The sequence below is a fragment of the Nostoc foliaceum FACHB-393 genome (assembly GCF_014698505.1).
Classification (GTDB): domain Bacteria; phylum Cyanobacteriota; class Cyanobacteriia; order Cyanobacteriales; family Nostocaceae; genus Nostoc; species Nostoc foliaceum_A.
Genome location: NZ_JACJTD010000053.1, coordinates 1 through 48,066 on the forward strand (window position 1 = coordinate 1; position 48,066 = coordinate 48,066).

General features: G+C 42.1%; 49 protein-coding genes. 29 read left to right on the plus strand and 20 right to left on the minus strand.

All coding sequences use genetic code 11. The features are described from left to right. Positions 1 to 123 precede the first annotated feature (123 nt). On the minus strand, positions 124 to 441 hold the full coding sequence (locus H6G92_RS29295; protein WP_190899036.1) for a YkvA family protein: 318 nt from the start codon (positions 439 to 441) through the stop codon (positions 124 to 126). Between the two features lie 293 nt (positions 442 to 734). On the opposite strand from H6G92_RS29295, the gene H6G92_RS29300 reads away from it, so the two are divergent. The 4 genes from H6G92_RS29300 to H6G92_RS29315 all read left to right on the plus strand — a co-directional run bounded on the left by H6G92_RS29300 (position 735) and on the right by H6G92_RS29315 (position 5,141). Continuing rightward, on the plus strand, positions 735 to 2,912 hold the full coding sequence (locus tag H6G92_RS29300) for an ATP-binding protein (protein WP_390625396.1): 2,178 nt from the start codon (positions 735 to 737) through the stop codon (positions 2,910 to 2,912). Positions 2,913 to 3,069: 157 nt separating this feature from the next. Next, positions 3,070 to 3,798 carry a MotA/TolQ/ExbB proton channel family protein gene (locus H6G92_RS29305; protein ID WP_190899039.1) on the plus strand — a complete coding sequence of 243 codons (729 nt, stop codon included), beginning with the start codon at positions 3,070 to 3,072 and terminating at the stop codon, positions 3,796 to 3,798. A gap of 41 nt (positions 3,799 to 3,839) precedes the next feature. Next, on the plus strand, positions 3,840 to 4,538 hold the full coding sequence (locus H6G92_RS29310; protein ID WP_190899041.1) for an ExbD/TolR family protein: 699 nt from the start codon (positions 3,840 to 3,842) through the stop codon (positions 4,536 to 4,538). A gap of 240 nt (positions 4,539 to 4,778) precedes the next feature. Then, positions 4,779 to 5,141 carry a phage holin family protein gene (locus H6G92_RS29315; protein WP_190899043.1) on the plus strand — a complete coding sequence of 121 codons (363 nt, stop codon included), beginning with the start codon at positions 4,779 to 4,781 and terminating at the stop codon, positions 5,139 to 5,141. Positions 5,142 to 5,216: 75 nt separating this feature from the next. On the opposite strand, the gene psb29 is transcribed toward H6G92_RS29315, so the two are convergent. Continuing rightward, a complete protein-coding gene (gene psb29 / locus H6G92_RS29320) occupies positions 5,217 to 5,924 on the minus strand; it encodes a photosystem II biogenesis protein Psp29 (RefSeq protein WP_190899045.1) in 708 nt (235 codons plus the stop codon). A 204-nt stretch (positions 5,925 to 6,128) separates the two neighbouring features. Here psb29 and H6G92_RS29325 point away from each other — a divergent pair, with 204 nt between their 5' ends. Next, positions 6,129 to 6,722, plus strand: coding sequence for a chromophore lyase CpcT/CpeT (locus H6G92_RS29325; RefSeq protein WP_190899046.1), 594 nt, complete (start codon positions 6,129 to 6,131; stop codon positions 6,720 to 6,722). A gap of 63 nt (positions 6,723 to 6,785) precedes the next feature. Here H6G92_RS29325 and H6G92_RS29330 read toward each other — a convergent pair whose 3' ends face one another. Next, positions 6,786 to 7,154, minus strand: a complete 369-nt coding sequence (locus H6G92_RS29330; RefSeq protein ID WP_190899047.1) for an STAS domain-containing protein — start codon at positions 7,152 to 7,154, stop codon at positions 6,786 to 6,788. A 178-nt stretch (positions 7,155 to 7,332) separates the two neighbouring features. Here H6G92_RS29330 and H6G92_RS40520 point away from each other — a divergent pair, with 178 nt between their 5' ends. Then, positions 7,333 to 7,464, plus strand: coding sequence for a hypothetical protein (locus H6G92_RS40520; RefSeq protein ID WP_277926789.1), 132 nt, complete (start codon positions 7,333 to 7,335; stop codon positions 7,462 to 7,464). A 3-nt stretch (positions 7,465 to 7,467) separates the two neighbouring features. Here the strand turns inward: H6G92_RS40520 and hemF are convergent, their stop codons facing one another. Further along, the gene (hemF, locus tag H6G92_RS29335) at positions 7,468 to 8,511 is read right to left on the minus strand and encodes an oxygen-dependent coproporphyrinogen oxidase (RefSeq protein ID WP_190899048.1); all 1,044 of its coding nucleotides are present in this window, start codon (positions 8,509 to 8,511) and stop codon (positions 7,468 to 7,470) included. Positions 8,512 to 9,025: 514 nt separating this feature from the next. Between hemF and H6G92_RS29340 the strand changes: the two genes are divergently transcribed. The 8 genes from H6G92_RS29340 to H6G92_RS29375 all read left to right on the plus strand — a co-directional run bounded on the left by H6G92_RS29340 (position 9,026) and on the right by H6G92_RS29375 (position 18,597). Next, positions 9,026 to 9,550 (plus strand): SRPBCC family protein, encoded by a 525-nt coding sequence (locus tag H6G92_RS29340; protein ID WP_190899049.1) that lies wholly within the window; start codon positions 9,026 to 9,028, stop codon positions 9,548 to 9,550. A 251-nt stretch (positions 9,551 to 9,801) separates the two neighbouring features. Continuing rightward, positions 9,802 to 10,872 carry an Mrp/NBP35 family ATP-binding protein gene (locus tag H6G92_RS29345; RefSeq protein WP_190899050.1) on the plus strand — a complete coding sequence of 357 codons (1,071 nt, stop codon included), beginning with the start codon at positions 9,802 to 9,804 and terminating at the stop codon, positions 10,870 to 10,872. Between the two features lie 167 nt (positions 10,873 to 11,039). Beyond that, complete coding sequence (gene rodA, locus H6G92_RS29350) at positions 11,040 to 12,353, plus strand: rod shape-determining protein RodA (protein WP_190899051.1); 1,314 nt, start codon at positions 11,040 to 11,042, stop codon at positions 12,351 to 12,353. Between the two features lie 88 nt (positions 12,354 to 12,441). Next, positions 12,442 to 12,639, plus strand: coding sequence for an NAD(P)H dehydrogenase subunit NdhS (locus tag H6G92_RS29355; protein ID WP_190899062.1), 198 nt, complete (start codon positions 12,442 to 12,444; stop codon positions 12,637 to 12,639). Positions 12,640 to 12,779: 140 nt separating this feature from the next. After that, the gene (locus tag H6G92_RS29360; protein ID WP_190899133.1) at positions 12,780 to 13,436 is read left to right on the plus strand and encodes an HAS-barrel domain-containing protein; all 657 of its coding nucleotides are present in this window, start codon (positions 12,780 to 12,782) and stop codon (positions 13,434 to 13,436) included. Between the two features lie 145 nt (positions 13,437 to 13,581). Beyond that, a complete protein-coding gene (locus H6G92_RS29365) occupies positions 13,582 to 15,720 on the plus strand; it encodes a cation:proton antiporter domain-containing protein (RefSeq protein ID WP_190899073.1) in 2,139 nt (712 codons plus the stop codon). A 385-nt stretch (positions 15,721 to 16,105) separates the two neighbouring features. Next, entirely contained in the window at positions 16,106 to 17,056 is a 951-nt protein-coding gene (locus H6G92_RS29370; protein ID WP_190899076.1) for a UDP-glucuronic acid decarboxylase family protein, read from the plus strand. Between the two features lie 149 nt (positions 17,057 to 17,205). After that, on the plus strand, positions 17,206 to 18,597 hold the full coding sequence (locus H6G92_RS29375; RefSeq protein WP_190899078.1) for a UDP-glucose dehydrogenase family protein: 1,392 nt from the start codon (positions 17,206 to 17,208) through the stop codon (positions 18,595 to 18,597). 147 nt (positions 18,598 to 18,744) lie between these two features. On the opposite strand, the gene H6G92_RS29380 is transcribed toward H6G92_RS29375, so the two are convergent. After that, positions 18,745 to 19,539, minus strand: coding sequence for an LmeA family phospholipid-binding protein (locus H6G92_RS29380; RefSeq protein ID WP_190899135.1), 795 nt, complete (start codon positions 19,537 to 19,539; stop codon positions 18,745 to 18,747). Positions 19,540 to 19,741: 202 nt separating this feature from the next. Here H6G92_RS29380 and H6G92_RS29385 point away from each other — a divergent pair, with 202 nt between their 5' ends. Further along, the gene (locus H6G92_RS29385; RefSeq protein WP_190899080.1) at positions 19,742 to 20,194 is read left to right on the plus strand and encodes a hypothetical protein; all 453 of its coding nucleotides are present in this window, start codon (positions 19,742 to 19,744) and stop codon (positions 20,192 to 20,194) included. Here the strand turns inward: H6G92_RS29385 and H6G92_RS29390 are convergent, their stop codons facing one another. The 4 genes from H6G92_RS29390 to glyA all read right to left on the minus strand — a co-directional run bounded on the left by H6G92_RS29390 (position 20,195) and on the right by glyA (position 23,445). After that, positions 20,195 to 20,416 carry a type II toxin-antitoxin system HicB family antitoxin gene (locus H6G92_RS29390; RefSeq protein WP_190899082.1) on the minus strand — a complete coding sequence of 74 codons (222 nt, stop codon included), beginning with the start codon at positions 20,414 to 20,416 and terminating at the stop codon, positions 20,195 to 20,197. After that, positions 20,413 to 20,613 carry a type II toxin-antitoxin system HicA family toxin gene (locus H6G92_RS29395; protein ID WP_313890006.1) on the minus strand — a complete coding sequence of 67 codons (201 nt, stop codon included), beginning with the start codon at positions 20,611 to 20,613 and terminating at the stop codon, positions 20,413 to 20,415. Before H6G92_RS29395 ends, H6G92_RS29390 begins: the two co-directional genes overlap by 4 nt. Positions 20,614 to 20,788: 175 nt before the next feature. Next, positions 20,789 to 22,039: a competence/damage-inducible protein A gene (locus tag H6G92_RS29400; protein ID WP_190899084.1), complete on the minus strand. Its 1,251-nt coding sequence runs from the start codon at positions 22,037 to 22,039 to the stop codon at positions 20,789 to 20,791. A 122-nt stretch (positions 22,040 to 22,161) separates the two neighbouring features. Then, positions 22,162 to 23,445 (minus strand): serine hydroxymethyltransferase, encoded by a 1,284-nt coding sequence (gene glyA, locus H6G92_RS29405; protein WP_190899086.1) that lies wholly within the window; start codon positions 23,443 to 23,445, stop codon positions 22,162 to 22,164. A 350-nt stretch (positions 23,446 to 23,795) separates the two neighbouring features. On the opposite strand from glyA, the gene H6G92_RS29410 reads away from it, so the two are divergent. Next, positions 23,796 to 24,542 carry a hypothetical protein gene (locus tag H6G92_RS29410; protein WP_190899088.1) on the plus strand — a complete coding sequence of 249 codons (747 nt, stop codon included), beginning with the start codon at positions 23,796 to 23,798 and terminating at the stop codon, positions 24,540 to 24,542. Positions 24,543 to 24,551: 9 nt separating this feature from the next. Next, positions 24,552 to 25,172, plus strand: coding sequence for a DUF4231 domain-containing protein (locus tag H6G92_RS29415; protein ID WP_190899090.1), 621 nt, complete (start codon positions 24,552 to 24,554; stop codon positions 25,170 to 25,172). Between the two features lie 789 nt (positions 25,173 to 25,961). On the opposite strand, the gene H6G92_RS29420 is transcribed toward H6G92_RS29415, so the two are convergent. After that, positions 25,962 to 28,763, minus strand: coding sequence for a M16 family metallopeptidase (locus H6G92_RS29420; RefSeq protein WP_190899092.1), 2,802 nt, complete (start codon positions 28,761 to 28,763; stop codon positions 25,962 to 25,964). A 131-nt stretch (positions 28,764 to 28,894) separates the two neighbouring features. Here H6G92_RS29420 and H6G92_RS29425 point away from each other — a divergent pair, with 131 nt between their 5' ends. Together H6G92_RS29425 and H6G92_RS29430 are read left to right on the plus strand one after the other, a co-directional pair. Continuing rightward, positions 28,895 to 29,056 carry a hypothetical protein gene (locus H6G92_RS29425; RefSeq protein WP_190899094.1) on the plus strand — a complete coding sequence of 54 codons (162 nt, stop codon included), beginning with the start codon at positions 28,895 to 28,897 and terminating at the stop codon, positions 29,054 to 29,056. 279 nt (positions 29,057 to 29,335) lie between these two features. Beyond that, complete coding sequence (locus tag H6G92_RS29430; RefSeq protein ID WP_190899096.1) at positions 29,336 to 29,755, plus strand: type II toxin-antitoxin system VapC family toxin; 420 nt, start codon at positions 29,336 to 29,338, stop codon at positions 29,753 to 29,755. A 424-nt stretch (positions 29,756 to 30,179) separates the two neighbouring features. On the opposite strand, the gene hpf is transcribed toward H6G92_RS29430, so the two are convergent. Further along, positions 30,180 to 30,827, minus strand: a complete 648-nt coding sequence (gene hpf / locus H6G92_RS29435; RefSeq protein WP_190899097.1) for a ribosome hibernation-promoting factor, HPF/YfiA family — start codon at positions 30,825 to 30,827, stop codon at positions 30,180 to 30,182. Between the two features lie 617 nt (positions 30,828 to 31,444). Between hpf and lipB the strand changes: the two genes are divergently transcribed. Together lipB and H6G92_RS29445 are read left to right on the plus strand one after the other, a co-directional pair. Beyond that, on the plus strand, positions 31,445 to 32,137 hold the full coding sequence (lipB, locus tag H6G92_RS29440) for a lipoyl(octanoyl) transferase LipB (protein WP_190899099.1): 693 nt from the start codon (positions 31,445 to 31,447) through the stop codon (positions 32,135 to 32,137). A gap of 183 nt (positions 32,138 to 32,320) precedes the next feature. Next, entirely contained in the window at positions 32,321 to 32,521 is a 201-nt protein-coding gene (locus H6G92_RS29445; RefSeq protein ID WP_190899100.1) for a hypothetical protein, read from the plus strand. A gap of 25 nt (positions 32,522 to 32,546) precedes the next feature. Here the strand turns inward: H6G92_RS29445 and H6G92_RS29450 are convergent, their stop codons facing one another. Further along, positions 32,547 to 33,443 carry a LysR family transcriptional regulator gene (locus H6G92_RS29450; RefSeq protein WP_190899102.1) on the minus strand — a complete coding sequence of 299 codons (897 nt, stop codon included), beginning with the start codon at positions 33,441 to 33,443 and terminating at the stop codon, positions 32,547 to 32,549. A 177-nt stretch (positions 33,444 to 33,620) separates the two neighbouring features. On the opposite strand from H6G92_RS29450, the gene H6G92_RS29455 reads away from it, so the two are divergent. From H6G92_RS29455 to H6G92_RS29490, 8 genes are all read left to right on the plus strand, one after another. Beyond that, positions 33,621 to 33,905 carry a hypothetical protein gene (locus tag H6G92_RS29455; RefSeq protein WP_190899104.1) on the plus strand — a complete coding sequence of 95 codons (285 nt, stop codon included), beginning with the start codon at positions 33,621 to 33,623 and terminating at the stop codon, positions 33,903 to 33,905. Positions 33,906 to 33,909: 4 nt separating this feature from the next. Then, a complete protein-coding gene (locus tag H6G92_RS29460; RefSeq protein ID WP_190899106.1) occupies positions 33,910 to 34,566 on the plus strand; it encodes a glutathione S-transferase family protein in 657 nt (218 codons plus the stop codon). A 19-nt stretch (positions 34,567 to 34,585) separates the two neighbouring features. Then, positions 34,586 to 35,062, plus strand: coding sequence for a GNAT family N-acetyltransferase (locus H6G92_RS29465; protein ID WP_190899108.1), 477 nt, complete (start codon positions 34,586 to 34,588; stop codon positions 35,060 to 35,062). A gap of 531 nt (positions 35,063 to 35,593) precedes the next feature. Beyond that, the gene (locus tag H6G92_RS29470) at positions 35,594 to 36,478 is read left to right on the plus strand and encodes a lipid kinase (RefSeq protein ID WP_190899109.1); all 885 of its coding nucleotides are present in this window, start codon (positions 35,594 to 35,596) and stop codon (positions 36,476 to 36,478) included. A gap of 61 nt (positions 36,479 to 36,539) precedes the next feature. Further along, entirely contained in the window at positions 36,540 to 37,145 is a 606-nt protein-coding gene (locus H6G92_RS29475; protein WP_190899111.1) for an exopolysaccharide biosynthesis protein, read from the plus strand. 637 nt (positions 37,146 to 37,782) lie between these two features. Then, positions 37,783 to 38,340 carry a hypothetical protein gene (locus tag H6G92_RS29480; RefSeq protein ID WP_190899113.1) on the plus strand — a complete coding sequence of 186 codons (558 nt, stop codon included), beginning with the start codon at positions 37,783 to 37,785 and terminating at the stop codon, positions 38,338 to 38,340. 189 nt (positions 38,341 to 38,529) lie between these two features. Next, positions 38,530 to 38,925, plus strand: a complete 396-nt coding sequence (locus tag H6G92_RS29485) for a hypothetical protein (RefSeq protein ID WP_190899115.1) — start codon at positions 38,530 to 38,532, stop codon at positions 38,923 to 38,925. Between the two features lie 155 nt (positions 38,926 to 39,080). After that, positions 39,081 to 39,857, plus strand: a complete 777-nt coding sequence (locus H6G92_RS29490; RefSeq protein WP_190899117.1) for an SDR family NAD(P)-dependent oxidoreductase — start codon at positions 39,081 to 39,083, stop codon at positions 39,855 to 39,857. A 71-nt stretch (positions 39,858 to 39,928) separates the two neighbouring features. Here H6G92_RS29490 and H6G92_RS29495 read toward each other — a convergent pair whose 3' ends face one another. The 8 genes from H6G92_RS29495 to H6G92_RS29530 all read right to left on the minus strand — a co-directional run bounded on the left by H6G92_RS29495 (position 39,929) and on the right by H6G92_RS29530 (position 47,940). Beyond that, on the minus strand, positions 39,929 to 40,708 hold the full coding sequence (locus H6G92_RS29495; protein ID WP_190899119.1) for a photosystem II S4 domain protein: 780 nt from the start codon (positions 40,706 to 40,708) through the stop codon (positions 39,929 to 39,931). A gap of 44 nt (positions 40,709 to 40,752) precedes the next feature. Next, positions 40,753 to 41,277, minus strand: coding sequence for a GNAT family N-acetyltransferase (locus tag H6G92_RS29500; protein ID WP_190899121.1), 525 nt, complete (start codon positions 41,275 to 41,277; stop codon positions 40,753 to 40,755). Beyond that, positions 41,277 to 41,783, minus strand: coding sequence for a hypothetical protein (locus H6G92_RS29505; protein WP_190899122.1), 507 nt, complete (start codon positions 41,781 to 41,783; stop codon positions 41,277 to 41,279). Before H6G92_RS29505 ends, H6G92_RS29500 begins: the two co-directional genes overlap by 1 nt. A 247-nt stretch (positions 41,784 to 42,030) precedes the next feature. After that, positions 42,031 to 42,408: a hypothetical protein gene (locus tag H6G92_RS29510; RefSeq protein WP_190899124.1), complete on the minus strand. Its 378-nt coding sequence runs from the start codon at positions 42,406 to 42,408 to the stop codon at positions 42,031 to 42,033. Between the two features lie 180 nt (positions 42,409 to 42,588). After that, complete coding sequence (locus H6G92_RS29515; RefSeq protein WP_190899127.1) at positions 42,589 to 44,778, minus strand: TolC family protein; 2,190 nt, start codon at positions 44,776 to 44,778, stop codon at positions 42,589 to 42,591. Positions 44,779 to 44,881: 103 nt separating this feature from the next. Next, entirely contained in the window at positions 44,882 to 46,444 is a 1,563-nt protein-coding gene (gene kaiC, locus H6G92_RS29520) for a circadian clock protein KaiC (protein WP_190899129.1), read from the minus strand. Positions 46,445 to 46,522: 78 nt separating this feature from the next. Further along, positions 46,523 to 46,837, minus strand: a complete 315-nt coding sequence (gene kaiB, locus H6G92_RS29525; RefSeq protein ID WP_099099291.1) for a circadian clock protein KaiB — start codon at positions 46,835 to 46,837, stop codon at positions 46,523 to 46,525. A 521-nt stretch (positions 46,838 to 47,358) separates the two neighbouring features. Beyond that, the gene (locus tag H6G92_RS29530) at positions 47,359 to 47,940 is read right to left on the minus strand and encodes a KaiA family protein (protein WP_190899131.1); all 582 of its coding nucleotides are present in this window, start codon (positions 47,938 to 47,940) and stop codon (positions 47,359 to 47,361) included. Between the last annotated feature and the right edge of the window lie 126 nt (positions 47,941 to 48,066).

The following is a 48,066-nucleotide window of genomic DNA, read 5'->3' on the forward strand; positions in this document are numbered from 1 at the left end:
TACGGTGGGGCACACCGGAAGCTACGCTTGGGGAGATTTGCCCTCTTGGGCCGTTGGCGCAAGCCTGCTGCCTAACGGCGAGTCAGAGAACCAAGAATCCCCGTCTCTTTAGAGCGGGGAGTGTCAATACTTAACAGAAACAGCATCAACATCAATGGTGCTTGCAGTGGAGGTAGAAGCCTCAGTACTATTAGATGCTTCAGTGCCCACATCACCCTTACGAGCTTTCCAGCCTTCAATTACCAGTCCAGATACTTCACTAACTAGCAGGGTCAAAAGGAAAACATCATCAATCTGTCCCACAACAGGTATAAAATCAGGGGCAATATCAATTGGGCTGACCAAATAAACTAACGTTCCTAAAATTACCCACCAACGGTACTTGGGGTTACGAAGCAAATTGCGATACCAAGTGTAAAGTGATTGGATTGAAAATTTCATATTTTGAACCTCCAGTTATCTTTTATTTTGACAAATTATCTTAAAAACTCCCGGTGGGAATAACCGCCCTAGTTAGTCTGGAAGACGCTACTCGTAATCTGTCATCAAAAACCAACTCTGTGATTCTGCACAACAGTCTAGTAATTCCCTGACAACAAATAAATTGTATGGATGTTGATTGTGGATTTTAGAGGGGAATCCTAGCTATATAAATCTCAAGTTTCGCCTTTTTAGTGGAGATTTAACTGCTTTTAAGAAGGCGAAGCACTAACGCAGGACGAAACCTACTGATGATGAAGTATCACTTTGGCATATCTAAAATCCCACTACAGATAGTTCTAATTATTCCTTTTGTCTTACAAATATTTGGAGCAGTGGGTTTAGTAGGTTATTTGTCATTTAAGAATGGACAGAAAGCTGTCAACGACTTGGCAGACCAGTTGATGGAGCGAACTAGTAATATAGTAGATCAACATTTAAATTCTTATCTATCTATTCCCCATAAAGTAAGCCAGATTAATGCTGATGCTATTCAGATGGGATTATTAGATGTGCGCGATCGCAAAACTGTGGGAAAGTATTTCTCCAAACAAATGCAGGCTTATGACCTTACCTACATCGGCATCGGACTGACCACAGGTGAAGGCACAGGAGCCGCCCGTTACGATGGCAAAACTGTGACGATTGATGATTGGAGCGCCAAGCCTCCGAAAAATGCCTACAACTACGCCACAGATGACCAAGGCGATCGCACCCATGTCACTACTATTTTTGATTGGGACAACTTCAAGGAAACTTGGTATACCGAACCCGTAAAAGCTGGTAAACCCATCTGGTCACGAATTTATATTTTGAATTATCCCAATCATCCATACATCGCTGCTTCAGCAGGTCATCCCATTTATGACGCGCAGAATCGATTACTGGGGATGGTTGCAGCAGATATCCATTTAATAAAATTGAGCGAATTTTTACGGCGTTTAGATGTTAGCCGCTCTGGACAGGTTTTCATTCTGGAGCGGAATGGGATGCTGATAGCGAACTCTAGCACACAGCAGCCTTTTACCCTGGTCAAGGAAGATATTCGACGAGTAAAAGCCACCGACAGTCCTGATCCTTCAGTTCAGTCCATTGCCAAACAAATTCAACAAACCTTCAATGGCTTTGAATCCATCACCGAATCCAAAAAACTGCAACTTAATTGGCAAGGAGAACCAATTTTTGTTAATGTCACCCCCTGGCGTGACCAATATGGATTGGATTGGCTAGTAGTAGTGAGTGTGCCTGAACACGTTTTTATGGCACAAATCAATGCCAACAGCCGCACTACCATTTTGCTCTGTCTCGGAGCATTGGCTGTAGCAACCTGCATGGGCTATTTAACCTCCCGTTGGATTACACAGCCGATTCTGCAAATGAACCGAGCCAGTCAGGCAATGGCATCAGGCAATTTAGACCAAACCTTAGATATCAAAAACATTCAAGAACTCAATGTACTTGCTCACTCCTTTAATCACATGGCAGGGCAATTGCGCGAATCTTTTACAGCACTAGAAAATGGTAAAGCAGAGTTAGAAGACAGGGTAGAAGAACGCACCACCGAACTTAAAACCGCCTTGACTGAATTGCAGCACACTCAAGCCCAAATGGTTCAAAGTGAAAAGATGTCTAGCCTGGGTCAACTGGTGGCAGGTGTGGCCCATGAAATCAACAACCCAGTAAACTTTATTCATGGCAATATTACTTATTTAAACGAATACACTCAAGATTTGCTCAGGATGATCCAGCTTTACCAAGAACGTCATCCCAGCAATGATCCAGAGGTGCAAGCGTTAGCTGAAGAAATCGATCTGGAGTTTTTGATCGAGGATTTACAGAAGATGCTAACTTCTATGAAAATGGGGACTGATCGGATTCGGAACATTGTGTTATCACTGCGGAACTTTTCTCGGATAGATGAAGCAGAATTCAAAGCAGTTGACCTTCATGAAGGAATTGAAAGTACGCTGTTGATTTTGCAATACCGTCTGAAAGACAAACCAGAACGCCCAGCAATTGTATTGATTCGAGATTATGGCAAGTTACCCAAAGTAGAATGCTATCCCGGACAACTCAATCAAGTTTTGATGAATATTCTGGTGAATGCGATCGATGCCTTAGACGAAGTAAACGCCAATCGCACTGTTCAGGAAATGGGGGCAAATCCCAGTCAGATTATCATCCGCACCTCAATGAGCAATTCGCAGTCAGTGGAAATTGCGATCGCTGATAATGCCGGGGGAATGCCAGAACAGGTTAAAAACCGCATTTTCAATCCTTTCTTCACCACCAAACCTGTAGGCAAAGGAACGGGCATGGGCATGGCAATTAGCTATCAAATTATCACCGAAAAACATGGTGGCAAATTGGAATGTTTTTCTACTCTTGGTGAAGGAAGTGAGTTTATCATTCAATTGCCTACCCAGCAGTAAGTTTTTCCAGCAGTCTAAGTCAAATACGCCATGCTTGCACTGTATTTTTAGGTTTTCGGTAAATTTATATTTTGGAAGTCCCTCATTTTGCATTAATCTCTAGAATTAAAATGCCTAAGCACATTTGCTCTAGTCATGGAGGGAGGAAACTTAAACAGTGGATATTTTAGATTTGTTTTATAAGGGCGGGCCAGCGATGTGGCCTTTACTTGTTCTGTCGATTCTGTCTTTGAGTGTGATTTTTGAGCGTTTGTGGTTTTGGCTGCGAATTTTGACTCAGGAAAAGCAAATAGTCGATCGCATCCTAGTTGCTGCCCAGGATAATTGGCAAATAGCTGCGGATATTGCCAGACAAGCAAGCCATCAGCCTGTCGGGCGTTTTCTCTACGCCCCCTTACGTTTTCCCAAAACTGATGCAGAAACCTTTCGACTAGCATTGGAGTCCACAGCAGAAGATGAATTAGCTGGAATGCGGCGGGGCGAAAAGCTTTTAGAAGCTGTGATTGCCCTCGCGCCCCTGCTGGGATTATTAGGTACAGTTCTGGGTCTAATTCAGTCTCTGCGCTCAATTCGGATTGGCGATTTGGGAACAGAATCTACCGCTGGGGTAACTACTGGTATTGGTGAATCCTTAATTAGTACGGCAGCGGGACTAATAGTTGCCATCATTAGTTTGGTATTTTACCGCCTATTTCAAAGTTTTGTAGTCAACCAAGTCAAAGTTTTTCGTAAGGCAGGGAATGAGATGGAATTGCTCTACCGCCAGTCCCCACCTGATTTTAGTAATAGTGCATCAGCAATGGTGCGGGAAAATTTCACTCCACCCCGCAAGCCAGGAAAGACTAGGTTTTCTGAACCACCTGATCCCCCAAATGCACCTAATTAGTCAATAATTCAACTCCAAATCCAGGCGTTTAAATTGAGAAAATGAAAGTTAATCTACATACCCCGATTGAAGAAGTCCAAATTCAAATCATCCCTTTAATTGATGTTGTTTTTTGTATCCTGACGTTTTTTTTGTTAGCGGCATTACAATTTACGCGCCAACAGGCAATAAATGTTGATTTGCCCAAAGCCAGCCCCAGTACAGTATCTGGAATAACATCACAAAGTGGAAATTTGATTGTAACTATCGATGCCGTTGGCAATACTTACATAGAAAAACAGCCTGTAAAACGGGATGATTTGGGAGTGAGGTTAAAACAATATCTCCAACAAAATCCTAGTGCTGTTGTGGTGTTGAATGCTTCGCGGACAGCAACTTATAATGATGTGATTGAGACATTAGATTTGCTACGGCAAGTAGGAGGCGATCGCGTTTCTTTAGGAATTATTCCTGGCCCATCTCAACTACCCACAAACTCACTTAACCAGCCAAATATCCCCTCTTTCCCAATCAATCCTGGTGCAGCACCTCTACCCACAACCGCACCAGTTCCCGGCATTAATCCCGAAGGTAATCTTGCCCCTAAATTTCCCTTAGCACCTAATTCCGCACCTCTTCCTGGCATCAGCCAGCCTCCAACTGGACAAGGCATCAGTCCTATCAATCCTGGTATTTCCAACCCACCAGCATCCCAAGCGCCTGTAGCACCTCAGCAAACCCAACCTCCTCTTCAAAGATGAGATAGGGGCATGGGGCATGGGGTATTGGTTATTTCTCCCCTTGCCTCCCCTGCTTCCTCATTCCCTACTCCCCACTTCCCCTAAAGCTTTTTCCCAATCCTAAAGACATCTAAAACAAAATTCAGTTAGCGACAAAATTTCTGCTAATTTACAAATAATTGGTTGAGCTTTAAAGATTTTTTCATCGATAAACTGAAGTAATTTATCACCAATTGCCATTCACGTTTCAGGGGTTGTGGCATGAATATCGTGACGCTTTTAATTGTTTGGGTAGTAACAGCTATCAGCCTGTTGATAATTAGTAAATTACCTTTAGGAGTTGAAATTGATACTCCTGGTAAAGCCTTCCTTTCTGCCGCAGTGCTTGGTATCGTGACGGCAATAGTCAGACCGATTTTAAGCCTTGTCTTTGCAGTACCGAATTTACTCACATTGGACTTGTTATCCGGCATTTTCACATTTATGATTGCCGTGGTTTGTTTTAGTATTGCTGCTTGGTTAGTAGAAGGCTTTCGCTTGCGTTACGGGATTTGGAGTGCTGTTATTGGAGCATTTGCGCTGACTATAATTAACAGCATAATCTACAAATTATTGGGTGTTTAAAATAAATAGTGAGGAGTGAGAAGTTAGGAGTGATGAGTTGTTAATAACTCCTAACTCCTAACTACTATCTCCTAACTATTCGTTGGAACTTGGGGGAGCAACGGGGGTAGTTGATTGTTGTTTACGTTGTTCGCGTTTTTTGCGATCGGCTGAGAGCATATCTGCCATCACCACCAGTGCTTGCGCCATTTTTTCTAGGTTAGAACGGTATAGCTCCAAATCCTTATTGAGTTTGTCATCAGATAAGTGCAAGCCAGCAGCGATCGCTTTCAGCGCCTCCGTGAGTTGCTTTTCATCTTTGACTAATTCAGGATCTGACTGTTCCAATAACGAAAATACACCAATTGCGAACAAACGGTTGTATTTAAAGTTAGGATTGTTGGCGATCGCTTGCAGTTGTGCCTGCAAGTCAGCATCTCGGTCTAAGTAAGTGGTTTGACCCAGCCACGCAATTAAATCTTTAACTGGCAAACCTTTAGCTACAGTTTGCAGTCTTTGAGCATCCTGTCGATAATGTTGCGGATCTTGTTCTATAGCCCGACATAGGGCGTTAAAAATTGATTCTTGATCCCGTTCTGGTTGATAGCCTTGCATGAAGCGGTCAAAGGTAGTGACGACGCCCAAGGCATAAATTGGATTGTAGCTAAAATCGATATTTACTGACAGCAGATGCATTTCCACCATCAATTCTTCTACTACCCGACGATAAATAGTGTTAATCGGACGGGTGTGAAGATTGTAAAAAGTTCGTTTTGTATCAGAGACAGTACGGACGTTATTCACAAAGAAAATGTTAAGGGCGACGTATCTTTATTTTCTCGCTTAAAGGCTACTTTGCCAAGTTGAGCTTTTGGCTGGTGACGGTTTCATTTACAATGGAGACAAATTAGAAGTATTTTATAAGCTAGTAGCCACAGGGGATTAAGACCCTTTCTTCTAAAAAACTAGCCGAAAATTTGATTCCTTAATAATTTGTTGATCCCATTTATGAACTTCTCGCCACAGTTAATTGCTTTAGGTGAGTATTTAGCCGGTGAATTTGATAATCAGGAACAAGCCATAGGAGAACCAATTTGGTATGTCCATCTCCGTCTGTGGCAAAGACCAATTAATCTGTTCACAGAAGATAGCATTACCCTGTTTGCCGAACAGGCTAACGTTATAACCCCAGATCAATCTTACCGCCAGCGAATTATGCGGTTGCGTCAGGGTAGCAATGACACATCTCTGGAAGTACAATACTACATGCCGCAAGATCCAGGTTCACTAAGAGGTGCAGGTCATAATCCTGCTCTACTGGACACACTGACACCCGAACAATTAGATTTACTACCAGGTTGTATCCTAACAGTAGCTCAGGAAACACTAGCTTGCGATCGCTATAAGTTTACAGCTACCCCGCTACCAGAGGCTCGTTGCAGCTTTACTTATCTTGGCAGTAGCCGATATGTTTCCTTGGGGTTTGAAACCACTGCGACAGAATTTCACAGCTACGACAAAGGAATTGATCCAGCAACTGGAAAAGCAACTTGGGGAGCGATTATGGGGCCTTATCGCTACACCAAGCGAAATCAATATTGATAAGATAAATTTATGATTCATGAATTATGAATTATGAGTTCTGAATTAACTCCTAATTCTTTTTTAGCTAGCGATGCTGCGAGGTACACCTTCTAAAGCTTCCTCTTCTGTTTCAAAGATTTCAAAGACAGTATCCATCATCGTAACTTCAAACACGAGTTTGGCTTCTGGATGTACATTGCAGATGCGGAAACTGCCCTTGACTTTATCAGCATCACGCATCCCAGCCACCAAAGATGTAAGACCAGAACTATCAATAAAATTTACCTGAGCCAGATTTACAACTACATGGCGACTGAGTTTGGAAATACACTCCTGTAACTTCAGGCGAAATTGCCAAGCAGTGGTAATGTCTAAGCGACCTGCTGGTGTCAGGACAATAACGGCGTTTCCGTCTTGGGTTGTATAACTTTTTTGGTCTATATGAATCACTAAAGCCCTCCCCGTGGCATTCCTTTTAAGATTAACTAGTTACAGAATTGTCTAATGCTGTCACTTGAGATTAACAAGCTATAGCTAAAATTGTCACTTTTTTCTTCTAAGTGCTTACTTTTAGTAGTTTAACTCACCGAAATAGTGCTGAGTAGCAATTCAAAGAGGGAGTGGGGGAGTGGGGAGTGGGGAAGAAGCAGGGGGAGCAGGGAAGCAGGGGACATGGGGGACAAGGGGAATTATTGAACAAGTCTCTTCCTTGTCTCCCTTTTCTATTCTCTATGCCCAATGCCCAATGCCCAATGCCTAGTTTTTATTGAGGTGGTGTCCAATTGCTCCAATCTTGAGGCTTAAGAAAGGTTTCATACAACTCGGCTTCGGGGGAATTAGGTTCTGGCTGATAGCCGTATTCCCAGCGCACTAAGGGTGGTAGAGACATGAGAATTGATTCAGTGCGTCCGTTAGTTTGCAGACCAAAAATAGTGCCTCGGTCATAAACCAAGTTAAATTCTACATACCTTCCCCGGCGGTAGAGTTGAAAATTCCGTTGGCGATCGCCATACTCCATCCCATGTCGCCGTTCTACAATTGGTACGTAGGCTGGTAAAAATGCCCTACCACAGTCTTGCACAAAGGCAAACAAATCTTCCCAATTACGGGTTGCTGGTGTTCCCACCTGATTGCTATGAATAGCCGCTTCCCCATTGGGATTTGGCCCGCGATATAAAGCACCTTGACCATCTTGGTAATCAAAAAACAGACCGCCTACACCGCGTGTCTCATCACGATGCTTGAGGTAGAAATATTCATCACACCACCGCTTAAAAACCGGGTAATAGTCTGGGTGGTGTTTGTCACAAGCCTGTTTTAATGTCTTGTGTAAATGTGCCGCATCTTCAGCAAAAGGGTAATAAGGTGTCAAGTCAAGACCACCACCGAACCACCAGACTGGCCCCGCTTCAAAGTAGCGATAATTTAGATGAACTGTGGGCACGTAAGGATTGTGAGGATGTAACACCATTGAAGTGCCCGTGGCATAAAAGCCATGTCCTGCGGCTTCAGGGCGTTGGGTTAAAATTGAGGCTGGCAAATGGGAACCCCAAACTTCAGAAAAATTTACACCTGCTTGTTCAAATATTGCACCTTCGCGCAGCACGCGCGATCGCCCTCCACCCCCTTCTGGGCGTTCCCAACTATCTTCATGAAACTTACCCACACCATCTAGTTTTGCCAATGATTCGGTAATTTCGTCTTGCAGCTGTTTCATAAACTGACTGACTCTAGTCTGAGCCTCAGGTGCTGGCAAAGATTTGGATGATTCTGCTGCTACAGCTGGTATTTGCGAGTTGGTCAACATAGATTCCCGAACCTAAATTACAATTTCCAGAAAGCCACAAATTTCTTATCTTAAAATTTGGGGGAAACACACGCCAACAATCAAGCTCTATTTGCCCAACCCGCTTTTTCTTACTGGTTAAGCATTTATACGATTGATGGGCATCATTAGAGTTATTTTCCCTCAAATGAGTATAGGCTTGTATGTTGTCTGAGTTTTTTTTGTTAATTTTAATGATTTCGCGCCCTTGTCCCCCACGCTCATTTGGTACTCCAAATCAGTGTGTGGAGCATGTCACTTGGAATATTCTGGTATAAACACTAGACTTTAGTCATAACCTGGAAGTATCAAGGGTTTGACTGGCCTGATCAAAACTTCTTTGCCGTAATATTATGTTGGCTGTTGGCATCTGCGCCGAATCGAGGCTTGCTATGTTTGGGGCGTTTTTGAGAAAGTTTTAATTTAGGATCTGATCGTAGTTGCCCACAATACCAGAGTTACCAGAAAGTGTCTAGCGAGGAGGAGGATTAGGAAAATGCAAGGTTGGTTATCCAAATTCATCCACCGCAAACGTCGTCGGTTTTGCGCTTCTCTGGTGCGGACGTATCGAGAGATTAGTTCTGCTTCTGTAGATGAACTGTGGCAAAAAGTTGCTGACTTAACGGATGTTTCCTGGCATCCACTACTTAAGAGTACTAACGTGCCCTATGGATTAGTACCAAAACCAGGATTGATTTTTCATGCTGTAACACGCTTTTCACCGATTCCCATCCGCATTTTTGTGGAGCGCGTCAATCATAAAGAGATGCTGAGTATCCGAGTACTGGCGATTCCTGGGATAGAGGAACGGGTAACTTATCAAGTAGAGTCAACAGTTTGTGGTACTTGTTTGTCTTATTCTGTAACACTACGCGGATGGTTATCGCCCTTGATTTGGTCTTTATCCCGTCCTTACGCAGACCGCGTAGCACGGTCTTTAGTAGAAGCAGTAGAAAAGACGGCGTTGCCAGCGGTATCTGGGAAGAAAAAATCCCTTAATAACAGTTGTTTTGATTTTTAGCTGATGGGGATTAGGGCTAGGGTACAAGTAACAGGTAACAGGGGAGAGATTATTCCCTATTACCTATTATTTTCTTATGTTCCCCATCCCTAAAGAAAGTTAAGATTCTATTAGGTAATAATGCCATTTGCTAAGTTTTATTACGGCAGTAACAGTGAAAACACTAAGCTGACCTTGCTTAAGAAAGCATCCAGTTAATAGCTAAGACGTTCTCCACAACTGTATTTATTCATTTTGAATTTTGAATTTTTATGTACGATGTCCTCGATTCCCGATCTGTCTTAGAAGTATTGCGACCAGTGGAAGACCCAGAACTCCGCAAAAGTCTGGTAGAACTCAATATGATTCGCAACGTCAAAATTGATGATGGTAAGGTAAGTTTCACTTTGGTGTTAACCACTCCCGCCTGCCCTTTACGTGAATTTATTGTTGAAGACTGTCAGAAAGCTGTCAAAAAGCTACCAGGGGTTACAGATGTAAGCATAGAAGTGACTGCAGAAACACCACAACAAAAAAGTTTGCCCGACCGCACTGGCATTTCTGGGGTGAAAAATATCATTGCTGTTTCCAGCGGCAAAGGTGGCGTTGGTAAAAGTACAGTAGCGGTGAATGTAGCAGTGGCTCTAGCCCAAACGGGAGCGAAAGTCGGCTTGTTAGATGCTGATATCTATGGCCCCAATGATCCCACTATGCTGGGTTTAGCTGATGCCCAAATTGTAGTGCGCTCAACTGAAACAGGCGACATCCTGGAACCTGCTTTTAATCACGGTGTCAAATTAGTTTCAATGGGCTTTCTAATTGACCGAGATCAGCCAGTAATTTGGCGGGGGCCTATGCTCAATGGTGTAATTCGCCAATTTCTTTATCAAGTGCAATGGGGAGAACTGGATTATTTGATTGTAGATATGCCACCAGGAACCGGAGATGCTCAGTTAACTTTAACCCAAGCAGTGCCGATGGCAGGGGCCGTAATTGTCACCACGCCGCAAAACGTAGCTCTGTTAGATTCTCGCAAGGGATTGCGGATGTTCCAGCAGATGAATGTCCCGGTATTAGGGATCGTGGAAAATATGAGCTATTTTATACCTCCCGACCAACCGGATAAGCAGTATGACATATTTGGTTCCGGTGGTGGCTCCAAAACAGCCGCTGAATTGGGAGTACCACTGTTGGGGTGCGTACCGCTAGAGATTTCCACACGAGTTGGTGGTGACAATGGTGTGCCTATAGTGGTTGGTGATCCAGATTCAGCTTCAGCAAAAGCATTAACAGCGATCGCTCTTACTATTGCTGGTAAAGTATCAGTTGCTGCCCTGACATAATTAATTTTAATTTCTATCTATTTCCTGGGCTATGTCGTGGGAATACTAGGGACTGGGATTAGGGACAAGGGAGATGGGAATTGATTATTGTTCAATGCCCCATGCCCTATGCCTAATACCCCAACACTTAAATATAAAATCTAAAAGCTAAAGTCTAAACTGGCACCATGTTGTTAAAACGATCGCTCCCCAAAATTCGCTGGAAGTCTTGGGTTAAGCCCTGGCAGCATATAGATTGGCTACTTTTTTGTTTGCCGATTGCTGTCAGTATCTTTGGCGGACTGATGATTCTCAGTACGGAACTGAAGCAGCCAGTAACTGACTGGTGGTGGCACTGGATGGTAGCGGGTATTGGCGTGCTTATTGCCCTGTTTTTATCTCGTATCCGTTACGAACTTTTGATGCAGTGGCACTGGGTAACATACGCACTAACGAACTTCAGCTTAATCATAGTGATGATTGCTGGTAGTAGCGCCAAAGGGGCACAGCGGTGGATTAGTATCGCCGGCTTTAACGTGCAACCCTCAGAATTTGCCAAAGTCGGCATGATCATCACCTTAGCTGCTTTGCTACACAGGCGCACTGCTTCTACCCTTGAGGGTGTTTTCCGCGTTCTGGCCATCACTGCTATACCTTGGGGATTAATATTTTTACAGCCAGATTTAGCAACATCAATGGTTTTTTGTGCGATCGTTTTAGGAATGCTTTACTGGGCAAATGCTAACCCAGGCTGGTTAATTCTGATGATTTCTCCTGTGGTTGCCGCTATTTTGTTTAGTATATCTTGGCCTTTATCAGAGCCGATAGTTTTATTCAAAGAACTATCTTTTGGCCCATTAGGGATAGTTTGGTCAGTTGCGATGGCTATTGTGGGCTGGAAAACTCTTCCCTGGCGACGATTTGGTTTGGGCACTATCGGTGCCTGGACTCTAAATATACTGGGTGGCGAATTAGGAGTCTTCGCCTGGAAGCATATTTTGAAAGAGTATCAAAAAGATCGGCTAACTGTATTCATGAATCCCGATCACGATCCACTCGGCGCTGGATATCACCTAATTCAATCTCGCATTGCTATTGGTGCTGGTGAAATTTGGGGATGGGGTCTTTTCAAGGGGCCAATGACGCAACTGAATTTCGTACCGGAACAGCATACAGACTTTATTTTCTCCGCAGTGGGGGAAGAATTTGGTTTTGTCGGTTGTTTGGTAGTGCTGTTTGTCTTCTGCTTAATTTGCTTCCGTCTACTGCATGTTGCCCAAACCGCCAAAGATAACTTTGGTTCCTTGTTGGCTATTGGCGTTTTGTCCATGATTGTGTTTCAGCTGATTGTCAACGTTGGCATGACTGTTGGTTTAGCGCCCGTGGCAGGAATTCCCCTACCTTGGATGAGTTATGGGCGTTCTGCTATGCTGACTAATTTCATTTCCTTGGGAATAGTAGAATCGGTAGCAAATTTTCGGCAAAGACAGAAGTATTATTGATTCGTCATTTGTCATTTGCACTTCCCCAAGGACTAATGACTAATAAGAAGTATTAAGCTATTAAAAGGAAACAAGCGAGGCTAAAAACATGATTCTGCCTGGAGCAACTGTTCGCGTCAATAATCCCGCAGATACCTATTATCGCTACGAAGGACTCGTACAACGGGTGAGTGATGGCAAAGTAGCCGTATTATTTGAAGGTGGTAACTGGGATAAATTAGTTACCTTCCGTCTGAGTGAATTGGAACTCGTAGAGACCACAGCCGGACGTAAAAAAGCCAAATAATATTTAGTTAGCAGTTAGGAGTGAGATTAGTTAGGAGTGAGAAGTTAGGAGTTAGGAATTATGATTCTTCAACTCATCACTCCTCACTCTTAACTCTTAACTCATCACTCCTAACTCTTAACTCCAAACTCAGCACTCCCATGCGCCTCCCTCTACCACAGTTTGCTACTGGCGATCGCCATCCCAACCACATTGCGGAGGTGATTGAGACTACAAGTACAGAATTTTTAGCTCAGTGTTTGGAACCAGAAGATTTGAGCTTTCCCTCCATGCCACCCTTTGGTAGTTGGGTCTGTTCTGTGGATGAAGAATCTGGCAATCAAGTTTATGCCGTGGTATATTATGCCACAACTATGCCGATAGATTCAGTACACCGGGCCAGAGCTTTGGGGTTGTCATTACAAGACTTACGCGAGGAACAACCTCAGATATTTGCCATGCTGAGAACAGAATTCCGAGCTGCGATCGTTGGATTTGAACTATCTTCGCAAAATCAAAGTTATAACCAAAGAGTATATCAGTATCTACCACCCCGTCCCCCGCAAATTCATCAAGCTGTTTATCGGTGTGAACCAGAAGCTATCATTAAATTTACAGAAGAACTAGATTTTTTGCGGACACTCCTTTGTATTAACGGTGCGCCAGTAGAGTCTTTGACCGCAGCCGCCATACGAGATGTATACCAGTTACGCAAAGCTGACCGAGAGTGGCTAATTAAAGCTGGACGTAGCCTGAGCGTGCTACTTAAAGACGACTACGATCGCCTGCGGTTCATTTTGAGTCAAATCCATCCGTAGGTAGTTAGTTCTGAGACAATTGCCTAGTTAGTGTAAGTTAAGATATTTGATTTCTCGTCAGGTGGCTTCTCCATTTATTTATATCGATCAAGCGATCGCCCCCAAGGTAATCGCAGTTTTACCATAGCCCCTTCAATTCCTACCTATGGAACTCATATCACAAGTTCTTGCTCTGGAACCAACTTCCCAAGTTCTTGGCAAGGAACCAATTGTTCCCTTTGCTATTTTGCTGGTGGTCATCTTAGTTATACCGATCATATTTGAGCGGCTAAGATTACCAGGATTAGTGGGTTTGGTTTTCTCAGGGCTAGTACTTGGGCCCTCAGGCTGGAATCTATTTCAGTCTGACTCACCGATGATTAACCTGCTATCAGATATTGGGTTAATTTACTTGCTGTTTGTCGCCGGGCTAGAAGTTGATCTAGAAAAGTTTCGCCAGCAAAAAAGTCGTGCCTTTGGCTTTGCTAGCTTGACTTTCAGTGTACCCCTGGTGGTAGGAACCTTAGTAGGGCTGATTTTAGGCTATGGCTGGAATACATCAATATTAATTGGCTCTTTATTCGCTTCCTATACCCTTTTGGCATATCCCATAATCAGCCGTTTGGGAGTGGTAAACAACGAAGCTGTTACTGTCACTATTGGAGCTACGATTTTTACAGATATTGGCGCAGTACTAATTTTAGCCATCTGTGTAGCTGTTACTCATGCTGGAGCATTCAGCTTTGCTAAACTACTCACCTTGTCGGGTTGGTTAACTATTTACTCTGTTGCCGTTGTCACAGGCTTTGATTGGGCAGGCAAAGAATTTTTCAAACGGTCTGGAGACGACGAAGGAAACAAGTTTTTGTTTGTGTTGCTTTCTGTCTTTCTGGCAGCTGTGGGCGCTCAATTGATTGGGGTAGAAAAAATTGTTGGTGCCTTTTTAGCGGGTTTGGCAGTTAATGAAGCTGTAGGTGAAGGCCCAGTCAAAGAAAAGGTGGTATTTATTGGCAGTGTGCTATTCATTCCCATTTTCTTTGTTGATCTTGGTTTGCTGATCAATTTGCCTGCTTTTGTGAACAACCTGGACACATTCAAGTTAACGCTGTTAATGATAGTCGGTTTGATTGTCAGTAAATTAATTGCAGCTTTGTTCACAAAATTGGTTTACCGCTATAACTGGCAAGAAATGCTAACCATGTGGTCGCTATCACTTCCCCAGGTTGGTACAACGTTAGCAGCAACGCTAGTGGGATATCGGGCAGGGTTGCTGCCACTAGAAGTGTTACACAGCGTCATTGTCTTAATGGTTGTCACATCAACCTTGGGGCCGTTGATAACTAGTCGAATAGCTGTTGGATTGAATTCCTCACCAGCCGAAGATTCAGCACCGCCCCTACCCGATCAAAACGCACCAGAGACAAACAGTGCTTTTACTATAGTCGTACCTGTCTATAATCCTCAGACCGAGCAGTATTTGATTGAAATGGCGGCGTTATTAGCGCGTCAATCTAAGGGAAAAATTATACCGCTTGCGATCGCTAATGCTGCTGCTCAGATGGATACACCCCAGTTAGAAGCCTCTCTACAACGGAGTGAGCGGTTATTAACCAAAGCTACAGCACAAAGTCGAGTATTAGGCGTAGCGGCAGAACCAGTGCTGCGAATTGATGATGCCTTTGCTCAAGGAATTAGCAGAGCCGCTCGTGAACAAAAAGCTAATTTAATTGTTATGGGTTGGGGTAAACGGACTGGGTTGCGAGCGCGTTTATTTGGGAATGTGATTGATGGTGTGCTTTGGGCATCCCATTGTCCAGTAGCGGTGACACGTCTAGTAGAATCACCGAAAAAAATTCAGCGCATCTTAGTACCAATAGAAAATTTAACAGCTCCTACATTACAGCCTGTGCAATTTGCCCAGATGTTGGCAGAGGCAAATCAGAGCCACATTACTGTGCTGAATGTATGCGATCGCCGCACTAGTTCCAGTAAAATTGCTTGGAGGCGATCGCATCTTTCCCTACTAGTATCTAAATTAGCTTTGAACAATGCCCCAGAAATTCAAATTATCGCTCATGAAAATGTTGCTCAAGCAATTTTGCAAGCAGCACGATTATATGATTTAGTAGTTTTACCTTTTATACGTAATCGTACCAGTCCTGGAGGGTTAGCCATTAGCGATGTCACAACCCAGTTAGCCAGACAACTTACCTGCTCTATTGTCATGCTTGGAGAACCGCAACGGACTCAAACCACAAATGTAGTTATGTCTAACACGGTTACTGGCATTACATCTGCTGTATGATATGAGGCATACTTTAGTCAACTCACCTGAGCTTAGGCTGCCTTGGCGTAGCCATAGAACTGGCAATAAACTTTGCAACAAATGAATCAGCGTAGGTGCTGAAAACAGTCGTAACTGTAAAAACACTTTATATTGTTGAAGATTTGATGAACTTAGATGGAAGACTGACAATTTTTAGACAATGTTTGTTATTTTGCTAGTTAAATTGTTAAGGAAAGTAGGTAAAAATATCACAAAAGTACAACCGTAGAATAATAGGTAAGTTCAAGAACACTTTTTGATTAAGCCTTGTTAGTTTTTCGTTCTGTATTTTTGTCCCCAAGCTGGGTAATCTAAAAGATAAGTGCAATAGCTACTGAAAATATCTGTAACTAACTGGGAAACTATGAGAATTTTGGTGACGGGTGGTGCTGGGTTTATTGGTTCCCATCTCATCGACCGACTAATGACCGATGGGCATGAAGTAATATGCTTGGATAATTTTTACACTGGTCACAAACGGAACATCCTTAAATGGTTAGATAATCCGTACTTTGAACTGATACGCCACGATATTACCGAACCAATTCGGTTGGAAGTTGATCAAATTTATCATTTAGCTTGTCCTGCTTCACCAGTACATTACCAGTACAACCCAGTTAAAACCGTTAAAACTAACGTGATGGGAACACTGAATATGTTGGGGCTGGCTAAACGGGTAAAAGCTAGGTTTTTCTTGGCTTCAACTAGTGAAGTATACGGTGATCCAGAAGTTCATCCCCAAACTGAAGAGTATAGGGGTAGCGTTAATCCCATTGGGATACGTTCATGTTACGACGAAGGAAAAAGAATTGCTGAGACTCTAGCATTCGATTATTACAGGCAAAATAAAGTTGATATTCGAGTTGTTCGGATATTTAACACCTACGGCCCAAGAATGTTAGAAAACGATGGTCGGGTGGTGAGCAACTTTATTGTTCAAGCCTTGCGGGGTAATCCTTTAACCGTGTATGGGGATGGTTCGCAAACTCGTAGTTTCTGCTACGTTTCCGATTTGGTAGAAGGATTCATCCGTCTAATGAATGGCGACTACATTGGCCCAGTAAATTTGGGCAATCCTGGTGAATACACGATTTTACAATTGGCACAAGCTGTGCAAAATATGATCAACCCAGACGCGCAGATTAAGTTCGAGGCACTACCTTCGGACGACCCCCGCCGTCGCCAGCCTGATATTACAAAGGCAAAAACTTGGTTAAATTGGGAACCAACCATTCCTCTGCAAGAGGGGTTAAAACTAACAATAGAAGATTTTCGCGATCGCATTCAAAGCGATGTCAATAATTCAACCACCTGAGTGGCACCTAGCGTCGCTCTGAATTTTCATGCAGGCTTTACCCTATCGGTAGCTAGTATGCTTGGTGGCTGAGTTTTATGTCAGTGTCTAAGTGTCATATTCAGACTTCTTTTTGAAGACTAACCCCTAAAAAAGTGAGGAGTTAAAAAATGCGTGTTTGCGTTATTGGTACTGGTTACGTTGGTTTAGTTACAGGTGCTTGCTTGGCTCATATTGGGCATGATGTCATTTGCGTAGACAACAACGAAGAAAAAGTTAAGTTAATGAAGTCTGGGCAGTCCCCAATTTTTGAACCGGGACTCTCAGAAATTATGCAGTCTGCCATTCAAACAGAGAAGATTCATTTTACTAGTGATCTCGCTGCTGGAGTTTCCCACGGAGAAATTCTGTTTATTGCTGTGGGAACGCCACCTTTACCCACTGGTGAAAGTGATACTCGTTATGTTGAAGCTGTAGCTCGTGGGATTGGCGAAAATCTCAACGGTGGTTATAAAGTCATAGTGAATAAATCTACCGTACCCATTGGCTCAGGTGACTGGGTGCGGATGCTTGTTCTAGATGGTGTTGCTGAACGTCAGAAAACATTGGTACCCGCAGGTGGGGTGTCGAGTGATGATAAATTACCTGAGTTTGTAGCCGAGTTTGATGTGGTGAGCAATCCAGAGTTTTTGCGCGAAGGTTCGGCAGTTCACGATACCTTCAACCCCGATCGCATTGTACTAGGAGGCAATAGTCAAAAAGCAGTAGCTTTAATGCAACAACTGTATGCCCCAATTGTGGAACGCAAGTACGCTGATGATCAATCTTTACCTCCTGTGCCAATTCTGGCGACAGACCTGAGTTCGGCGGAGATGATCAAATATGCCGCTAATGCCTTTTTAGCCACTAAGATTAGTTTTATTAACGAAGTTGCTAATATTTGCGATCGCGTCGGTGCTGATGTCACGCAAGTAGCCAGAGGTATTGGTCTAGACTCCCGCATTGGTAACAAGTTTTTACAAGCTGGTATTGGTTGGGGCGGTTCTTGCTTTCCCAAAGATGTCTCCGCCCTAATTCACACTGCTGATGATTATGGCTATGAAGCCCAGCTAATGAAAGCTGCTGTCAGTGTCAACGAACGTCAGCGATTGATTGCTTTGGAGAAACTCCAACAAGTTCTGAAAATTCTCAAAGGCAAAACAGTCGGACTACTCGGACTGACTTTCAAACCAGATACCGACGACTTGCGCGATGCCCCAGCACTCATCCTAATTGAGCAGCTAAACCGACTGGGAGCCAAAGTCAAAGCCTACGACCCCATTATTTCCCAAACAGGTATGCGTCATGGTCTTTCTGGAGTGTTAGTAGAAACCGATGCTGAAAGACTAGCTGATGGCTGCGATGCTTTAGTACTCGTGACCGAATGGAAGCAGTTCAGCACTCTTGACTATGTGAAGATGGCAAAATTGATGGCCCACCCCGTTATCATCGACGGTCGTAACTTCCTCGACCCCGAAGCAATGATCCGGGCTGGATTCCAATATGTAGGCGTGGGAAGATAGATATTTAGGAGTTAGGAGTTAGGAGCTAGGAATAATCAATAACTCCTAACTCCGTTCAAAACTTAAAAATTTACAGTACCGTCCAGAGTGATCTAGGCGGTATTTAATTTGTTTTAACTTTACCTTGCTTTTTTGCGTGACACTATATCAAGCGCTATGTGGAATACGTTCGATTTCAGCATATCCACTGAAAATAAGTTTTTGACCTTCAGTTTCTAATCGGTTGAGCCGCATTTTCACTCCATCAAGGTCAAAACGATCCAAATCGACCATATTATCTAAAATTTCTACCAGTGCCACGCTTAAGGTTTGCGAGATTTCCCGTTGTGCTTCTGGTACTTGATCAAGTTCGATTTTTGGATCTTTGAAAGAAACCCGCCGCCGCCTTTCAATGCCTATAGTTAGGATCATGCTCAGGGGTACAAGTTCGCCATTATTTAAATCCGCTTTTGCTACAAGCTGTAAGCGATTTTCTGGCAATAGCTGTACCTGGACTTCCGTAAAGGAGACTGGTTCACCGCCAGATAATGCCGTCAGTGATGGTACGGTGAGGTTAAGCAGGCGCTTTTTCACCAGTTCCGCATTAAAGGCTTGGTTTATGCCCGCTTCTGATAAAATTACTTGAGCGATCGCTTGAGTCGGTTGCTTAAGACTAAGTTTGCCACTTAAAACCGAGCCGAAGTCAATTGCCACCGCATCGGTTTCAAAAGACATCTCCTCAACCGCAAAATCTCTCCGAATCACCAAGCCACGACCGCTCATTTTGAAGCTATCAATGCTGCCTTGCAACAGTTTGCTGGAGGGATAGCAGCGCACAAAGACTTCTACTGACTCGCTTTGCGTAAACAGGTGGCGAATCGTTTGGCTGGCGACCGTATTGAGCATCCGCTCTCCCCAATCAGTGCCTTTAGGATCTTGTAAACCAGTAAGTCCGCCGAACATGTGGTTTTTAGTCTCTAGAAGTTCTTTATACTTTTGTAACAAACTGTGAAGAATACAGCAAGCGATCCCGTGATTAATTGTGCTGATGGATAGGAGTTAGATAGCTGATGGTTAGAAGCTAAATGTGTTAAATGTTACTTTCGATCTAGTGAGTGGGAATAATTGAACTAAGTTATTGCTAAGATTCTCACCATTACTAAGTATGATACAGCTAAATATTCTAGAACTTGCCAAGCAGGGTGATACAAATGCGATTAACACTTTGGTAAGTCAGTGGTTAAATTTACCCAGCATTACGCCAAAAACTAGTTTCAAACAAAATTGTCTACAGATAATGCTGGAATCATTTGAAGTTCCAGTACAACAGTTAGTAGTTCCACTTATTTGTGACGGATTAATTAATTTAGGCATCCAATCTTTTAATAATGTCAAAATATACGGTAGAGTAACAGGCGAGGATTTTCTAGATTGGCAACAAGAGTTTGAGTTAAAAGTACAGCTAATTACACCTTCATCGATAGCTCAAGCAAAAGTTGACATTGTATCCTTCAATACCATTACAACAACTGGTGGTCAATCATCACTACAAAAACCATCTTTACAAAAGTGCGATCGCCTGCGGCGGGCGGGTACGCCATCGCAGCACATCCATTAATCATGAGGCTACTTGGTAAATTGCAGGTCGATATCTTGGTTCAGGAGTTGGTTTACCCTCCACTTTGGAAGCATTTAACCATGCTGCTTTTGCTTGCAAGACTTCACGAAGTGCTTCTTTTTCAGTTAGACCAAATACTGAACAATATTTCAGATCAGGAATATCAGCAATGTAGCCATCATCTTCTTCACTGTAGAAGATATTGATGTGATAATGCTTCATCCTTCATCCTCCAAAGTAAGTGCATATTTTTCAATCAAAATCAGAAATTGACGAATTTGATACGGAACAGCTTCGCCCTTTCGAGTTTGCAAGTTAACAAGCTCAGGAATATCCTGGTGAGTAAAGATGTGATGACTGCCATTAACGCGTGATAGAGAAAATCCAAATGCCTCAACCAGAGTAACCAGTTCATAAATTGAATATTCTTGGAACCAGAAAGAACTTTCTCTAGCAAATTACGCTTTTTTGACATTTTTACACCCTATCTTCGTCAAACTAGAAGTGCGTAGATGTGGAGTGGCTTGTTGTTAAACATTGCAACCTCTACACAAAGTGCGTAGGCGCAACCCGCCGTAGGCATCGCACCCTTTTCTACCTCGTCAACAACTTCCGCCGCAGATTATCTAACGCTGCATTCGCACTCACATGACGAATTAGAGCGCGTCCTCGCATTGCACCAAACTGATACTCAAAACTTGTCACTTCATCCTTTGGTCCAGCTAAACCAATGTAAACTAAACCCACCGGCTTTGTATCTGTCCCTCCAGTTGGGCCAGCAATACCAGTGATACTCAATCCCCAAGTGGTTGCAAGGCGGGTTTTTACCCCAACTGCCATTTGCTCTGCAACGATCGCGCTTACCGCCCCAAATTTATCTAAATCTTCCTGGTTAACCCCCAGCAGCCCAACCTTCACCGAATTGTCATAAGAAATTACTCCACCCCAAAAGTAATCAGAACTCCCAGAAATCTCAGTCAACATTTGCCCTAAACCGCCACCAGTGCAAGATTCTGCCACCGAAAGCGTTTCTTTCGATGCCCGCAATAACTGGCCAACCACGGAAGCAAGAGTATCATTATTAACGCCGTAGAAATCTAGTCCGGCAATTTCTGTAAGTTGTTTTTCAATGGGAGCAATTAGGTCTTCTGCGGCTGCTTCTGAAGTGGCTTTAGCAGAGACTCGCAATCTTACTTCCCCCTTACCTGCATAAGGGGCTACTGTCGGATTTGGTAACTTCAAATAAGAAGCAACTTTTTCTGCCAAAGCAGATTCACCAATACCCCAAAACTTTAAACTCCGGCTGTAAATAGTTTCCTTACCCCAACCTTGACTTTTGAGAAATGGCACAGCTGTTTCTTCCCACATCAGGTGCATTTCACTAGGAACACCGGGAAAGGTAAAAATCGTGATTTCAGGGCGAGGCTGCCAAATAATACCGGGTGCTGTTCCACTGGGGTTGGGAAGAATATCTGCACCTTGGGGAATCAAAGCCTGCTTGCGGTTACTTGGTGACATAACCCGACCACGTTGGGCGAATTTCTGGGTTATGTCTTCGATGATCTCAGAGCGTTCTACCAAGGGGACTTTAAAAAAATCGGCGATTGTTTCGCAGGTGAGATCATCTGGTGTCGGGCCGAGTCCACCAGTAAAAATGAGAATTTGCGCTCTGGAAATAGCAATTTCTATAACTTGCTTCAACCGTTCTGGATTATCCCCAACTACTGTTTGATAGTAGTGGGGGATACCTAGCTGCGCTAATTGTTGCGCCAAAAATTGAGCATTGCCGTTGAGAATATCTCCTAGCAGCAGTTCAGTACCAACACAAATAATTTCTGCACTCATTAGGAATAGTTAGGAGTTAGGAGTTAGGAGTTAGAAGTTAGAAGTTAGGAGTTAGGAGTTAGAAGTTAGGAGTTCAAAACTTAAAACTCATCACTCCTAACTGTTAACTCTTAACTATGATCTCAGGCTAGGGCTGGTACAGGAATTTCCAGGTGAGGATATAAGGGGAAGCGATCGCACAATGCTGCTACTCGTTGCCGACAATCTTGGGTTACTACGTCGGAATCTGGAGAAAGCAGGCGATCGCTAATAATATTTCCAATTTCAGTAAATTCTGCTACTCCTAAGCCCCGTGTGGTCATTGCAGGCGAACCTAACCTCAGTCCACTGGTAACAAATGGCGATTGCGGATCAAAGGGAATAGTATTTTTGTTAGCAGTAATATTCACAGTACTGACTAGCTGATCTGCCTGCTTACCAGTTAGACCGACAGAGCGTAAATCCACGAGAATTAAATGATTGTCAGTGCCATTTGACACTAACTTTAAACCTCGATTTTGTAGTTGTTCTGCCAAAGCACGAGCATTTTCAATCACTTGGGCAGAATAGGTTTTAAACTCAGGCTTCAGGGCTTCTCCAAAAGCTACTGCTTTACCAGCAATAACGTGTTCCAATGGCCCGCCTTGGGTGCCAGGAAAAACAGATTTATCTAGCTTTTTACCTAGTTCTGCGTCGCTAGTCAAGATTAAACCACCTCTAGGGCCGCGTAGAGTCTTATGGGTAGTTGTTGTTACTACATGACAATGAGGAATGGGATCGGGATGAAGACCAGTAGCAACTAAACCAGCAATATGAGCAATATCAGCAAGTAAGTAAGCGCCGATTTCATCAGCAATGCTACGGAACTTTTCAAAGTCAATTATACGGGGATAAGCCGAATAACCACAAATCAGCAGCTTAGGACGCTCCCTCAGCGCCAGCTCCCGAATTTGATCGTAGTCAAGTTGTTCTGTTTGTTGGCTGACACCGTAGTGACTAACTTGGAACCACTTACCTGAGACATTTACAGGTGAACCGTGGGTGAGATGTCCCCCATGAGACAAATCCATCCCCATAATTTTGTCTCCTGGTTCTAACAGCGACAGGAACACTGCAAAATTGGCTTGGGCGCCAGAATGAGGTTGCACATTCGCATGAGCAGCGCCAAATATCTGTTTAGCGCGATTGATCGCTAGTTGCTCGATTTTGTCGATAAACTCACAACCGCCATAATAGCGTTTACCAGGTAATCCCTCGGCATATTTATTTGTCAGTACCGAACCTTGAGCCGCCAGTACAGCGGCGGAAGTAAAGTTTTCACTAGCAATCAACTCTAAGTGGTCTCGCTGACGCTGTAGTTCGTCGTTGATTAACTCCGCGATCGCTGGATCGGTGGAGGTAAGAAAATCTGAATTAGTCTTAGTCACTTCAATTATCCTTGTGGAAATTTGTACAACGGCTGATTTTGGTTGGGCGCAGCACCTAACAGTCCACTCTCAAGAGTCCATAGCCCAAAGTCTATAGTTCAATGATTTTTGACTGCTCTACACAGGCGATTAATCGTCTCCGTACTATTGAGGTTTATTTGTGCCAACTTATTTATTATTAGACGATTAATTATCATAACGTTGCTTTATGAAGCTGCGCTAAATAAAGCGTCTCTCTGTAGGACAAAAAGCTGAACGTTTCGGCAATTGACTGTGCGTAATACGACGCTTGCGGAACATGACTGTGAAGCTCTACCCTGGAAAACTTAAGCAGTCGGGATTCTTGACAAATGAAAAATTTTTTGAAACTTACCTTTAACAACGAACAAACAGCATTAGCTATTCGAGTTGATCAACAAACTGAATTACCAAATGCTCTTGAGCGAATAGGGCTTGGCGGTTCGCGTCCTGTTTTAGTAGTAGTGGGTGGTGCAAGTAACATCAGTGAAGCTGACTTTCTCCGCATTCAACGGTTGTTTACGGAAGTTTTAGCCCCCATCGCCGAAAGTTTGGGGGCTTATGTTGTGGATGGAGGTACGGATGCGGGAGTCATGCAATTGATAGGTCAGGCTCGTACCCACATAGGTGCTAAGTTTGCTTTGATTGGTGTAACTCCCGAAAGCAAAGTGGTTTTACCTAATGAACAAGAACCTGCTGCTGATTTAACACCGTTAGAGCCAAACCATACTCATTTTATACTAGTTCCTGGCAATAATTGGGGCGACGAGTCTCCTTGGATATCTGGCGTTGCAACTGTACTGGCCAATAAGGCACCTTCGGTAACTGTACTTTTAAACGGTGGTGAGATTACCTTTGAGGATGCGTTTTCTAGCGTTAATACTGGAAGGTTAGTTGTTGTGATTGCTGGTAGTGGTAGAACCGCAGATATACTTGCAGATGCTTTGCGTGGACAGGCTACCGATGAACGAGCTAAAAAATTAGCGAAATCTGGTACATTACAATACATCGACTTAATCGATATAGAGAAGGGAGTTGAAAGCTTAAGCAAAACAATTCAAAATTTGCTTTCTAATTAGGAGTTAATAATGGCAAAAAAAGATAGTTATCAGGAATTTTTAAAGGAAGATTTTAACAAGTTATTTGAAGGTATGAAGTTAGGCGATGTGCAAAGACATTTTCTGCGATCGCGCTGGTTAGATCAAGTACTCTGGATGGAAGGTAAGGCAAATTTCTCACGCGATCGCCACTATTTTTGGCGGATAACAACTATTATTGGTGGTGTAATTCTCCCAGCGTTAGTAAGCTTAAACATTAACAGTACTCTACAAGTTAACAATAATAGAGCCAGGGATCTCATTCTCTGGTCAACTTTTGGTTTAAGCCAAATAGTTGCTATTAGTGCTGCCATTGAAGAGTTTTTTCACTATGGAGAACGTTGGCGACACTATCGCCGGACAGTCGAATCTTTGAAAACCCAAGGGTGGCAATTCTCACAATTGACAGGGCCTTATCGTAATTATACAACCCATGAACAGGCGTTTAATGTTTTTGCAGGTCATGTAGAAGATATTATCCAACGAGATGTGGAAATATATGCCACTCAAGTTGTACAAGAAAAGAAAGAAGAAAAACAGAGTCAGGAAAACTATTTTCTGATGCCAAATACAAAGATAACCAATTTGGAAGAAAAGAAAGAAGAAGAATAAAATCAAGAAACCAATATATAGCAAGAGTTTAGAGTTGGGAGCAAAATTTGCTCTAGTTACCTCGTTTTTAAGGATGGGTTAGGGAGGATAAAGAATTAATCCAAACGTATTGATTTAAAACCACTCTCATCTGCGTTGGCGCAGGCCGCCGCAGGCAGAGCTAGGAGATAGAAATTATCACTTTTTTAAATAAACTCTCCCCCGTTAGATAAAAACATGAGGAGAGCTAAAACCAAAGTCCGGTAGGGTAATCGGGCTACTTATGTTTTTATTATTTATGGACTTTATCTGATTCCTCCTTAAGACATATAAATATATCATTGGAATTATATGTTGGTAGCTTAAAAAAAAATCCCCATTTCTAGATAGCAATGGGGAAATATGAGTTAAAGTTCGTCAGGTGATCGGAATATCTGTTTATTTTGTCTTGATACCATCTTTCTCAATTCCTCCGCTAGATAGATAAATATTCTATTAATATGTTCAGGTATGTATCTCTTAGCACTATAAGGTTAATTTTAAGAATAATAGAGATGTATTAGGGGCGCACAGCTAGCTGTACACCCCTACAAAAAACCTGTTATTTATTGCAACTGAAAACCGCTATATCTGACAATAACCTTAGGTTAAGAATTGATCCTTCCTAACACTCCTTAAAAAAGAGGGAACTAGAATAAGCCTTTTTAAAACAGGGCTATTTCATTCGAGAAGGAACGGATTTTGTCAAACCCATAAGCAAGAAATAAGCATCTTCGTTAGTAATCGAAAAATTACCGCCTCAACTAGTAATTAACCTCCCTTGGGTACAGTATATCCAGGCCCAGCGGTGACAATTACCAAATTTCCTGGCTTAATTAAATCCTCAATTGCCTGTTGCATCTGAGGCATAGTGACTGCTTGAATCCGCTGGGGAAACTCTCGGATTTCTGATCGTGAAAGTCCTAAGACAGCATTATTCAAAATGATGCTTGATACATTACTGGGATTAGCTAAATCCACGGGGTAGCTATTAGTAATTGAGCGCTTTGCCGTGTTGAATTCAGCCTCAGTCACTCCTTGCTCGCGCAACTGTTTGAGTAAAGCGAGAGTACTGGTGATCGCTTTTTGGGTATCAAGAGGAGCAGTCTGCATCTGAATCAAGAACGGGCCGGGATTGATTCCGGCGGCAAAAGCACTATAGATACCGTAGGTTAGACCAAGGCGATCGCGCACTTCCGTACCCAAGCGACTCGATAAGGTATCACCACCCAAAATTTGATTCAGTACCAGTGCTGCATAATAACGTGGGTCTTTCCGAGAGATGCCGTTGTAGCCAATGTAGGTAACAGCCTCTGCTTTACCAGGAATTACTTTGTTTACACGTGTCAAATTTTGCGGTAATGGCACGGTTGGAATTTTAAGCACAGGTGGCTTACCTGTGGCTTCCCATTTGCCAAACGCCTGATTCAGCAAATCTTTTACCTTAACTGGATCAAAGTCTCCAACTATTGCGATCGTCGTGCTATCTGGTCGGTAGTGTGTCTGATAGAAAGCAAGCAAATCATCACGAGTAATACTCTTTAAACTCTCAGCCGTGGGAAAGCTATGGAATGGATGATTCTCAGGGTAAATTACTTGCTGGAATACTTGTCGTCCCAATCCTCTGGGGTCATCTAGCTGGACTTTAAGATTTGTCAACGCCCGTTGGCGACTCAGTTCTAACTGTTCGGCAGGGAAAGTGGCGTTTTCTAACACATCTGCCAGAGTTTGAATCAATATCGGCAGGTTCGCTGAAAGTCCCTCACCGCTTATGCTAACTCCCTCGCGGCTGGCACTGAAGTTCAAACCGGCTCCCCGGTCTTCTAAGGTTTTTGCTAGGGTAAGAGCATTTTTAGTCTGTGTCCCATTCATTAAGTTGTTTGCAGTCAGATTCGCTAATCCAGCTTTTTGATTACCATCAAATTCAGTACCAGCATCAATTTGTCCACTCAGGTTAATGGTGGGAAGGTTGCGATCGCGCAAAAGCAAAACCCGCAAACCATTATTTAAGGTAAACTCTTCTGGTAGTGATTGTTTGCTCGAATCTGTAGCTGATGTGGCAGGTGGCAGATATTTAGCCAGTTCTGCTGGATCTACAGGTTTACCGGGGCTGAAATTTTCCACTGTGCGACCAGAACCAGCGCTAGAAGCCCCTGGTTTGCCATCTGGTTGAGTTGGCTCAAAGAAGCCGATGGTTTGTTTAGCCGGATTTAGGTAGGTTTTCGCTGCTTGCTGCACCTGGGCTGGGGTGACTTTTGCGATCGCAGTCAGATACTTTTCAATAAAACGATAATCGCCGGCCACAGTTTGGTTATATCCAAGTTGGCTAGCTTGACTAGTGATGTCTTGGTTACCTAAAACAAAGGAGGCTTGTAGTTGCGTCTTCGCCCGGTTTAATTCTTCTGTAGTAACTGGCTGCTGTTGCAATTTTGTTAAGGTTTGCTGGAGCACCTGAGCAATTTTCCCTAACTCTTGACCCGGAACTGCCGTAGCATTAATTTCATACCAACCGGGTTCGATGAGTTCGGCAGCACCGCCACTAACTGAACTAGCGAGTCCAGATTCTACCAAAGCCTGATAAAGTCTAGAGCTACGTCCACCTGTGAGAATGGCATCCATCATATCAATTGCCGGGACATCAGGATGTTTGATATCTGGCAGAGGATACACTGCTTGCAGTAGTGCCGCGCTTCCAGGTTGCTTTAAAACAATAGGCGCTTTTTTAGTAGTAGGGGTAACCGGAGAAGAGGCGGTGATATTTCCCCTCACCACGTCTCCACGTCCTTGCGTCCCAATGTCCTCTTTTCCTCGTTTTGCCAACTTCCCATAAGTTTCTTTAACAACTTTGAGTACAGGTTCTGTGGCAAAATCCCCTGTAATTACCAATGTGGCATTTTCTGGGCTGTAGTAGGTTCGGTAATAATTCCGCACCTGCTCCACCGTGAATTTTTCTACATCGGCTTTTGTACCTCCTACAGGTAAGCCATAGGCTCTGCTAGGAAAAGCATCTCGCATCACTGCCCGACTCAGACGATAGTCTGGTGAATTTTCGTACCCCTGTAATTCGGAGATCACCACCCGCTTTTCACTTGTGAGCTGTTCAGGCCCAACTAAAGAGTTTTCCATGCGATCGGCTTCCAGTGTCAACAATGCTTCGAGTTTGTCTCGTTGCACTGTGCCAAAGTAAGCTGTTTCGTCATAACTAGTAAAGGCATTGAACTGGCTACCCAAGGCACTAAACAACCTTCCGAACTGCACTGGACGGGAAGTTGTACCTTTGAACATTAAATGTTCTAGCTGGTGAGAAATGCCATTTTCTCCCTTAACTTCGTTACGTGAACCAACTTTATACCAAACTTGTACGCTCACTACTGGAGCGGTATGGACTTCCTTAGTTAGCACTGTTAAGCCGTTGTCCAATACCGTTTTTTGCACCCCTTGGGTGAATGAGAGAGCAGATCCAGGTGCGACTGCTGTTGGTGTTGCAGCAGTGGTGAAATTGCCCGAAAAAGGCACAATACTTAGGAGAAGGCTGAGTAAAAACCCGATAATCATATATGAGCGTAGCTTCATAAGCAATACGAAATTCAAGTTGACAAAACACAATTAAAGAAGAAATGCAAAGGTTCAATTTCCAAAATTCCAAAACCTCTCATTTTTAATTTTGCATTTGAGTAATCATGGTAATTATTTAATGCTAAGTCATGTCACAAGTTACCATCCGGCTGGAAACACCACGATTGATGCTACCTACATTTCAGGATAGTGACATGATGCCGTTCTTAGCCATCGCTGTGACTCAGAAGTTGCAAAGTATCAGAGTTGGAATGTGCCTTACCCAAAAGTCGAAGCGATCGCATTTATAGAATTGATCAAGCAGTCAATACAAAGTGTGTTGAGTGGTATCAGCTGGTGATTGAACTCAAGGCAACAGGTGAAATGATTGGAGACTGTGCCATAGAGTGGTTACAATAAATGTTATCAATACTATAGGAATCATATTTGATTTCTGAAAAAATCTAAGTATTTGTAGGGTGTGTTAGGCGTAAGCCGTAACGCACCAAAGCCTTAAGAATGGTGCGTTACGCTGTCGCTAACGCACCCTACGTATCTTTTCAAAAATCAAATACTAGTCCTATAGAGTTTTGTGTTTAGATACCAGTGTTTGGATACCTTATCTTGTACCAGAAGTTTATCAACCCCAGTTCAGAAAACTAGTAGCAGAAGCTTTAAGTCTGAGTATACGGTTAGTGACTCCAGCTTTTGTTTGGACAGAAGTCGGATCTGTGCTAAGAAAAAAAAACCGCATGGGAGTAATTACAACAGAGGAAGCGCTAGATTTTTTTGAAGACTTCTGCGAACTGCCTATTGATTACATTGAAGAAGAGGCAATTAGGGCAATAACCTGGAAAATTGCCGATAAATATGGATTATCTACCCTTTATGATGCGGCCTTTCTTGCTTGTGCTGAGAGTGCGTCTGCGGAGTTTTGGACGGCTGATGCTGCACTGGTTAGACAACTCACAACTCGACCTGCTTATCTCCGAGAAATAGGAGAACTATAGCAGTATAGGAAAGTTTAACTTTTAATACTTATTACTGCAATGTGGGGAGAAATGCAGGGAAACATATAACTCTAGTTTTCACTTCTGCTTTCTCAGGTAATTCTTGTATGGTTAAAAGTTTATTTCCAAAAATCCATCTCTTGATACAAAACAAAGAAGCTTCTTTAGGAACAACTAGTAATCACCTAAATATTAAATATCTCAAACTTGTTAATCATAACTGCTAGTCAAAGAACAGACTGGTCTTACAAAGAATATTATGAAATTGATGCTACCTTCGATTTACATTGGGCAATGAACGAAGACAATAAAAAAGGAATGGACGAGAAGGAAATTAAATAATTTTTGTTTAAGTGCCGCTGAGTAGGAGTTGGGAGTTAGGTTATTTTTTCCCAATCTCCCTGATCTCCCTACTCCCTAATTCCTATTTACTGGAATGCGATTTTTCCGGCATGACAATGTTAGCGTGGGTTGATTTGCCATTCTTGCCGTTAGTATAACCGTTACCATTGCGGGGATGGATCACACCATAACCGCCGTGGTTGCGTTCGTAAATTACATTAATCTCTCCAGTTTCAGAATTGCGGAACATATAAAAGTCGTGTCCCACGAGTTGCAATTGTTCCAGGGCTTCTGCAAGGGTCATCGGCGGCATGGAAAAATATTTAGTGCGGACGACTTCGTTGGGTAATTCGGGGGTGCGATCGCCAATTAAATCTGTGACTACCGACTCTGCAACAACTACTTCTGTTGGCTGGGCGTGAGTTTTCTGGTCTTGACGGCGTTCTTTGTATTTCCGCAGTTGACGGGCAATTTTATCTGCAACTAAGTCAATGCTGGCATATAGGTTTTCACTGCTTTCCTCGGCACGGATAACGCTACCGTTAGCATAAATAGTTACTTCAGCCGCTTGTCTAGGATTAATTCGAGGATTACGGGCTACGCTAAGATGCACATCCACTTCATTTGTAATGCTCTGAAAGTGACTAACTGCTTTTTCAATCTTTTGATGTACATATTCCCGAATCGCATCGGTTATTTCAATATTTTTGCCGTGGATGACAAGCTTCATGTAAACTCTCCCACTGAATATTTGATGTGTGAATTTGCTTTGTATGAAAAGAAATTGCGGTAAGGTCTATTACTCCCGCCAAAACAAATTGTGAACTCTTTCTATGTACTGCTGGTAAACTGTGTCTAAGCTTACTGATATGGGTTTTCGCTGATTATACCCTTGATTTTCCTCCTCATCTCTGCGCTGAGATCCAATTGGATTTCCACATAAAACCCTTTGGTGAGGAAATTTGAGCCGTAGCTCTCGTAACTGTCTTCTGTGTTAAAACAACGCTTACAGAACTGTTAATAGTTGCTCCTTCTGTGTCCGGTTGAGGTTTGCTCACTTTTGATCAAGAACACGAGTATTTTATAGAAGTTGATCTTGTTTGATATGCAAACAAGATTATTAGAGCCATCAGCCAGTGCATTCGTTCTGATTATATTGGCATGATGCTTATTGCAGAGAATTCCTCCTAAAACCTATTGAGGTTGTATATTCAAGCTAGCACTTTGTATTTTCTAATGCATGTTCCCTTGACTTTCCTTTAAAATCCTTTGCAAATCTTGACATTTTTTGTCTCTAATCCTCTAACTTGCAATATATTTTGTTCCCAATACCAGTTGATTTTTGGCATGTTCTATAGTAATAATCCATACAAAAAAAGTTGTTTGTTATATAACAAAGGATTAATGCCTTACTTAGATGCTCATGGATGGCAGCGATCGCTCCTCACTGAGCGTATCCATGACCCCAGTCTAGATGATGTGTTAATTTTGCTAGAACATCCACCTGTCTACACTCTGGGGCAAGGAAGCAACTCAGATTTTCTCAAATTTGATATTGACAAAGGTCAATATGATGTGCACAGAGTTGAACGGGGCGGTGAGGTTACTTACCATTGTCCAGGCCAACTGGTGGGGTATCCAATTTTAAATCTGCAACGTTATCGTAAAGACCTCCATTGGTACTTACGCGAACTCGAAGAAGTAATAATTCGCGTATTGGCAGTTTATGGGTTGCTGGGAGAAAGAATTCCGGCTTTTACTGGCGTTTGGTTACAAGGGCGAAAAGTTGCGGCTATTGGTATTAAAGTCAGCCGTTGGATTACCATGCACGGCTTTGCATTAAATGTTTGTCCAGATATGACAGGGTTTGAGCGCATTGTACCCTGCGGTATTTCTGATAAAGCTGTAGGCAGTTTAGCCGAATGGATTCCAGATATCACCTGCGAAGAAGTGCGTTTTTATGTAGCACAGTCCTTTTCTGAAGTCTTTGGTGTGGAATTAGTCGAGTCGCAGCCTAAAGAATTTTTCCGTTCTGAGTAAATTCAGCTTGTAATTATGTAATAAATACTATAGCAGTCCTATTTAAATTGTGAGACACTGATAAGAGTAGTCCATATTTAATAGTATTAAAATAACTATTTAACTGCGGTTGTCAAAGCTAAAATTTGATTATTTACAAACTTTTATACTAAATTTTTACGGCTGTCAAGCACAACTTTGCGCGTGAATTACTCAAATAATTTCCAGGTATATGCCCCATCGTTAACGTCTCTGAGAGAACGTGATTGGACAGCTTTGATAGAACTATTTGATAGAGACGACGGTGATGAAATTGAAGCCGACATCAACAGGAGTTTGTTTTGGCTGATACCTGAACCTTGTTGGGAAGATGATCCGTTTGATTTCTTGCGCGAGTACCTTTAAGTAGTGCAGAGTGGGAGTAATGAGTTTAAACGAAAGTGGATTTAGCTAAACTATAAAAATCAAAATTTTTCAACATTTCCAAAAATGTGAACACCGCAGGCACATGGAGGGAATTAGATAGAATTGCAGTTGCAATTACTCTCTTGAGCGGTGCAGGTAAACTATATACCTGCACATTTGGGGGAATGGGTACAGCTGCTAAACGAGGCATAATAGCCGCTCTCAGCCCTTGATTCACCATACTAACGACTGTGGAATCTTCTTGGATGTCGCTAGCAGTAGTTATTGGGATTGCTAAAGTCTTTAAGTGGTTGTGAAGAATGCGTCCACAGGGTGTGCAAGGAAGTAAAACAGGTGGATAGGCCGCTATGTCTTCCCAAGTAATTTCTGGGTTGCTAATTTTGGTATGTGGTGGTAGTAAAGCTAGATACTCATCCTGAAAAATTTCCCAGGTGTCAAATTCTTCACCAGTTGGTAGACAGGTAATACCAATATCGGTACGTCCGTCACGCAAACACTGTTCTACATCGGTGAAAGCAGGACACTCTATGATTGTGACAGCAATTTCTGGGAATTGATTATGAAATTGTGCGATCGCTTTTGGTAATAAATGGGTGGCGACGCTGCGAAAAGCCGCAATTCGTACATGACCACCATGTAAACCTTTATGCAAGTTTGCTTCGTGCTGCATCATCTCTAGATGCTGCATAGCTTGACGAGCATGATACAAAATGCGCTCTCCAGCTGGTGTCAGCACAGCACCATGACGACCTCTGGCAAACAAAGGCACACCTAATTCTTCTTCTAAGGTAGCGATCGCATGACTAATCGCAGGCTGGGAAAGCTGCAATTCTAAGGCTGCCTCACTAAAGTTACCACGATCTGCTACTGCAACTATGGCTCGAAGTTGGGAGAATTTCATGGGCAATCGGTGAAAACAAGGGTATACACATTCTGATTTAATTGTGACAAAAAGGTTGTATTCGTGATTTTTTATATCTATAAATCATATTTATGGAACCTATGCAAGCCATGATTTGATTCCTAATTGAGATGTTGCTAATGTTTTATTTACTGAGCAACTTTCAGGAATAATTTTATGAAAAACGACATTAGATGTCTACCAAAAGAAGATGCAAAAATCAATTGTAGTCCGTTATTCAATAAAGAATTAGACTCCAAATTTTGGAAATTCCTACATAATTTATGGAAAAAAATTGTCAAAACAATCCTAGCAGATCCTAACGATTTACAAGTTTGGCAAAAGGTTGACCGCTACGGTAATATCTATTGGCAAGCTTACGATCCTGCAACTGGAAAATCTTTCTCTTCAGGTTCTCAAGCTGATGTGTGTATGTGGATTGAGCAGCTTTATAGGTATTAAAAATATGACGCAACTAACTTTGGTAATTGGCAATAGAAATTATTCATCTTGGTCACTCCGCCCTTGGCTGGCGATGAAACAATTTGGTTTGGAATTCAATGAAATTCGGATTCCTCTCTACAATAGTCCAGATTCTTCCTCAAAAATTCGGCAATACTCTTCATCAGGAAAAGTACCTGTGTTGTTGCACGATACGCAAACTGTGTGGGATTCTCTGGCTATTTGTGAATATCTAGCTGAAACGTTTCCGACTCTGCAATGGTGGCCAGAGGATAAGGCTGCAAGGGCATTAGCCCGCTCCATAACTGCGGAAATGCACTCAGGCTTTCAAAATCTGCGTCAGAACATGCCGATGAACTGCCGTACTAAATATCCTGGTAAAGGTTTAGCACCCGGCGTACAACAAGATATTGATCGCATCACCAGTATCTGGCAAGAATCACGCCAGAAATTTGGGACTAGTGGGAATTTTTTATTTGGAAATTTTGCGATTGCTGATGCATTTTTTGCTCCAGTTGTCCTGCGGTTTGTAACCTATGATGTGCAGTTAGATCCTGTTTCTAGAAATTATGTAGAGGCAGTTTTAGCGCTTCCAGCCATGCAAGAGTGGATAAAGGTAGCAAAGAGTGAGACAGAAATTCTTTCTCAATACGAGTTTTAGGTAAAGGGTAAAAAAGAACATGAACAGCAGGGATATTTCAATTCGAGATGCAAATCAAAGGGATATTCCTACCATTATAGAATTGATTCATTTGAAAGCTGAATTTGATGGGTGTCCTAATTCTGTAGAAGCAACACCTCAAAAGTTAGAAATTGATCTATTTGGAGAAAACCCCCTTGCTTTTGTACTTTTAGCTGAGGTTGATGGAGATACTATTGGATTAGCAACCTATCACTTTATCTATTCAACTTTTTTAGCAAAACCTGGTATTTGGCTTGATGATTTATATGTCAAGGCTGAACATCGAAGCCACCGATTCGGTCAGGCGCTGATGCTACGCTTACGCCAGATTGGGCAGGAAAAAGGCTGTGGCAGAATTGATTGGACTGTAGCTGTATCTAACAAGCGTGGAATCAAGTTCTATGAAAGAATAGGTGCGAAGATCATCAACAAAGTAAAATTATGTCGCTTAGATGGTCAAGCACTAAGTAGGTAAAATTTAAGCTAAGGGAGCGGGAGTAGGTCAGGCTTCCTTAGTTTATAACTGGTTAATAAGAGGATTAGTATAAATAGTGCCTTCAAAGCCGTAGCCAATTTCCAATCTGCCACAGCAGGAGTTGATATATATAAATTATTCTCAAACAAAAGTTAAATAATTGTAATTTTTAATAGTATTAATACAAATTTAATATAGAAATATGTTTCTATACCAATAAAAAATATCTCATAATTTGGTATTATTTTCTGGGTATTGTAATATTGAAATAAATCTCTTTTTTATAAAAAATACCTAAATCCAGCCATTTAGCAAGTAAAAATATATTTACTGAGTATCAACACACCGAGGGCTAATAAAGATAAACTAGATAAAATAGAAATTAAAAATTAGTAACTGCAACATAATAAGCATTGAAGAAATGAATTGTTGATAACTGTCATAACAGCTTAAACACTTTTCTATAGTCAACTTCAAGCAGAATACATAGATGCGGATAATTGGACATATCAACTACAAAAGGTACTACCCATGAGTTCCCGCGCACTGCTGTTAGTAAATCGTCATGCCCGCCAAGGGCAAAAGGGTCTGTCGGAAGCGATTGAATATCTGAAGACACTCGGCTTTGATTTAATTGAGGAGTCTACAGAAGACCCCAAACATCTTGCTGAAGTTATACTTCGCTATCAGCATCAAGTTGATTTGGTAATCATTGGCGGAGGAGATGGCACTCTTAATGCCGCAGTAGATACTTTAGTTGATACTCAGTTGCCTTTAGCAATCTTGCCTCTAGGAACTGCCAACGATCTAGCGAGAACTTTAGGAATCCCAAATTCCCTCAGCGAAGCTTGCAAAATTATTGCCTATGGAAATTTACACCGCATCGACTTAGGGTGGGTGAATGGCAAGCACTTTTTTAACGTTGCCAGTCTGGGATTGAGTGTAAAAATTACCCAACGCCTTACCAAAGAAGTCAAGCGTCGTTGGGGAATATTTGCTTATGCCACCACTGCATTGCAAGTAATTTGGGAAGCTAGACCTTTTACTGCGGAGATTGTAATCAATGGTGAATCAGTTCGCGTGAAAACAGTGCAAATTGCTGTGGGTAACGGCCGCTATTACGGGGGCGGTATGGCAGTAGCTGACGATGCGACAATAGATGACCAAAGACTAGACCTCTATAGCTTGGAGATCAAACATTGGTGGCAGATTATACTATTACTCCCTGCGATGCGACAAGGGCGACATATACATTGGAAGAGTGTACGCTCTCTTCAAGGTCAAGAAATAGAAGTACGGACTCGCAAACCTCGCCCTATCAACACAGATGGTGAAATTACTACCTACACACCTGCCCATTTTCGGGTTATACCTAAAGCTATAGCTGTTTTAGTACCTCCAGAAATCAGGAGTTAGGAGTTATTCTCCCCTATCTCCCTCTACTACAAATGTGGGAATTCGCATCAACTCACGCCAAATGCATCTGAGATTTTCTCAAGATATAAAGTCCCTGTTGCAACGCCTAGCTGAACAACCGCTGACTCTAGGTGATATTCTGGCAGAAACCTCAGAACGAGGGTTCTGCTTGGTAATTACATTATTAGTTTTGCCATTTTTATTTCCTATGCCACCGGGATTAACTGGCCCTTTTGGTGGTGCTTGTTTACTATTGTCAGCGCAAATGCTTTTAGGAAGGCGATCGCCTTGGCTGCCTAAAAGAATTGCTAACTACAAGTTTCCTCGTCCCTTTGCTCTGTTACTTTTGCAAAATTTGGGACGTCTTACCAAAGTGTTACAAAAAATCGCCCGTCCCCGATTTGCAAAAATAGCCCATAATCCTTTGATTTGGCGAATTAATGGGCTTTGTATCTCTTTGTTAACAGTATTACTAATATTACCAATTCCCTTTACAAATCCCATTCCCACTGTAGGAATTTTATTTTTGACTGTTGCCACTATCGAATCTGATGGTTTATTAATTTGCATCAGCTACGGTATTACTGTCCTAATTACCTTGCTCTTTGGATTTCTTGGTTATGCAGTATGGTTAGCTCCCAGTTTGCTGCCATCTATATTTAAATAAAAAAAGCCTTCAACTAAAAGCCGAAGGCTGTAATTTATTAGGGTGCATCTACCATTTATTAATCCGCTTGATTGATTGCCATATCCGGGTAGATTTAAATTGTCTACAAAGTTATTTTTTTATTCATACATTAAAAAATATCAGCAATAAAAAAGCCTTCAACTAAAAGCTGAAGGCGTAATTTAATTAAGGTGCATCTACCATTTATTAATCCGCTTGATTGATTGCCATATCCGGGAAAATTTATATTTCTAAGAAAATTTGTTTTATTCCTAAGTTAAAAAATATCAGCAAAAAAAAGCCCCCAACTAAAAGCTGAGGGCTGTGATTTAATTAAGGTGCATCTACTATTTATATATCCGCCTTAGTTATTGCTGCATCAGGAAGAATTGAAAAAAAATGGATGACTATGTAATTGATTTCCTTAGCTACAAAAGAAGTACTAGTTTCAAAGGCAATAACCTGCGGTTTTTGACTAGGTAATCATTGAGTAACTTCACAGTAATTTTACAAATACCCTGAATTTCCCCTAAATACACAAAGTTTCTGTTAATATCTCTGACGCTATATCCGCAATAGTACGAATTTAGTTTATTAGTTGGGTATACGACTATGAAAGTTAGACGCACCCAATTAGATGAAGCGATCGCAATTTCTATTAGCCCTTGCTAGTCTTTGTATTGTCGGGGTAAGCTTTTTTCTGAAAACAAATTTTAGCAGTACTAGCGAAACTAAAATTATCACTGATACATCACGTTACCAAGAGATTCGTAATCAACTATGGTCTGATAATGACCAAGTAAAACATTTTCCTAATGAGATTCCCGCTGATGCCAAAGGCGTTCGCATTGCTTACTCACCCGAATTTTTACAAGGAAATAGTTTTTTTCAAATTAGGTTGAAACAGCCACCAAAAAAAGTAGAACAATTACTTTCACAATACAGAAGTAGTGCAAAGCACAAATATAGGGGTGGTAACACAAACGAACATATAAATCAGCCTAACGGTGTGCCAACAACTTTTTTTTACACTAGTGACTCTCCTACAGAATCTTTCCCAGCTACTTATGAAATCTTGGTATTAAATACAGAGGACAAAGGTAGACCTGGCTTCAAGTGGAATCATGGAGATAGCTATGGTGTCGCTATTAATAGTTCAGCATCAGAAATTATTTATTGGTCTGAAAAATGGTAATTAGCAATTAAAATTAATTTTGAATCGTGATAATAAAAATTATTATTTGGGATATCCTACTTTAGAAAGATGTAAAGTAGTGATAATTGTGAATGGGTAAAACTCTAAAACAAGAATGATCCAATAGCTAGGCTGATTTAGCAACAATTTCTACAAACCATTTTTTGAGATTGGGAAGACGGTAAATCTGTGTTAGAACACGTGCCAGTTGATGATATTGTGCCGCTTTTAGAAAATCTGGTAAGTAGCCTTTCAGAAGATGGCTTTATGTTCCATCTCATTCATTTACTGGATCACAAAGATTTGGCTGAAAAACCATTTGATTTCTTTGTTTATCAACAGGAAGGCTATTCGAGAGAGTTACAATCAAGGTGGGGAAATCGAATTAGACGAAGCCAATGGAAGCAGATATTTTCTAACCTCAAGCACTTGGACTCTAGATTTATCTTTGAGTGGTCGTGTAAGGACAGAGAATTACCAGACAAAATCGACTCGTCTATTCAATATACAGATGAAGAAGATTTAAGAATTTCCCATATCGGTGTAGTTGGTGAATTTACATCCATTCCGAAAGTCAATAATTAGGGAAGAACAAGTTTTGAGTGCAAGAAGCCTGCACTCAAAACTTTATTACTAGATACTGCTTTTACCCTTTTGGACATATCACTTTGGGTAGTTAAAACTTATAGCCAGCATAGCTAAGATTCTAATGGTGCTTAACAATTATCTTAATATGTAGAATGCCAACTGCTTTAATTACTGGTGCCTCTAGTGGTATTGGTAAAGCTTTTGCCCAGGAACTAGCTGCACGCAAGACAAATCTTGTACTCGTTGCTCGTTCTGAAGAGAAACTAAGCCAATTAGCTAAACAGCTACAAGAGCAACACAAAATTCAAGTAGAGGTTATAGTCAAAGACCTCACAGAACCTAATGCAGCATCTGCTGTATTTGATGTCACTAAAGAAAAGGGATTAACCATTGACTTATTAATCAACAATGCTGGTTTTGGTTACTATGGCGACTTTGCTGAAGGGGATGGAGAAAGACAAATCAAAATCGTACAATTAAACATTTTAGCATTGGTAGATTTAACTCATAAATTTCTACCTTTAATGCGGGAACGTCGTTCTGGAAGTATTATTAACGTATCTTCTATTACTGCATTTCAACCAATACCATATCTTTCTGTTTATGCTGCCAGTAAAGCTTTTATTCTCAGCTTTAGTGAAGCACTGTGGGCAGAAAATCGTCAATATGGTGTACGTATTTTAGTTACTTGTCCAGGGCCAATAGAAACAAACTTTTTTGCAGAAGCTAATTTTCCTCCAGCGTTGGCAAGCAGTACAGATAAAGTGTATTCTTCTGAAAAAGTGGTTTGGGAATCTTTAGAGGCTTTGGAAAAAGGGTATCCAACTGTTATTAGTTCTGATACTAACACTCAAATTAGAAGCAAATTATCTCGGCTCGTACCGCGAAAACTTCTGCTAAATATGTTAGCAAAACACTTTAAAGCCTAAGTATATAGTTAGGAGTTAAACAAAGTGCTGAATTTGAAACTCCTAACTTTTTACTCTGATCTGCTCACTGATTACATATATCTTGTTAATTGAACTCGGAAACGGTCTTTTTTTGTAACGGCAATTTCTCCAACTTCTAAACGCCCTTTAGAGCGAATGGCGATTAAGTCGCCTGATTTGACTTGAGAACTAGCTTGGGTAACTTCCTTCCAATTGACACGGACATCACCAGCATCAATAAAATCAACCATTTTGCTGCGCGACATGCCAAAACCAGCAGATGCGATCGCATCTAATCGCAATGAAGCCTCCACAGTAGTTAATTCTTTTTTCTTGGGTTCCCGAACCCTTAATTCAGTTACCTCAATCTTCTGAGTTTTCACAGGAACCGATCGCACCTGTTTCAGACTCATTTCCAAAAATTCCACCAACTCCGGTGCAACAATCGCCTGCGCCCCTCGTTCTCCCAAGACAATTACATCTCCCGTCTTTTCACGAACAATTCCTGTGCCCAACATTGCGCCTAAAAAGTCACGGTGAGAGGCAGTATCAAACAGGAAATTACCAGCAATTTCTACGGCGACAAGGCTGACCTGAGATTGATCTAAGGGAAGTTCCGAACGAGCGATCGCTATTCTTTGGCGTTCAGCTTGCGGATATCCACCCCACGCAACTAATTGCACTTCTGTTAATCGATTAAACACTCGTTGAATTTCCGCTAATTCGGGGGGAGATAGAAAATCAGTCAAAACCACTTCCCAAGTTTTGATGGCTTGCTCTGCTTGGTCAATTACACGAGCTACACTATCTCGATTTTCAACACCTTTTAAAAGTTCTTCTCGTGGCAACATTCTTAAAAATTATGAGTTATGAATTGAGAATTAATTAGCTATAACTATCTTGATTCTAACTTTAATTCCCATTTCAGCAGGTTTTCATCCCTAGCAATTTGTTGCATTCCCAGTTTTTCCAAAATGCGAATCGAGGCAACATGATCATCTGGAGAATGAGCGATAATTCTCTTGAGTTCTTGCTGAGTAAAGGCAAAATCAACCAGTGCTTCTACTGCTTCAAAAGCAAATCCCTGCTGGCGATAAGCTGATAGCACTTCATAACCCATTTCTACAGTTCCTGTTTGATCGGGTTTGCCAATAAAACCCAAATCGCCAATTAAAGTAGAATCGGCAATGTGAATCATTAGCCAGACACCCCAACCTAACTGGGAAGGATCATCTATTAGCATCTGAGCATACATTGGGAAAATATCTAACACCTCAGATCCATACCAATCATCAGGAACCCTTACCCCCAAAAGCTTCTCTATTTGAGATTTATTTCTTGTCACAACGGCTTGCGCCACTTCCAAAGAACAGGGAAGCAACTCAAGTCGCTGTGTCACGATGTGTAAAGTATGATTCATTACACACCACTCGTGTCAGCATAACCTTGGATATTTTCTGGATCAAACTGACGTAATATTCGGGTTGCTTGTCGAGTCAGAGTTTCAGAACCTTGAACGGCAACCAAGTATTTACCCGCATCTAAGCGGTTCCGATAAGGTAAAGCATCACCACTACCTACAAGTAAACCGACTCCGCCACCAACCAACACACCACCCATAGCACCACTAGCAGCACCCAGCAGTCCGCCAACGATGTGATTGCCAACTTCACCCGCCCAGGCAAAAGTATCTAAACCAGTGATGAGGCTGAACGTAAAACCTGCAAAAAAGCCGAATGGTATCAGCCAGGTTGCCATCAGTTGTGCTTGCTTTTTGGCTTGGTCTTTGGGGTCAATTAAGCCAAACTCGTCAGCCGTTTTATATCCTTTCCCCAGGATAGTACTGTTTATGCCTTCTTCTTCTAAAGCTAAGTAAGCAGCTTCGGCTTGAATGCGGTCTGGTAATACGGCAACAAGGTAATTCATTGATTTTACAATTTGTCTAATAGAAGTTTTGCCTTAATTAACAGCGTATCAGTCCTGGTCGAATCAATCTTGTCTTGAGTTGGAGTTTGGAATTTTGGAAGGCTTTGATTCTTACTCCCCAACGCTAGCTCTTAAGGGGTTGGGGGTTAAATCAAATCTGTATTGAACTCAACTACAAACCGCGTAGGCTAGCAAGAACCGCAGGCATCGCACAAGTTAAGCAGAAGTTAAATGTACATGGGCTGATTCACTTTAGCGAATCTAGTGGCTCACAAAAATTGTTCACGCCTTGCTTAAGGACATAAATCAAAACTGGCGTTGCCAAAATCTTAGGAAACGTCGGCATTGCTTTTAGACGTTCCATCATCTTTTGAAGTGAAGTATTAAGCAAATCTTCCCGATATTCTTGTTCGCAAATGACCGCCCGCCATTTTCTAGCCAAAGCATCTAACCACTCGGCATTTGCTCTTTCTGGCTGTTGTCCTGCCCGGATAGCTAGCGTCATCGCCGCATCTTCTAAATCTCCATCACAGTCTTCAATCAAATCCAGCGCTTCCATATCGCTAGGATCATCTGCCAATTGAGAACGAAACTGTGCAATTTCTTGAGATGTTACTTTAGTCATGAGTCTTTGACAAGGCGAGCGATGCCTACGGGGGTAAACTACGGACACTCAGTTATGCTACATCATTTCACAAAATTGCTGTTACAAATACGTTTTTTTTACCAAAAAGCCTCATTCTTCAATGTAATTATTGAAAAATGAGGCTTTTAGAATTTTTAATTGAGAGATGAGTCAGCAGTACTAGCGTAGTGCTCTGAGGGTAACAGACCGTTGTAACTGAGCTAGAGCACGGTTGTAATCCAAAATTGCTGTGACTCGATTACCTTCAGCTCTTGTGAGGTCGTTTTCAGAGTTAATGACATCAGTTTGAGTGCCTACACCAGCTTGGAATCGCAAACGCGCTAAACGTAGAGCTTCCCTAGCTTGTTCTAAAGCAGTATTAGCGGTTTGAACATTCTCCAAACTAGATTGCTGGGTGGAATAGGCTTGTTCTACCTGAAAGCGAATTTGGTTGCGCTGTTCAGCAAATTGAGTTTCTGCGATCGCAATATTAGCTTTTGATTGATCTGCTCTTGCTCTTGCGGCTCCTCCATCATACAAATTTAGACTTGCCCTAACTCCTAATGAATAACCATCAGTAATGCTGACACCATCATCGAACTGATCTAGTAGGTTGTAGCTGGCTACCAAACTAACTTGAGGGCCTAGCTCCCCAAGGGCCTGCCTACGCTGTTGCTCGCTGATATTGCGTTGTGCCAACTGTTGTTGTAGTTCGGGACGATTTTGAAAAGCCAACACAATACTTTGTTCTAGCGATTGGTTCCAAAGACCAGCTAATTGTACAGGGTCAGCCGCACTGATATTCACTGCCTGGGGCAAACTCAACCGAGTTGCTAAACGACGACGGGCTATTGCCTGCTGCGATCTAGCATTAGTCAAATCTTGTTGGGCATTTGCTAAATTCACTTGCGATCGCAACACATCAAACCGCGTACCAACTCCAGCTCGCTCTAAAGCTTCTGCATCACGCAAACTAGCCTCAGAGTTCTGCACAGCTGACTGGGCAATGCGTACTTGTTCATCTGCTTGTTGCAGATTGTAGTATTCAGTGGCAACATTCAGGCGGATTTCCTCGGACTGGGTTTCTACAGCCAATTCATTGAAACGTACCTGTTCTTCAGCCGCTCGGATGTTAGCTTGCACTCTCCCAGAAGTGTAGATGTTATATGAAAGTTGTGCTTGACCTGAAAAAGATGTACCAGCTTCATCTGGGGATGATATACCCGTCTGTTGTTCTTGGAGTTCCGACGAGAGCTGACTTCCAGCAGACTGACTGCGAGTAACATCCGTACTAACATTAAGAGTGGGTAATAAGGCCGCTTGCGCCTCGCGTAGAGATGCTCGATTGCGTTCTAGCTCCAACAAGGACACCTGTAAATCCCGATTATTACGCCGTGCTAGCTCCAGAGCCTGTGCCAAAGTAATTGGCTGATTTCCCTGAAGTGTCACTTCCTCCGGTTTGGTGGGAAATTGTAAGGGATTTGAGCTGGGAATCAGGTTCTCTGGAATTTGCACCGGGTTTGACGGCGCAGGAGTTACGGTGCTTGGCACAGTGGGAGGTTGTACCGAACCCCCAGGCGCAGGAGTTACGGTTCCTGGCACAGTGGGAGTTGGCGTCAAATCTGTCGGAATAGGGGTATTACTCTGGGCTAGGCGGCCAACAGCATTTTGTTGTAAGCAGCTGCTTGAGGTCAGTAGCAAAGCGGCTGAGGAATCAGTTTTGCTTTTCCCCAACTCCTGTGGACATCTTTGCGCTGACAACAGTTTCGCTGATCGTACACCTGTAGCTGAAGTTTGTAAAAAAGTCTGCAACTGAGTAGCAGTATTTATCTTTTGAACCACTGGCTGCTGTGCAGAAGACAGGGAAAAAATTTCTTTTTGGACAGAAGAAGGTTTGGAAGTGTAGTTGGGAACTACTATCTTCTTTGATTCTTGTCCATAAGCGCTTGAATTACTCTGTTTTTGGTTATTTTGAGCAGAACGGCTGACACCAAGCTGTTGGGGAGGATTAGAGGTAGGTGTCAAACTGAAAAATCTACCTTCATCTTTTTTAAGTACTTGTTTTATTGGCACAACAGTATTTCCAGCCGTAAACACTGGAATACTGTTATTACTTAAAGGCTTCATGCTAAGTTTACTGAAACCGAAAGCAGGTACTAGGGTTGGAACACTAACATCTCCGCCGTTAGGCAGTTGCGTATTTGTGATGTCCACAACCAAGTCTTGACCATAATTAGAAGTCAAAACACTAGGAGAAGACGCCAGCTGTACCCCAGGTAGTTTCACAGTACCAGCCCAAGCAGGCTGAGTTGTTAAGACCGCTGCTGTCACACCAGGTAAGAAGCTATGGAATAATTGCTGTCCTTTCACCGCATCCCTCACACGAAAATCAATCTAGCGGCAGAAAACCTTTCTTCACCACAGAATATAGCACGATACTAAATTTAGGAAAGAATATACTACGATACTAAATTTAGGGTTCGGAACTCTGTTTGTCTTCAAAACGTCTAACAATGCGAGAAAGTTCCGCCTTTTCATCGATATTAACGCGAGTAGGAGCACCGCTGATAATCCGTTCGTAGTTTCGGAAAGAATCTTTAATATCGGGGCCATCCGCAGTGATATTATACTCACGAATTCCCTTATCATGCCAAGACCCGCGCATTTTAAATACGTTAATTGCCCGCGACATTTCTCCACGAATTTCTACGTACTGTAACATCAGAATTGTATCGGTAATCGTGGAAATATGAGAGTCAGTAATTGAATGCGCTCCCAGAAATTGGTCAGTAGTGTTAGTAAAGAAACCAGTAATTTCTTCTTGTTTAGCATAACCTGTCACACCAATTACAAACTGCCTAAATGCATTATTGCTTACTCCTCTCGCTAGTGCTGATAGAGAGTCAATGGCGATTCGAGCTGGTTTGAAGACGGCAATTTCTGATTTAATAATTTGTAAATGATCTTCTAAACCAGTTGATTCTGGATAAGTGCAAATTATTTTGAGTAAACCTTGATGTTCTAATTCTTCAAAATCAATTCCCCAAGAGGAAGCATTACGAGATAGTTGGGCACGTGATTCTTCATAAGCAAATAATATTGCCTGTTCTCCATTAAGGCAGCCATCTTGAATAAACTTACTGACTAACAGCGTTTTACCAGTACCTGTGGCTCCTGTTGCCAAAATAATCGAATCTTTAAAGAAACCACCACCGCACATTTCATCTAAGATTTTGACACCAGAAGATACCCTGACATTAGAAGACCGTTGAGTTAAGCGCATTGCTCCCAGCGGGAAGATATTAACTCCTTCATTAGTAATCGTGAACGGATACTCGCCTTTCATATGAGTTGTGCCGCGCAACTTGAGAATTTCAATTGTGCGACGGCGGCGTTCTCCTTCTAAAACGTTGCGAACAATTACCACATTATCGGAAACAAATTCTTCTACTCCAAAAGAGGCAACAGGCCCATATTCTTCACTACGTTCAGTGGTAATTACAGTGGTGACACTCAGTAGTTTCAAACGTGCTACTAGGCGAAAAATCTCGCGTCGCACTACTCCCATTGCTTCATACTGCTGAAATACCGCTGTTATTGAGTCGATTGAAACTCGTTTAGCTTTGTATTTGCGAATGGCATATTGCAGACGTTCAATGAGTGCAGAAAGGTCAAAATTTCCAACAATATCTTGACCTTCTGGATCTGGAGATGCATCAAGAATAAACAACTTGCCTTCTTCTATTAGACGTGGCAAGTTCCAACCAAAAACATGGGCATTTTTAATAATATCACTGGGTGATTCTTCAAAAGTAACAAATACTCCTGCTTCATCAAAGTAGGTGATACCGTTATAGAGAAACTGAAGAGAGAATAAAGTTTTACCTGTACCAGATGTGCCGCTGATCAAGGTAGTTCTACCAATTGGTAAACCACCATGACTAATATCGTCAAACCCTTCGATCATCGTGCGAATTTTTTCTACACCCCCAATTTTTGGTGGTTGCTTTGGTTCTAATTGCTCGTTTTCAATCATTGCTTGATAACAAAAGGGTATTAAAAACTGTTTTTTTATGACTAAAAGTTTGTACTCAATTTCTTTATGATTAAAATTTTACTCTTCAAAGTCTTCCTCACTCAGTTCTTCATAGAGCAAATCTAATCCAATCAAGACTCTTTCTCTATCTGAAAGATCCCCAATAATTTTGCGAACGGGTGGAGGCAAAATTTTAGATAATGTTGGCGTTGCCAATATTTTATCTTCTTCCGCCAGTTGCGGACTTTTCAGTACATCGATCACTTTTAAAGCATAAACGCCTTCAAACTCCTGTTCTAAAATATCTTTGAGCGTTTTTAATGCTCGGACTGAATTAGGGGTATTCCCTGCTACGTAAAGCTTGAGAACGTAGGTTTTTCTGGCTTTATTCATATACTTAATGGCTAGTTATGCTCATAGAAATAAAAGATGCGTTCGCTCTTGGCGTTGGCGCAGCTATCGCGCATTGGGAGTCACTAACAGCGGTAGCTTATTCCAAGTTGAACATTGTTCAGGAGGCAGTTATGACTGAAGTAACCAACGTTTAAAAGGGTGGGACTTAGGTTGTAGACGTGCCAGTTATTCCACTTGGGATGCATCTCAAACGCTCTCTAAGAGGCGGTGCTCATAGCTTGCTTTTCTCATGACGCAGACTCTCTAATGCTGCGCTATGTGCGGCATCGTCTCCTCTTCTCCCAAAAAAAGAGGCTAGACATACCGTAGGATGGCCGTACCCCTACGGGGAAGCTAGCTACGCGTAGCGTCTCCTTAGAAGACCACACTGGCTACGAATGTCTATCGCGCAATGCGTCTCGATCCAATTTTGCTTTATTAAACTGGCTTTTATATCCAAAACTAAAATTTTCATTCATAATTCTTTCCTCGTGCCTTCTCCAATTACAAAATTAAAGTTTTTATTTATAAATCGAATTCCTATAGACTTCGCAAAGGTGAGCCAGGATATCTATCAACGTTAGGCGGTAATCAAGTAACGTTTCATTGCTCCTTCCTTCTAATTTTAGCTGGTTAGAAAATTCTTCAATTACCTCCATGTGGATTTCGATGATTTGGGGCACAGGAATATTAGCATAAAATATAGTATTGATAAATTTATCAATTTTTTCTTGGAGTGTTTTGTCTGTGGTAAAATAATTTATAAGGATTAGACTGTAATCTGATTTAAGCTGTCTTAATAATCCTTGTCTTTCTGGTGGAGTCATCTCCTGAAAATTCTGTTGGCTTTTTTGGGTGTGACTGGCAAATACATAGATGTACTTGTCAGTGTATGCCTTATTTGGATTTTGTTGCAGCCAATTTGGTAAATAGTTGATTTTTCCAGAGGGAGTTGCAGCAACAGGTAGGTAGCAAAATTGGGCAATAATCGCGTCAATAACTTTCCAGACCCACGTGCTCAAACCTTTTTGGTTGTCTAAGTCAACTGGATTATTTAAACATTTGTTAATATCAGGTTGCAGAATCAATATCGGTAATAACACAGGACTTACGCAACTGGCACAAATAGCGGGCGGGGCGTAGCCCTGCCACACGACAACTTAAATCAAACCAAGCACATAGGAATACTTGGGCGTTTTAGTTGCTGAATTAAATAATTGGAAAGCAAA

Bases quoted from the DNA above. Each gene is read 5' to 3' on its own strand.
- H6G92_RS29495 (WP_190899119.1), bottom strand. From the start codon at position 40,708: ATGTTGCCACGAGAAGAACTTTTAAAAGGTGTTGAAAATCGAGATAGT.
- H6G92_RS29390 (WP_190899082.1), bottom strand. From the start codon at position 20,416: ATGAAGCATTATCACATCAATATCTTCTACAGTGAAGAAGATGATGGC.
- H6G92_RS29360 (WP_190899133.1), top strand. From the start codon at position 12,780: ATGCGCCTCCCTCTACCACAGTTTGCTACTGGCGATCGCCATCCCAAC.
- H6G92_RS29370 (WP_190899076.1), top strand. From the start codon at position 16,106: ATGAGAATTTTGGTGACGGGTGGTGCTGGGTTTATTGGTTCCCATCTC.
- H6G92_RS29415 (WP_190899090.1), top strand. From the start codon at position 24,552: ATGGCAAAAAAAGATAGTTATCAGGAATTTTTAAAGGAAGATTTTAAC.
- H6G92_RS29315 (WP_190899043.1), top strand. From the start codon at position 4,779: ATGAATATCGTGACGCTTTTAATTGTTTGGGTAGTAACAGCTATCAGC.
- H6G92_RS29375 (WP_190899078.1), top strand. From the start codon at position 17,206: ATGCGTGTTTGCGTTATTGGTACTGGTTACGTTGGTTTAGTTACAGGT.
- H6G92_RS29400 (WP_190899084.1), bottom strand. From the start codon at position 22,039: ATGAGTGCAGAAATTATTTGTGTTGGTACTGAACTGCTGCTAGGAGAT.
- lipB (WP_190899099.1), top strand. From the start codon at position 31,445: ATGTTCTATAGTAATAATCCATACAAAAAAAGTTGTTTGTTATATAAC.
- H6G92_RS29460 (WP_190899106.1), top strand. From the start codon at position 33,910: ATGACGCAACTAACTTTGGTAATTGGCAATAGAAATTATTCATCTTGG.
- kaiB (WP_099099291.1), bottom strand. From the start codon at position 46,837: ATGAATAAAGCCAGAAAAACCTACGTTCTCAAGCTTTACGTAGCAGGG.
- rodA (WP_190899051.1), top strand. From the start codon at position 11,040: ATGTTGTTAAAACGATCGCTCCCCAAAATTCGCTGGAAGTCTTGGGTT.
- H6G92_RS29325 (WP_190899046.1), top strand. From the start codon at position 6,129: ATGAACTTCTCGCCACAGTTAATTGCTTTAGGTGAGTATTTAGCCGGT.
- H6G92_RS29475 (WP_190899111.1), top strand. From the start codon at position 36,540: ATGCATCTGAGATTTTCTCAAGATATAAAGTCCCTGTTGCAACGCCTA.
- H6G92_RS29500 (WP_190899121.1), bottom strand. From the start codon at position 41,277: ATGAATCATACTTTACACATCGTGACACAGCGACTTGAGTTGCTTCCC.
- H6G92_RS29425 (WP_190899094.1), top strand. From the start codon at position 28,895: ATGTCACAAGTTACCATCCGGCTGGAAACACCACGATTGATGCTACCT.
- H6G92_RS29300 (WP_390625396.1), top strand. From the start codon at position 735: ATGAAGTATCACTTTGGCATATCTAAAATCCCACTACAGATAGTTCTA.
- H6G92_RS29480 (WP_190899113.1), top strand. From the start codon at position 37,783: ATGAAGCGATCGCAATTTCTATTAGCCCTTGCTAGTCTTTGTATTGTC.
- H6G92_RS29295 (WP_190899036.1), bottom strand. From the start codon at position 441: ATGAAATTTTCAATCCAATCACTTTACACTTGGTATCGCAATTTGCTT.
- H6G92_RS29385 (WP_190899080.1), top strand. From the start codon at position 19,742: ATGATACAGCTAAATATTCTAGAACTTGCCAAGCAGGGTGATACAAAT.
- hemF (WP_190899048.1), bottom strand. From the start codon at position 8,511: ATGTTGACCAACTCGCAAATACCAGCTGTAGCAGCAGAATCATCCAAA.
- H6G92_RS29465 (WP_190899108.1), top strand. From the start codon at position 34,586: ATGAACAGCAGGGATATTTCAATTCGAGATGCAAATCAAAGGGATATT.
- H6G92_RS29410 (WP_190899088.1), top strand. From the start codon at position 23,796: ATGAAAAATTTTTTGAAACTTACCTTTAACAACGAACAAACAGCATTA.
- H6G92_RS29420 (WP_190899092.1), bottom strand. From the start codon at position 28,763: ATGAAGCTACGCTCATATATGATTATCGGGTTTTTACTCAGCCTTCTC.
- H6G92_RS29365 (WP_190899073.1), top strand. From the start codon at position 13,582: ATGGAACTCATATCACAAGTTCTTGCTCTGGAACCAACTTCCCAAGTT.
- H6G92_RS29310 (WP_190899041.1), top strand. From the start codon at position 3,840: ATGAAAGTTAATCTACATACCCCGATTGAAGAAGTCCAAATTCAAATC.
- H6G92_RS29380 (WP_190899135.1), bottom strand. From the start codon at position 19,539: ATGTTCGGCGGACTTACTGGTTTACAAGATCCTAAAGGCACTGATTGG.
- H6G92_RS29490 (WP_190899117.1), top strand. From the start codon at position 39,081: ATGCCAACTGCTTTAATTACTGGTGCCTCTAGTGGTATTGGTAAAGCT.
- H6G92_RS29455 (WP_190899104.1), top strand. From the start codon at position 33,621: ATGAAAAACGACATTAGATGTCTACCAAAAGAAGATGCAAAAATCAAT.
- H6G92_RS29470 (WP_190899109.1), top strand. From the start codon at position 35,594: ATGAGTTCCCGCGCACTGCTGTTAGTAAATCGTCATGCCCGCCAAGGG.
- H6G92_RS29345 (WP_190899050.1), top strand. From the start codon at position 9,802: ATGTACGATGTCCTCGATTCCCGATCTGTCTTAGAAGTATTGCGACCA.
- H6G92_RS29505 (WP_190899122.1), bottom strand. From the start codon at position 41,783: ATGAATTACCTTGTTGCCGTATTACCAGACCGCATTCAAGCCGAAGCT.
- kaiC (WP_190899129.1), bottom strand. From the start codon at position 46,444: ATGATTGAAAACGAGCAATTAGAACCAAAGCAACCACCAAAAATTGGG.
- H6G92_RS29340 (WP_190899049.1), top strand. From the start codon at position 9,026: ATGCAAGGTTGGTTATCCAAATTCATCCACCGCAAACGTCGTCGGTTT.
- H6G92_RS29510 (WP_190899124.1), bottom strand. From the start codon at position 42,408: ATGACTAAAGTAACATCTCAAGAAATTGCACAGTTTCGTTCTCAATTG.
- hpf (WP_190899097.1), bottom strand. From the start codon at position 30,827: ATGAAGCTTGTCATCCACGGCAAAAATATTGAAATAACCGATGCGATT.
- H6G92_RS29355 (WP_190899062.1), top strand. From the start codon at position 12,442: ATGATTCTGCCTGGAGCAACTGTTCGCGTCAATAATCCCGCAGATACC.
- H6G92_RS29450 (WP_190899102.1), bottom strand. From the start codon at position 33,443: ATGAAATTCTCCCAACTTCGAGCCATAGTTGCAGTAGCAGATCGTGGT.